The 55,712-nt window shown below is 64.9% G+C and carries 56 protein-coding genes (2 of these 56 running past the window's edge); 18 read left to right on the top strand and 38 right to left on the bottom strand.

The genetic code is table 11. The annotated features are described in order from the left end of the window. Both cysN and cysD read right to left on the bottom strand, forming a co-directional pair. Positions 1–46 carry the start of a sulfate adenylyltransferase subunit CysN gene (gene cysN / locus LDJ84_RS05855; RefSeq protein ID WP_024764038.1) on the bottom strand. The gene continues 1,853 nt to the left of window position 1, outside the view, so only the first 46 of its 1,899 coding nucleotides appear in the window; the start codon lies at positions 44–46; its stop codon lies beyond the left edge, outside the window. Between the two features lie 12 nt (positions 47–58). Next, positions 59–976, bottom strand: a complete 918-nt coding sequence (cysD, locus tag LDJ84_RS05850) for a sulfate adenylyltransferase subunit CysD (protein ID WP_037009793.1) — start codon at positions 974–976, stop codon at positions 59–61. 336 nt (positions 977–1,312) lie between these two features. Here cysD and mltB point away from each other — a divergent pair, with 336 nt between their 5' ends. Further along, positions 1,313–2,410 (top strand): lytic murein transglycosylase B, encoded by a 1,098-nt coding sequence (gene mltB / locus LDJ84_RS05845; protein WP_226046064.1) that lies wholly within the window; start codon positions 1,313–1,315, stop codon positions 2,408–2,410. Positions 2,411–2,465: 55 nt separating this feature from the next. Here mltB and LDJ84_RS05840 read toward each other — a convergent pair whose 3' ends face one another. After that, positions 2,466–3,224, bottom strand: a complete 759-nt coding sequence (locus LDJ84_RS05840; RefSeq protein WP_226046063.1) for a Nif3-like dinuclear metal center hexameric protein — start codon at positions 3,222–3,224, stop codon at positions 2,466–2,468. A 113-nt stretch (positions 3,225–3,337) separates the two neighbouring features. On the opposite strand from LDJ84_RS05840, the gene algW reads away from it, so the two are divergent. Beyond that, a complete protein-coding gene (gene algW / locus LDJ84_RS05835) occupies positions 3,338–4,486 on the top strand; it encodes a Do family serine endopeptidase AlgW (protein ID WP_024766531.1) in 1,149 nt (382 codons plus the stop codon). A gap of 69 nt (positions 4,487–4,555) precedes the next feature. Here the strand turns inward: algW and hisC are convergent, their stop codons facing one another. The 10 genes from hisC to LDJ84_RS05785 all read right to left on the bottom strand — a co-directional run bounded on the left by hisC (position 4,556) and on the right by LDJ84_RS05785 (position 12,443). Next, positions 4,556–5,611, bottom strand: coding sequence for a histidinol-phosphate transaminase (gene hisC, locus LDJ84_RS05830; RefSeq protein ID WP_024766532.1), 1,056 nt, complete (start codon positions 5,609–5,611; stop codon positions 4,556–4,558). Positions 5,612–5,614: 3 nt separating this feature from the next. Further along, complete coding sequence (gene hisD / locus LDJ84_RS05825; protein WP_037009800.1) at positions 5,615–6,937, bottom strand: histidinol dehydrogenase; 1,323 nt, start codon at positions 6,935–6,937, stop codon at positions 5,615–5,617. A 174-nt stretch (positions 6,938–7,111) separates the two neighbouring features. Then, positions 7,112–7,747 carry an ATP phosphoribosyltransferase gene (gene hisG, locus LDJ84_RS05820; RefSeq protein ID WP_024766534.1) on the bottom strand — a complete coding sequence of 212 codons (636 nt, stop codon included), beginning with the start codon at positions 7,745–7,747 and terminating at the stop codon, positions 7,112–7,114. Positions 7,748–7,761: 14 nt separating this feature from the next. Further along, positions 7,762–9,030, bottom strand: coding sequence for a UDP-N-acetylglucosamine 1-carboxyvinyltransferase (murA, locus tag LDJ84_RS05815; RefSeq protein WP_024766535.1), 1,269 nt, complete (start codon positions 9,028–9,030; stop codon positions 7,762–7,764). A gap of 19 nt (positions 9,031–9,049) precedes the next feature. Further along, positions 9,050–9,289 (bottom strand): BolA family protein, encoded by a 240-nt coding sequence (locus tag LDJ84_RS05810; protein ID WP_017518139.1) that lies wholly within the window; start codon positions 9,287–9,289, stop codon positions 9,050–9,052. 110 nt (positions 9,290–9,399) lie between these two features. After that, positions 9,400–9,708, bottom strand: coding sequence for a lipid asymmetry maintenance protein MlaB (locus LDJ84_RS05805; protein WP_024766536.1), 309 nt, complete (start codon positions 9,706–9,708; stop codon positions 9,400–9,402). Further along, positions 9,705–10,352: an ABC transporter substrate-binding protein gene (locus tag LDJ84_RS05800; protein WP_065083921.1), complete on the bottom strand. Its 648-nt coding sequence runs from the start codon at positions 10,350–10,352 to the stop codon at positions 9,705–9,707. The genes LDJ84_RS05805 and LDJ84_RS05800 overlap by 4 nt, the downstream gene beginning before the upstream one ends. A gap of 11 nt (positions 10,353–10,363) precedes the next feature. After that, positions 10,364–10,837 carry an outer membrane lipid asymmetry maintenance protein MlaD gene (gene mlaD, locus LDJ84_RS05795; RefSeq protein WP_024766538.1) on the bottom strand — a complete coding sequence of 158 codons (474 nt, stop codon included), beginning with the start codon at positions 10,835–10,837 and terminating at the stop codon, positions 10,364–10,366. Beyond that, positions 10,837–11,634, bottom strand: a complete 798-nt coding sequence (gene mlaE / locus LDJ84_RS05790) for a lipid asymmetry maintenance ABC transporter permease subunit MlaE (protein ID WP_024766539.1) — start codon at positions 11,632–11,634, stop codon at positions 10,837–10,839. Before mlaE ends, mlaD begins: the two co-directional genes overlap by 1 nt. After that, complete coding sequence (locus LDJ84_RS05785) at positions 11,634–12,443, bottom strand: ATP-binding cassette domain-containing protein (protein WP_024766540.1); 810 nt, start codon at positions 12,441–12,443, stop codon at positions 11,634–11,636. Before LDJ84_RS05785 ends, mlaE begins: the two co-directional genes overlap by 1 nt. Positions 12,444–12,681: 238 nt before the next feature. Here LDJ84_RS05785 and LDJ84_RS05780 point away from each other — a divergent pair, with 238 nt between their 5' ends. The 10 genes from LDJ84_RS05780 (at position 12,682) to LDJ84_RS05735 (ending at position 19,799) form a co-directional block, all read left to right on the top strand. Then, complete coding sequence (locus LDJ84_RS05780) at positions 12,682–13,656, top strand: KpsF/GutQ family sugar-phosphate isomerase (RefSeq protein WP_024766541.1); 975 nt, start codon at positions 12,682–12,684, stop codon at positions 13,654–13,656. After that, positions 13,657–14,181 (top strand): KdsC family phosphatase, encoded by a 525-nt coding sequence (locus tag LDJ84_RS05775; RefSeq protein ID WP_037009806.1) that lies wholly within the window; start codon positions 13,657–13,659, stop codon positions 14,179–14,181. A gap of 8 nt (positions 14,182–14,189) precedes the next feature. After that, positions 14,190–14,762, top strand: a complete 573-nt coding sequence (gene lptC / locus LDJ84_RS05770) for an LPS export ABC transporter periplasmic protein LptC (RefSeq protein ID WP_024766542.1) — start codon at positions 14,190–14,192, stop codon at positions 14,760–14,762. Beyond that, complete coding sequence (lptA, locus tag LDJ84_RS05765; RefSeq protein ID WP_024766543.1) at positions 14,749–15,285, top strand: lipopolysaccharide transport periplasmic protein LptA; 537 nt, start codon at positions 14,749–14,751, stop codon at positions 15,283–15,285. The genes lptC and lptA overlap by 14 nt, the downstream gene beginning before the upstream one ends. After that, positions 15,285–16,010, top strand: a complete 726-nt coding sequence (gene lptB / locus LDJ84_RS05760) for an LPS export ABC transporter ATP-binding protein (protein WP_037009811.1) — start codon at positions 15,285–15,287, stop codon at positions 16,008–16,010. Before lptA ends, lptB begins: the two co-directional genes overlap by 1 nt. 255 nt (positions 16,011–16,265) lie before the next feature. Next, on the top strand, positions 16,266–17,768 hold the full coding sequence (locus LDJ84_RS05755) for an RNA polymerase factor sigma-54 (protein ID WP_081754068.1): 1,503 nt from the start codon (positions 16,266–16,268) through the stop codon (positions 17,766–17,768). A 78-nt stretch (positions 17,769–17,846) separates the two neighbouring features. Further along, positions 17,847–18,155 (top strand): ribosome hibernation-promoting factor, HPF/YfiA family, encoded by a 309-nt coding sequence (hpf, locus tag LDJ84_RS05750; protein ID WP_017518151.1) that lies wholly within the window; start codon positions 17,847–17,849, stop codon positions 18,153–18,155. Between the two features lie 9 nt (positions 18,156–18,164). Beyond that, positions 18,165–18,632: a PTS IIA-like nitrogen regulatory protein PtsN gene (gene ptsN / locus LDJ84_RS05745; RefSeq protein WP_024766545.1), complete on the top strand. Its 468-nt coding sequence runs from the start codon at positions 18,165–18,167 to the stop codon at positions 18,630–18,632. A gap of 2 nt (positions 18,633–18,634) precedes the next feature. Next, positions 18,635–19,492 carry an RNase adapter RapZ gene (gene rapZ / locus LDJ84_RS05740; RefSeq protein ID WP_024766546.1) on the top strand — a complete coding sequence of 286 codons (858 nt, stop codon included), beginning with the start codon at positions 18,635–18,637 and terminating at the stop codon, positions 19,490–19,492. Between the two features lie 34 nt (positions 19,493–19,526). Further along, positions 19,527–19,799, top strand: coding sequence for an HPr family phosphocarrier protein (locus LDJ84_RS05735; protein ID WP_024766547.1), 273 nt, complete (start codon positions 19,527–19,529; stop codon positions 19,797–19,799). A gap of 16 nt (positions 19,800–19,815) precedes the next feature. Here LDJ84_RS05735 and LDJ84_RS05730 read toward each other — a convergent pair whose 3' ends face one another. From LDJ84_RS05730 to pmbA, 6 genes are all read right to left on the bottom strand, one after another. Next, positions 19,816–20,709, bottom strand: coding sequence for a ZIP family metal transporter (locus LDJ84_RS05730; protein WP_413247456.1), 894 nt, complete (start codon positions 20,707–20,709; stop codon positions 19,816–19,818). 22 nt (positions 20,710–20,731) lie between these two features. After that, positions 20,732–21,358: a superoxide dismutase gene (locus tag LDJ84_RS05725; protein WP_024766549.1), complete on the bottom strand. Its 627-nt coding sequence runs from the start codon at positions 21,356–21,358 to the stop codon at positions 20,732–20,734. 13 nt (positions 21,359–21,371) lie between these two features. After that, entirely contained in the window at positions 21,372–21,821 is a 450-nt protein-coding gene (locus LDJ84_RS05720; protein ID WP_024766550.1) for a hypothetical protein, read from the bottom strand. 29 nt (positions 21,822–21,850) lie between these two features. Further along, on the bottom strand, positions 21,851–23,227 hold the full coding sequence (gene fumC, locus LDJ84_RS05715; RefSeq protein WP_065083923.1) for a class II fumarate hydratase FumC: 1,377 nt from the start codon (positions 23,225–23,227) through the stop codon (positions 21,851–21,853). Beyond that, positions 23,220–23,603, bottom strand: coding sequence for a hypothetical protein (locus LDJ84_RS05710; protein ID WP_024766552.1), 384 nt, complete (start codon positions 23,601–23,603; stop codon positions 23,220–23,222). Before LDJ84_RS05710 ends, fumC begins: the two co-directional genes overlap by 8 nt. A 148-nt stretch (positions 23,604–23,751) precedes the next feature. Next, on the bottom strand, positions 23,752–25,101 hold the full coding sequence (pmbA, locus tag LDJ84_RS05705) for a metalloprotease PmbA (RefSeq protein ID WP_084358260.1): 1,350 nt from the start codon (positions 25,099–25,101) through the stop codon (positions 23,752–23,754). 116 nt (positions 25,102–25,217) lie between these two features. Between pmbA and yjgA the strand changes: the two genes are divergently transcribed. Beyond that, a complete protein-coding gene (gene yjgA, locus LDJ84_RS05700) occupies positions 25,218–25,742 on the top strand; it encodes a ribosome biogenesis factor YjgA (protein ID WP_024766553.1) in 525 nt (174 codons plus the stop codon). 40 nt (positions 25,743–25,782) lie between these two features. Here the strand turns inward: yjgA and tldD are convergent, their stop codons facing one another. From tldD to mreB, 8 genes are all read right to left on the bottom strand, one after another. Beyond that, complete coding sequence (gene tldD / locus LDJ84_RS05695; RefSeq protein ID WP_024766554.1) at positions 25,783–27,225, bottom strand: metalloprotease TldD; 1,443 nt, start codon at positions 27,223–27,225, stop codon at positions 25,783–25,785. A gap of 2 nt (positions 27,226–27,227) precedes the next feature. After that, complete coding sequence (locus LDJ84_RS05690; protein WP_024766555.1) at positions 27,228–28,076, bottom strand: carbon-nitrogen hydrolase family protein; 849 nt, start codon at positions 28,074–28,076, stop codon at positions 27,228–27,230. Between the two features lie 66 nt (positions 28,077–28,142). Further along, positions 28,143–31,961 carry a YhdP family protein gene (locus tag LDJ84_RS05685; protein ID WP_226046062.1) on the bottom strand — a complete coding sequence of 1,273 codons (3,819 nt, stop codon included), beginning with the start codon at positions 31,959–31,961 and terminating at the stop codon, positions 28,143–28,145. A gap of 158 nt (positions 31,962–32,119) precedes the next feature. Further along, complete coding sequence (rng, locus tag LDJ84_RS05680; RefSeq protein ID WP_045209573.1) at positions 32,120–33,577, bottom strand: ribonuclease G; 1,458 nt, start codon at positions 33,575–33,577, stop codon at positions 32,120–32,122. A gap of 47 nt (positions 33,578–33,624) precedes the next feature. Further along, positions 33,625–34,209 (bottom strand): Maf family protein, encoded by a 585-nt coding sequence (locus LDJ84_RS05675; RefSeq protein ID WP_024766557.1) that lies wholly within the window; start codon positions 34,207–34,209, stop codon positions 33,625–33,627. Positions 34,210–34,269: 60 nt separating this feature from the next. Continuing rightward, on the bottom strand, positions 34,270–34,758 hold the full coding sequence (gene mreD, locus LDJ84_RS05670) for a rod shape-determining protein MreD (RefSeq protein WP_024766558.1): 489 nt from the start codon (positions 34,756–34,758) through the stop codon (positions 34,270–34,272). Continuing rightward, positions 34,758–35,777, bottom strand: coding sequence for a rod shape-determining protein MreC (gene mreC / locus LDJ84_RS05665; RefSeq protein WP_263987026.1), 1,020 nt, complete (start codon positions 35,775–35,777; stop codon positions 34,758–34,760). The genes mreD and mreC overlap by 1 nt, the downstream gene beginning before the upstream one ends. A 132-nt stretch (positions 35,778–35,909) precedes the next feature. Next, positions 35,910–36,947 carry a rod shape-determining protein MreB gene (gene mreB, locus LDJ84_RS05660; RefSeq protein WP_017518164.1) on the bottom strand — a complete coding sequence of 346 codons (1,038 nt, stop codon included), beginning with the start codon at positions 36,945–36,947 and terminating at the stop codon, positions 35,910–35,912. A gap of 239 nt (positions 36,948–37,186) precedes the next feature. Here mreB and gatC point away from each other — a divergent pair, with 239 nt between their 5' ends. The 5 genes from gatC to LDJ84_RS05635 are packed head-to-tail and all read left to right on the top strand — an operon-like array spanning position 37,187 to position 41,247. Next, a complete protein-coding gene (gene gatC, locus LDJ84_RS05655) occupies positions 37,187–37,474 on the top strand; it encodes an Asp-tRNA(Asn)/Glu-tRNA(Gln) amidotransferase subunit GatC (RefSeq protein ID WP_015475813.1) in 288 nt (95 codons plus the stop codon). Positions 37,475–37,493: 19 nt separating this feature from the next. Beyond that, a complete protein-coding gene (gene gatA, locus LDJ84_RS05650) occupies positions 37,494–38,948 on the top strand; it encodes an Asp-tRNA(Asn)/Glu-tRNA(Gln) amidotransferase subunit GatA (RefSeq protein ID WP_196912266.1) in 1,455 nt (484 codons plus the stop codon). A 14-nt stretch (positions 38,949–38,962) separates the two neighbouring features. Further along, on the top strand, positions 38,963–40,408 hold the full coding sequence (gene gatB, locus LDJ84_RS05645; RefSeq protein ID WP_024765928.1) for an Asp-tRNA(Asn)/Glu-tRNA(Gln) amidotransferase subunit GatB: 1,446 nt from the start codon (positions 38,963–38,965) through the stop codon (positions 40,406–40,408). 54 nt (positions 40,409–40,462) lie between these two features. Then, entirely contained in the window at positions 40,463–40,846 is a 384-nt protein-coding gene (locus LDJ84_RS05640; protein WP_024765927.1) for a septal ring lytic transglycosylase RlpA family protein, read from the top strand. Between the two features lie 59 nt (positions 40,847–40,905). Continuing rightward, positions 40,906–41,247 (top strand): carboxymuconolactone decarboxylase family protein, encoded by a 342-nt coding sequence (locus tag LDJ84_RS05635; RefSeq protein ID WP_054906694.1) that lies wholly within the window; start codon positions 40,906–40,908, stop codon positions 41,245–41,247. Between the two features lie 68 nt (positions 41,248–41,315). On the opposite strand, the gene LDJ84_RS05630 is transcribed toward LDJ84_RS05635, so the two are convergent. The 11 genes from LDJ84_RS05630 to LDJ84_RS05580 form a co-directional block, all read right to left on the bottom strand. Next, complete coding sequence (locus LDJ84_RS05630) at positions 41,316–42,131, bottom strand: YfaP family protein (RefSeq protein ID WP_196912267.1); 816 nt, start codon at positions 42,129–42,131, stop codon at positions 41,316–41,318. Between the two features lie 5 nt (positions 42,132–42,136). Beyond that, positions 42,137–43,780 (bottom strand): DUF2300 domain-containing protein, encoded by a 1,644-nt coding sequence (locus LDJ84_RS05625; protein WP_196912268.1) that lies wholly within the window; start codon positions 43,778–43,780, stop codon positions 42,137–42,139. A 3-nt stretch (positions 43,781–43,783) separates the two neighbouring features. Next, on the bottom strand, positions 43,784–48,337 hold the full coding sequence (locus LDJ84_RS05620; protein WP_226046061.1) for an alpha-2-macroglobulin family protein: 4,554 nt from the start codon (positions 48,335–48,337) through the stop codon (positions 43,784–43,786). After that, the gene (locus tag LDJ84_RS05615) at positions 48,334–48,999 is read right to left on the bottom strand and encodes a DUF1175 domain-containing protein (protein WP_037007436.1); all 666 of its coding nucleotides are present in this window, start codon (positions 48,997–48,999) and stop codon (positions 48,334–48,336) included. Before LDJ84_RS05615 ends, LDJ84_RS05620 begins: the two co-directional genes overlap by 4 nt. Continuing rightward, on the bottom strand, positions 48,963–50,714 hold the full coding sequence (locus LDJ84_RS05610; protein ID WP_226046060.1) for a DUF2138 domain-containing protein: 1,752 nt from the start codon (positions 50,712–50,714) through the stop codon (positions 48,963–48,965). Before LDJ84_RS05610 ends, LDJ84_RS05615 begins: the two co-directional genes overlap by 37 nt. A gap of 38 nt (positions 50,715–50,752) precedes the next feature. Beyond that, on the bottom strand, positions 50,753–51,547 hold the full coding sequence (locus LDJ84_RS05605; RefSeq protein ID WP_037007438.1) for a YfaP family protein: 795 nt from the start codon (positions 51,545–51,547) through the stop codon (positions 50,753–50,755). Positions 51,548–51,733: 186 nt separating this feature from the next. Next, on the bottom strand, positions 51,734–52,675 hold the full coding sequence (locus LDJ84_RS05600; RefSeq protein WP_038803235.1) for an AEC family transporter: 942 nt from the start codon (positions 52,673–52,675) through the stop codon (positions 51,734–51,736). A 67-nt stretch (positions 52,676–52,742) separates the two neighbouring features. Beyond that, entirely contained in the window at positions 52,743–53,183 is a 441-nt protein-coding gene (locus LDJ84_RS05595) for a bactofilin family protein (protein ID WP_024765919.1), read from the bottom strand. An 18-nt stretch (positions 53,184–53,201) separates the two neighbouring features. Further along, the gene (locus LDJ84_RS05590; RefSeq protein WP_051445686.1) at positions 53,202–53,477 is read right to left on the bottom strand and encodes a hypothetical protein; all 276 of its coding nucleotides are present in this window, start codon (positions 53,475–53,477) and stop codon (positions 53,202–53,204) included. A gap of 82 nt (positions 53,478–53,559) precedes the next feature. Beyond that, positions 53,560–54,528 carry a M23 family metallopeptidase gene (locus LDJ84_RS05585; RefSeq protein WP_024765917.1) on the bottom strand — a complete coding sequence of 323 codons (969 nt, stop codon included), beginning with the start codon at positions 54,526–54,528 and terminating at the stop codon, positions 53,560–53,562. Between the two features lie 192 nt (positions 54,529–54,720). Continuing rightward, positions 54,721–55,712, bottom strand: partial view of an ABC transporter ATP-binding protein/permease gene (locus LDJ84_RS05580; RefSeq protein WP_024765916.1) — the 3' portion only. The gene runs 742 nt beyond the window's last position; 992 of the gene's 1,734 nt are visible here — the last part of the coding sequence; the start codon falls outside the window, past its right edge — the gene reads right to left on this strand; it ends in the stop codon at positions 54,721–54,723.

Below are 55,712 nucleotides of genomic sequence, written 5' to 3'. Positions count from 1 at the left end.
GGTAGGCGAGGATGTCCTCGCTGATCAGATCGGATTGATGCGACATGGTGCGAGAACCTTAGAAGTAGCCCTGACGTTTCTTTTCTTCCATCGAGCCGGCGGCATCATGGTCGATGACCCGGCCCTGGCGCTCGGAAGTCCGCGTCAGCAGCATTTCCTGGATGATTTCCGGCAGCGAAGTAGCGGTCGACTCCACCGCGCCGGTCAGCGGGTAGCAGCCCAGGGTGCGGAAACGCACCATCTTCTTCTGGATGCTGGCCTTCTGCTCGGGCGTGAGGTGCTCGAGGATGCGTTCGTCGTCGATCATGATCAGCGAGCCGTTCATCTCGATGACTTCGCGCTCTTCGGCGAAGTACAGCGGAACGATCGGGATCTGCTCGAGGTAGATGTACTGCCAGATGTCCAGCTCGGTCCAGTTGGAGAGCGGGAAGACGCGGATCGACTCGCCCTTTTTCACCTTGCCGTTATAGACGTTCCACAGTTCCGGACGCTGGTTCTTCGGGTCCCAGCGGTGCTTGCTGTCGCGGAACGAGTACACCCGCTCCTTGGCGCGGGATTTCTCCTCGTCGCGGCGGGCACCACCGAAGGCGGCGTCGAAGCCGTACTTGTCGAGCGCCTGCTTGAGGCCCTCGGTCTTCATGATGTCGGTGTGCTTGGCGCTGCCGTGGGTGAACGGGTTGATGTCCTGCGCCACGCCATCGGGATTGATGTGGGTAATCAGGTCCAGGCCGTATTCGCTGACCATCTTCTCGCGGAAGCGGTACATCTCCTGGAATTTCCAGCGGGTGTCGACATGCATCACCGGGAACGGCAGCTTGCCGGGGAAGAAGGCCTTGCGTGCGAGGTGGAGCATCACCGCGCTGTCCTTGCCGATCGAGTACAGCATCACCGGGTTGTCGAATTCGGCGGCGACCTCGCGGATGATGTGGATGCTCTCGGCCTCCAGCTGTTTCAGATGCGTCAGTTTGTCGACCATGGCTACTCACGGAATTGCTTATGGACGGCCGGCGGGCCGTAGACGAGCGCGCACTCTATCACAGCGCAAGGCTCTAACCGGCGGGCGGGTTATACCGAAAAAATATACTTATATAGCCATACGCGCTCAGTCACCCTCAGCGCTTCGCGCCCGCCGACGAGGTGTTTGAGGAAGGCCCTGAACCCCATCTCATCGACGCTTGAGATGCCATCGCCCGACATTGGTGTCGCAAGACTGAAGGACTTTTCCTGCAACAGTCTCGCAATGTCCCGGCTTGTGCCCGCGCGGCACTGCGCTAGCATAGCCGGCACGTTTTCCTGCCCCAGAAGATTCCCCATGCGCCGCATCGCTTTCGCCCTGCCTTTACTCGTCCTGGTCTCTGCGTGCAGCAGCAAACCGACTCCCGCACCACAACCGGCTCAGAAGCCCAAGCCCCCCACCCTGATCACGCCCAGCGCCCACCCGGCGTTCGGCTCAGTACAACCGATCACCCCGCTGCGCGGTGACTACGCGAATAATGCCAACGCCAATCGCTTCATCGACATGATGGTGAGCAAGCACGGCTTCAACCGGCAGGACCTGCACGACCTGTTTGCCCAAACCCAGGAACTGGACTGGGTGATCCGCCTGATGGACCGCCAGGCCCCGACCTACACCCCGCCCAGCGGCCCGAACGGCGCCTGGTTGCGCTACCGGAAGAAATTCATCACCCCGGATAACGTGCAGAAGGGCGTACTGTTCTGGGACCAGTACGAGGCGGACCTGCAACGCGCCTCGCGCACCTACGGCGTGCCACCGGAAATCATCGTCGGCATCATCGGCGTGGAAACCCGCTGGGGCCGCGTGATGGGCAAGACGCGGATCATCGACGCACTGGCCACCCTGTCGTTCTCCTACCCGCGCCGCGCCGAATTCTTCAGCGGCGAGTTGGAGCAGTTCCTGCTGCAGGCGCGCAAGGAAGGCGACAATCCGCTGGAGCTGCGCGGTTCCTACGCCGGCGCCATGGGCTACGGGCAGTTCATGCCCTCATCCTTCACCCAGTACGCAGTGGACTTCGACGGCGACGGCCACCGCGACCTGTGGAATCCGCGCGACGCCATCGGCAGCGTGGCCAACTACTTCAAGCAGCACGGCTGGGCCACCGGCGATGCGGTGGCGATCCCGGCCATCGGCCAGGCCCGCTCGCTGGAAGATGGCTTCAAGACTCAGTACTCGATCAGCGCCCTGTCCGCTGCCGGCCTGCGCCCGCAGGGCTCGCTGGGCAATCACCAGACCGCCAGCCTGCTGCGCCTGGACATGGGCAACACCTACCAGTACTGGTACGGCCTGCCGAATTTCTATGTGATCACCCGCTACAACCACAGCACGCACTACGCCATGGCGGTGTGGGAACTGGGCAAGGCGGTGGACCGCCAGCGTCACGGCTACCGCTGAGGCGCCATGAAAAAAGCCGGCTCAAGGAGCCGGCTTTTTTCATGGCGCCGAAGAGTCAGGCAGGGTTCGGGCAATCGATGAACAGGTGCTCGATGGCAAAGCGCTTGGCCAGGTAATCCCCCAGCGCCTGCACACCGTAGCGCTCTGTAGCGTGGTGGCCGGCGGCGATGAAGCTGATGCCATTCTCCCGCGCGCTGTGCACAGTCTGTTCGGAAACTTCGCCGGTCAGATAAGCATCGACGCCCGCGGCGATCGCCTGGTCGATGTAGCCCTGGGCGCCACCGGTGCACCAGGCGATGCGACGGATCGGCTGGCCGCCATCCACCAGCAACGGCTCGCGACCCAGCACATTGCGCACATGGAGCGCCAGATCGCTCGGCAGCATGGGTTCGACCAGCGAGCCTACCAGGACGATGGAGCGCGGGTTGCCGGGCTCCAGCGGCCCTTCGATCTCGAAACCGAGTTGACGGCCGAGCTGCACGTTGTTGCCCACCTCGGCATGCAGGTCCAGCGGCAGGTGATAGGCCAGCAGGCTGATGTCATGGTTCAGCAGGGTCTTCAGGCGTCGCTGCTTCATGCCGACCACCCGGGCATCCTCGCCCTTCCAGAAATAGCCGTGGTGGACCAGCACCACATCGGCGTCCGCTTCCACGGCGGCATCCAGCAGCGCCTGGCTGGCGGTGACACCGGAAACGATGCGCCGCACCTGCGGCCGGCCCTCGACCTGCAGGCCGTTGGGGCAGTAATCCTGGATCTTCGCTGCCTCCAGGAAACGGTCCGCTTCCTCGACCAGCGTGCTCAGTGCGATAGCCATCGAAATTCCTCCAACATCGGCTGCGAGCGTCTATTTTCTTGGCTCGCCGCCCGTATAATGGCCGCCACCCTATCGGCCATCCCCCGGCCAAGCAACCCCAAGGATTTTCTTCGATGCTGAAGGCCCTGCGTTTTCTCGGCTGGCCCGTGCTGGTTGGCGTCCTGTTGGCGCTGCTGATCATCCAGCATAACCCGCAATGGGTCGGCCTTCCGCAGCAGGAAGTGCACCTGCAACAGGCTCCACTGCTCAGCCGCATCCAGCAAGGCCCGGTCAGCTACGCTGACGCCGTGACCCGCTCCTCGCCTGCAGTGGCCAATCTTTACACCACCAAGATGGTCAGCAAGCCGAACAACTCCATGCTCGACGACCCGCTGTTCCGGCGCTTCTTCGGCGATAACCTGCCGCAACAGAAGCGCATGGAATCGAGCCTGGGTTCGGCAGTGATCATGAGTCCCGAAGGCTATCTGCTGACCAACAACCACGTGACCTCCGGCGCTGACCAGATCGTCGTGGCCCTTCGTGATGGCCGCGAGACCATCGCCCGCCTGGTGGGCAGCGACCCGGAAACCGACCTTGCAGTGTTGAAGATCGACCTCAAGGACCTGCCTTCGATCATGCTCGGCCGCTCCGATGGCATCCGCACCGGCGATGTCTGCCTGGCCATCGGCAACCCGTTCGGCGTCGGCCAGACCGTCACCATGGGCATCATCAGCGCCACTGGCCGCAATCAGCTGGGCCTGAACACCTACGAAGACTTCATCCAGACCGATGCGGCGATCAACCCCGGTAACTCCGGCGGCGCGCTGGTGGACGCCAACGGCAACCTGATCGGCATCAACACCGCGATCTTCTCCAAATCCGGCGGCTCCCAGGGCATCGGCTTCGCCATTCCGACCAAGCTGGCTCTGGAAGTCATGCAGTCGATCATCGAGCACGGCCAGGTGATCCGCGGCTGGCTCGGTGTGGAAGTGCAGCCGCTGACCCCGGAACTGGCCGAATCCTTCGACCTCAAGGACAAGGCCGGCATCGTCGTCGCCGGCGTCTACCGCGACGGCCCCGCCGCCAAGGCCGGCCTGCTGCCGGGCGACATCATCCTGAACATTGATGGCGAGGCCGCCAGCGATGGCCGCCGCTCGATGAACCAGGTGGCGCGCACCAAGCCGGGCGAGAAGATCACCATCGAAGTGCTGCGCAACGGCAAGCCGGTAACACTCAACGCCGAAGTCGGCCTGCGCCCGCCGCCCGCGCCCAACGCCAATTGATACCGGGCTCTTTTCCGGAGTCATGAAAAACGGCGCCCTCGGGCGCCGTTTTCGTTACCAGCGAAAGCCTTACAACTTCAGTCGCAGGGCATCGATCAGAGCCTGGTTCTGCTCCTCGGTGCCGATGCTGATGCGCAGGAACTGGTTGATCCGCTGCTGCTTGAAGTGACGCACGATCACGCCCTCTTCGCGCAGGGCCGCGGCCAGTTCAGCACCGTCACGCTGCGGGTGGCGGGCGAAGATGAAGTTCGCCGCCGACGGCAGCACCTCGAAGCCCAGGGTCTTGAGCTCGGCCACCAGCTTCTCGCGGCTGTGGATAACCGCGCTGCAGGTCTGCTCGAAGTAGGCCTGGTCCTCGAAGGACGCCACCGCACCGGCCAGCGCCAGGCGGTCCAGCGGGTAGGAGTTGAAGCTGTTCTTCACCCTTTCCAGCGCTTCGATCAGGTCTTCATGCCCCACCGCGAAACCGACCCGCAGGCCCGCCAGCGAACGCGACTTGGACAGGGTCTGCGCCACCAGCAGGTTCGGGTAGCGGTCGACCAGGGAAATCGCGGTCTCGCCACCGAAGTCGACGTAGGCCTCGTCCACCAGCACCACGCTGTCCGGGCTGGCTTGCAGCAGGCGCTCGATGGCTCCTAGCGGCAGCAGGCAACCGGTGGGCGCGTTGGGGTTGGGGAAGATGATGCCGCCGTTCGGGCGTGCGTAATCCTCGGCGCGTATCTGGAACTGCTCGTCCAGCGGCAGCGCTTCAAACTCGATGCCGTAGAGACCGCAGTAGACCGGATAGAAGCTGTAGGTCACGTCGGGGAACAGCAGCGGCTTGCCGTGCTGGAACAGCGCGTGGAAGGCGTGGGCCAGGACTTCGTCCGAGCCGTTGCCGACGAAGACCTGGGCGGTCTTCACACCGTGGTATTCGGCGATAGTCTGCTTCAGGCGGTCAGCGTTCGGGTCCGGATACAGGCGCAGCGTGTCGTTCAGCTCGGCCTGGATCGCGGCGACCACCTTCGGCGACGGGCCGTAGGGGTTTTCGTTGGTGTTCAGCTTGACCAGCTTGGCCAGCTTTGGCTGCTCGCCAGGAACATAGGGCACCAGTTCCTTGACGAAGGGGCTCCAGAATTTGCTCATGGGTTACTCACTCTTGCCGTCAAGGATGCGGAATTCGGCGCTGCGCGCGTGGGCGGTCAGCGACTCGCCACGGGCCAGGATCGACGCGGTCTTGCCCAGCTCGGAAGCGCCCGGCGCGGAGCAGAAGATGATCGAGGAGCGCTTCTGGAAGTCGTACACGCCCAGCGGCGAAGAGAAACGCGCGGTGCCGGAGGTCGGCAGCACGTGGTTCGGGCCGGCGCAGTAGTCGCCCAGCGCCTCGGCGGTGTAGCGGCCCATGAAGATGGCGCCGGCGTGGCGAATCTTCGGCAGCCAGCTTTCCGGGTCGGCCACCGACAGCTCCAGGTGTTCCGGGGCGATGCGGTTGGCAACCTGGCAGGCCTGCTCCTGGTCGGCAACGAGGATCAGCGCGCCACGGTTGGTCAGCGAGGTACGGATGATCTCGGCGCGTTCCATGGTCGGCAGCAGTTTCTCGATACTGGCGGCGACCTTGTCGAGGAAGGCGGCGTCCGGGCTGACCAGGATCGACTGGGCGTCCTCGTCGTGCTCGGCCTGGGAGAACAGGTCCATGGCGATCCAGTCCGGATCGGTGCCGCCGTCGCAGACCACGAGGATTTCCGACGGGCCGGCGATCATGTCGATGCCGACCTGGCCGAACACGTGGCGCTTGGCGGTGGCGACATAGATGTTGCCCGGGCCGACGATCTTGTCCACCTGCGGCACGCTCTCCGTGCCGTAGGCCAGCGCGGCCACGGCCTGGGCGCCGCCGATGGTGAAGACGCGGTCGACGCCGGCGATGCAGGCGGCAGCCAGGACGATTTCGTTGATTTCGCCGCGCGGGGTCGGTACCACCATCACCACTTCGGCGACGCCGGCGACCTTGGCCGGAATGGCGTTCATCAGCACGGAAGACGGGTAGGACGCCTTGCCGCCCGGCACGTACAGGCCGGCGCGATCCAGCGGGGTGACCTGCTGGCCGAGCACGGTGCCATCGGCTTCGGTGTAGCGCCAGGAGTCCTGCTTCTGCTTCTCGTGGTAGCTGCGTACGCGCTCGGCGGCGACTTCCAGAGCTTCGCGCTGAGCCGGGGTGATGCGGGTCAGGGCCAGCTCCAGGCGCTCGCGCGGCAGGATCAGGTCGGCCATGGTCTTGGCGTCGACACCGTCGAAGCGTTGGGTGAATTCCACTACGGCAGCGTCACCGCGCTTGCGCACGTCGGCGATGATGTCCAGCACGCGCTGGTTCACCGCATCGTCGGACACGCTTTCCCAGGAGAGCAGATGGTCCAGATGACGCGCGAAGTCCGGATCGGCGGCGTTGAGTCGACGGATAGCGAAGGGTGCGGTCATAGCTGGCCTCTTTAATTGGCATGATCTCGGGCGCCGCAAGACTATCAAGCCTTCCGTGCGGGCACCCGAGAAAATTTGGCTATGACACGGATAGGGCCGAAAAGCTGCTCCCTGCGTTTTCGGCATTCCCGCCATCCTTGGCGGGCTCTGCCGCGACCGGGGTCGCGGTGGGTATCAGTGACGGTGTCGAGCTTCGACGGCTTCGCGCAGGGTGTCGATCAGCGCCTGGATGCGAGCATGCTGCATCTTCATCGAGGCCTTGTTCACCACCAGGCGCGAGCTGATGTGCGCGATCAGTTCCTGGGGCTCCAGGCCGTTCGCACGCAGGGTGTTACCGGTGTCGACCACGTCGATGATCTTGTCGGCGAGGCCGATCAGCGGTGCCAGCTCCATGGAGCCGTACAGCTTGATCACGTCGACCTGGCGACCCTGCTCGGCGTAGTAGCGCTTGGCGACATTGACGAACTTGGTGGCCACGCGCAGACGCCCCTTGGGCTCCGGCGCACCGACCGCACCGGCGGTCATCAGCTTGCAGTTGGCGATCTTCAGGTCCAGCGGCTCGTACAGGCCCTGGCCACCGTACTCCATGAGCACGTCCTTGCCCGCCACGCCGAGGTCGGCGGCGCCATGCTCGACGTAGGTCGGCACGTCGGTGGCGCGCACGATCAGCAGGCGCACGTCATCGAGGGTGGTGGGGATGATCAGCTTGCGGCTCTTGTCCGGATTCTCGGTCGGCACGATGCCTGCCGCTGCAAGCAGCGGCAGGGTGTCGTCGAGGATACGGCCCTTGGACAGGGCAATCGTCAGCATCGTCTGATTCTGCCCTAGCCCGGCACGCGGCGAATCTTCGCCCCGAGCAGTTGCAGTTTCTCTTCGATGCACTCGTAGCCACGGTCGATGTGGTAGATGCGGTCGATCATGGTGTCGCCTTCGGCCACCAGGGCAGCGATCACCAGGCTGGCGGATGCGCGCAGGTCGGTCGCCATGACCGGTGCGCCCTTGAGCTGCGGAACGCCGGTGACGATGGCAGTGTTGCCTTCGACCAGGATCTGCGCGCCCATGCGGTTCATTTCATAGACGTGCATGAAGCGGTTCTCGAACACGGTCTCGATGACCGCGCCGGTGCCTTCGGCGATGGCGTTCATGGAGATGAACTGGGCCTGCATGTCGGTCGGGAATGCCGGGTACGGCGCAGTGCGGATGTTCACCGCCTTCGGCCGGTTGCCCTTCATGTCCAGCTCGATCCAGTTGCTGCCGGTGGTGATGTGCGCGCCGGCTTCGACCAGCTTGGCCAGCACCGCTTCGAGGATGGTCGGATCGGTATCCTTGAGCTTGACGCGGCCGCCGGTGGCAGCCGCCGCCGCCAGGTAGGTGCCGGTTTCAATGCGGTCGGGCATGACGTTGTACTTGGCACCGCCACCCAGGCTTTTTACACCGTTGATCACGATGGTATCGGTACCGGCACCCTGCACATCACCGCCCATGGCGTTGATGAAGTTAGCCAGGTCGACGACCTCAGGCTCGCGCGCGGCGTTTTCCAGCACGGAGCGGCCATTGGCCAGTGCAGCGGCCATCATGATGTTCTCGGTACCGGTCACGCTGACGGTATCGAAGAAGAAGTGCGCGCCGCGCAGGCCGCCGGCCGGGGCCTTGGCCTTGATGTAGCCGCCTTCGACGGCGATTTCTGCGCCCATGGCTTCCAGGCCGCGGATGTGCAGGTCAACCGGACGCGAACCGATGGCGCAGCCGCCGGGCAGGGCGACTTCGGCTTCGCCGAACCGGGCGACCATCGGGCCGAGCACGAGGATCGACGCACGCATGGTTTTCACCAGCTCGTACGGTGCCACCAGGGTCTTGATGGTGCTGGCGTCGACTTCGACGTTGAGCTTCTCGTCGATGATCGGCTGCACGCCCATGCGGCCGAACAGCTCGATCATGGTGGTGATGTCGTGCAGGTGCGGCAGGTTGCAGACGGTCACCGGGGTGTCCGCCAGCAGGGTTGCGGCGAGGATCGGCAGCGCAGAGTTCTTCGCGCCGGAGATGCGAATCTCGCCATCGAGACGAGTACCGCCGGTAATGATCAGTTTATCCATTGCTAATTTCCCCGTGGGCTCAGGAACGCTCGGCCCAGGCGGCGCGGCTGAAGAATTTCATGGTGACGGCATGGATGGCGCCGGAGGCGATCCACTCGTTCAGGTGGGCATAGATCTGTTGCTGGCGCTTGACCGGGCTCAGGCCGGCGAGCTCGTCGCTGATCAGGTTCAGCTGGAAATTGCAGCCTTCGCCTTCCACTTCGATCTGGGTACCTGGCAGTTTCGATTCCAGGAAGTTTTTGACTTCTACGGCCTGCATGCTCAACCTCGTTCGGCGCCCTACGCGCGCGGGTCGGCCATGATACAAAAAAGCCCCCCGCCTGCGAACCCCGGCAGGGGAAGTCGCGGACGGAGGGCTTTCTCACTGTTTCAATGCTGTAACGGCAGAATCTCGAGAAGCTCGCCAACCTTGGCGATTTCCTGCATGTCCTTGGGCATCCCAGAGATCTGCAGCGTCTTGCCAGCCTTGCGCGCATCACGGGTGTAGGACAGCAGCAGCGACAATCCGACGCTACTGGAGTGTTCCACCGCCGAGCAGTCCAGGCGCAGCGACGCGGCCTTGCTGGCGGCGATCAGGCTTCTGCCCTGCTCGCGCAGCGCCGGGCCGGTCCTGTAGTCCAGCACGCCGGCGAGGGCCAGGTCGCCCTCACTGCGCTCCGTGATACTGCCCTGACTCATTCTGCGCTGCCTTCCGGCTGGCCCTTGGCCGCATCCTTGGCCTTGGCGACGACCTGGCCCCAACCGGCGATGGTCTTCTCCAGGTCGTTGCGGTTCTTCTGCATGGAGTCGGCGAACTGGTCACGGAACAGCTTGCCGATGTTGATGCCGTTGATGATCACGTTACGCAGGCGCCAATCGCCACCCTGGTTGACCATGGTGTATTGCACCGGATAGACGGCGCCATTGCTGCCGACCACTTCCATGTTCACCGAAGCGCGATCCTGCTCCTGCTTGCCGCTGTTCAGCACGCGGATGTCCTGGTTGTCGTACTCCAGCAGCGCGTTGCCGTAGAACTGGAACAGGCTGTTCTTGAAGGTTTCCTCGAAGCGCTTGACCTGCTCCGGCGTCGCCTGGCGGGAGTACTTGACGGTCATCACGCCCTTGGCGATGCCCTCGGAATCCACGACCGGGCCGAGGATGCGGTTCAGGGTGTCGTAGAACGCCTGGGGATTGGCCTTGTAGCTGGCCTTGTTGGTCTTCAGGTCCGACAGCAGGCTGTCGACGGTCTGCTGCACGACCTGCTGAGCAGTCTGCTCGGCCTGGGCGAACAGCGGCAGGACCGCGAGCAGGACCAGGAAGCCACGGCGCAAGGTTTTCAACATGGAGTGAGCCCTCATTTCTTCGAGTCGTCTTTGTTGACCGAATTCAGCAGGAATTTGCCGATCAGGTCTTCCAGCACGAGTGCCGACTGGGTGTCCTTGATGGTATCGCCATCCTTCAGCAGCTCTTCGTCGCCACCGACACTGATGCCGATGTACTTCTCGCCCAGCAGGCCAGCAGTGAGGATGGAGGCGGTAGAGTCGTCCGGCAGGTTGTTGACCTGACGATTGATCTCCATGGTCACACGACCACGATAGCTGTCATGGTCCAGGTCCACCGCAGTGACCTTGCCGATGGTGACACCCGCCATGGTGACCTTTCCGCGGACGGTAACGCCGGCGATGTTGTCGAAATAGGCATACAGCTTGTAGGTATCGCCGGAATTGCCGATGGTCAGTCCGCTGACACGCAGGGCCAGCAGCAGCAGGGCCAGCAGGCCGGCCAGAATGAACAGGCCTACACCGATTTCCAGGGTGCGGGTTTGCATCAGAAGTCTCCAAACATCAAGGCGGTCAGGATGAAGTCCAGCCCCAGCACGGCCAGGGAGGCATACACAACGGTACGGGTGGTGGCGCGGCTGATCCCCTCTGAGGTGGGTTCGCAGTCATAACCCTGGAACACGGCGATCCAGGTCACGACGAAAGCGAACACCACGCTCTTGATCACGCCATTGAGAATGTCCTTGGTGAACTGCACGCTGTTCTGCATGTTCGACCAGTACGAACCGTCATACACACCCAGCCAGTCCACGGCGACCAGGGCGCCGCCCCAGATGCCGACCACACTGAAGATAGCTGCCAGCAGCGGCATCGAGATGAAGCCGGCCCAAAGGCGCGGAGCGATGATGTACTTGAGCGGGTCGACGCCGATCATCTCCAGGCTGGACAACTGCTCGGTGGATTTCATGTTGCCGATCTCGGCCGTCAGCGCGGAGCCTGCACGCCCGGCGAACAGCAGACCGGTGACTACCGGCCCCAGTTCACGCAGCAGCGTCAGCGCAACCATCTGGCCGACCGCCTGTTCCGAACCGTAGCTCGCCAGGATGTTGTAGCCCTGCAGCGCCAGCACCATGCCGATGAACAGGCCGGAAACGACGATGATTGCCAGGGACAGCACACCCACCGAATACAGCTGTTTGACCAGCAACTGGAAGGCACCGCTGTGCACCCGGCGGCCGAAAATGGCGTGGACCAGGAACAGGCTCGAACGGCCCAGCGACTCGAGGACATCGAGGCCCGCGCGCCCGAGCAGGCGAACTCGCTCGAGCGATGAAGTCTTGCGCATCAACGTTCTCCCAGCAGGTCGGCGCGGTAATCGCGAGCAGGATAGTGGAACGGCACCGGCCCATCCGGGATGCCCTTCATGAACTGGCGCACTCGCGGATCATCGAGACCCTGCAGGTCGGCCGGCGTTCCGTGACCGAGCACACGGCCGTCACCGACGATATAGATGTAGTCGGCGATGCTCGCCGTTTCCGCCAGATCGTGGGACACAACGATGGAGGTGATGCCCAGGGCATCGTTGAGCAGGCGGATCAGGCGCACCAGCACGCCCATGGCGATCGGGTCCTGCCCCACGAAGGGCTCGTCGTACATGAGGATCTGCGGGTCCAGCGCGATGGCGCGGGCCAGCGCCACACGGCGCTTCATACCGCCGGACAGCTCATCGGGCATCAGTTCCACCGCCCCGCGCAGGCCAACGGCCTGGAGCTTCATCAGGACAATGTCACGAATCATGTCCTCGGGCAGCTCGGTGTGCACGCGCAGCGGGAAGGCAACGTTCTCGAAGACATCGAGATCGGTGAACAGCGCACCGCTCTGGAACAACACGCCGAACTGCTTGCGCATGTCAAACAGGTCGCTGCGCCCCAGCGTGGGGAGGTTCTGGCCGTTGACCCACACTTCGCCGCTCGCCGGACGCAGTTGGGCGGCGATCAGTCGCAACAGGGTGGTCTTGCCACACCCCGACGGCCCCATGATCCCGGTGACCTTGCCGCGTGGAATGCGGATGTCCACGTTATCGAAAATCTTACGCGTGCCACGCTTGAAGCTCAGGCCCTTCAGCTCGACCGCGTATTGGTCATTGGTGCTCATAGAACTCCTTTCATCACGGCGCTGTCCGTTGCCCCGTCTGTCATACGGCAGAAACACGGCGCGGCAGGCCGAACGGCCGCGAACTATAACACCCCGTGAAGCCGCGCCCCAAGGGCTGCTAAGCCGCTGTTAAGGCCCAGTTCAGCAAAATGCGTTCAACATTGAGTTGCCAGTGATGAAGCCTTTGTCGCTTTCCCGTTATAATCTCGCACTTCATTTTGCCCCGCGCCTTTCGAACATGAGCCAGAAACACGATTTCATCCAGTCGGCACAACGCACCATCCGCCTCGAGCGTGACTCGGTGGACGCCCTGCTGCCGCGCATCGGCACCGATTTTTCGCTGGCCTGCGAACTGTTGCTGAACTGCAAGGGGCGCGTCGTCGTGGTCGGCATGGGCAAATCCGGCCATATCGCACGCAAGATCGCCGCCACCCTGGCCAGCACCGGCACACCGTCGTTCTTCGTGCACCCGGCCGAGGCCAGCCATGGCGACATGGGCATGATCACCAAGGACGACGTCGTCCTGGCCCTCTCCAACTCCGGCTCCACCGCGGAAATCGTCACTCTGCTGCCGCTGATCAAGCGCCTGGGCATCACCCTGATCAGCATGACCGGCAACGCCGAATCACCGCTGGCCAAGGCTGCTGCGGTGAACCTCGACGCCAGCGTGGAGCACGAAGCCTGCTCGCTGAACCTGGCGCCGACTTCCTCCACCACGGTGTCCCTGGTGATCGGCGACGCGCTCGCCATCGCCCTGCTCGAAGCGCGCGGCTTCACCGCCGAAGACTTCGCCTTCTCGCATCCAGGCGGGGCGCTGGGCCGTCGATTGTTGCTGAAAGTGGAAAACATCATGCACGTGGGTGAAGCATTGCCGCAGGTTTCCCCCGGCACTTCGCTCAGTGGCGCATTGCTGGAAATGACCCGCAAGGGCCTGGGCATGACCGTCATCCTCGGCGAAGACGGCAAGCTCGCCGGGGTCTTCACCGATGGCGACCTGCGCCGCACCCTGGACAAGGGACTGGACGTGCGCACGGTCACCATCGATCAGGTGATGACCGTGCACGGCAAGACCGCCCGCCCGGATATGCTCGCTGCCGAAGCCCTGAAGATCATGGACGACCACAAGATCAACGTACTCGTGGTTGTCGACGACAAGGACCACCCGGTCGGCGTCCTGCACGTCCACGACCTGACCCGCGCGGGAGTCATCTGAATGACCGCCGACCTGCTGCAACGCGCGAAAGCGGTCCGCCTGGCGGTATTCGACGTCGATGGCGTGCTCACCGACGGCAAGCTCTACTTCCTGCCCGACGGCGGCGAGTTCAAGACCTTCAACACCCTGGACGGCCAGGGCATCAAGATGTTGATGAACTCCGGCGTAAGCACCGCGATCATCACCGGCCGTTCGAGCCCGGTGGTCGAGCGGCGGGCGAAGAACCTGGGCATCAACCATCTGTTCCAGGGCCGCGAGGACAAGCTGGTCGCCCTGGACGAATTGCTCGCCGAACTGGGTCTAGGCTATGAAGAGGTCGCGTACCTGGGCGACGATCTGCCCGACCTGCCGGCCATCCGCCGCGCCGGCCTGGGCATGGCGGTCGCCAGCGGCGACGCCTTCGTGCGCCAGCATGCCGACGGCGTTACCCAAGCCCGTGGCGGCGAAGGCGCCGCCCGCGAGTTCTGCGAACTGATCCTGCGCGCTCAGGGCAACCTCGAAGCCGCCCAGAACGCGTACCTCTAGAGCCGAACATGCCCAAGACACTCCAACAGAAGCTGTTGCTCGCCCTGATCGCCATCCTGCTGATCGCCCTCGGCTATTACTGGAACGTGCGTCTGGATTTCAACGAGCGGCAACTCAAGTCGCAGACCAGCGACGCCATCGACTTCTACGTGGTCAACGCCAAGAGCGTTCAGTACCGCATCGACGGCTCCCTCGCCTACGAGATGACCGCCGACAAACTCGAACACCTGAAAGCAACCGACGTGACCCTGGTCACTACGCCTGACCTCTACTTCCACCGGGAGAACGAGTCTCAGCCGTGGCATGTCCAGAGCGTTCACGCCGAAGTGGCCCCCGAAGGCAAGCAGGTCGAGCTGATCGACGACGTGCGTGTTGCGCGCACCGACGCACAGCAACGCACGCTCCTGCTCAACACCTCGCGCATGACGGTGTTCCCAGACAAGGACTATGCGCAGACTGACCAGCCCGTGAAGATCACTGAACCCAACGGTGTCACCACGGCAGTTGGCATGAAAGCGTATCTGAAAGACAGCCGGATGCTCCTGCTGTCCAACGTAAGAGGTCAGCATGAGGCTCGTTAACACCCTCCCCCTTCTTTTCAGCCTCGCCGCCGCCATCGGCAGCAGTGCCGCCTGGGCTCTTCCCACCGACCGGGAACAGCCGATCCGGGTTCAGGCCGACAGCGCCGAACTGGACGACAAGCAGGGCGTAGCCGTGTATCGCGGCGACGTGGTGGTAACCCAGGGCAGCATGAAGCTGACTGGCAACACCGTCACGCTCAAGCAGAACAAGAATGGTGACATCGAAGTCGTCACCTCGGTCGGCAAGCCTGCCTACTTCGAGCAGAAGCCGGCGCCGGACAAGCAGATCACTCAGGCCTACGGCCTGACGATCCAGTACTTCGTCACCCAGAACCGCGTCGTATTGATCGACCAGGCCAAGGTGATCCAGGAAGGCAACACCTTCGAAGGCGAGAAGATCGTCTACGACACCCAGCGCCAGATCGTCAACGCAGGCCGCGCCACCGGGTCCCAGGTGACCACGCCGCGCCCGCGTATCGACATGGTCATCCAGCCCAAGAAAAAGCAGGATCAAGCGCAGTAATGGCTACGCTAACCGCCCAGCACCTCGCCAAGAGCTACAAGAGCCGGCAAGTCGTCCGCGATGTCAGCATGAGCATCGAGAGCGGGCAGATCGTCGGCCTGCTCGGCCCCAACGGAGCGGGCAAGACCACCTGCTTCTACATGATCGTCGGCCTGGTTCGCGCCGATCAGGGTGTCGTGCGCATCGATGAGCAGGACGTCACCCACCTGCCCATGCACGGACGCGCCCGCGCCGGCATCGGCTACCTGCCGCAGGAAGCCTCGATCTTCCGCAAGCTGTCGGTGGCGGACAATATCGGCGCCATCCTCGAAACCCGCAGCGACCTGGATCGCGCCGGACGCCAGGAAGCCTTGGAAGGCTTGCTCGAGGAGTTCCACATCCACCACATCCGCGACAACCTCGGCATGAGCCTGTCCGGTGGCGAGCGTCGCCGCGTGGAGATCGCCCGTGCACTGGCCAGTTCGCCGAAGTTCATCCTGCTGGACGAACCTTTCGCCGGTGTCGACCCGATCTCCGTGGGCGACATCAAGCAGATCATCCATCACCTCAAGGCCAAGGGCATCGGTGTCCTGATCACCGATCATAACGTCCGCGAAACCCTGGATATCTGCGAAACGGCGTACATCGTCAACGACGGTCAACTGATCGCCGAAGGCAGCGCCGAGAGCATCCTCGCCAACGACCTGGTGAAGGAAGTCTACCTGGGCCACGAGTTCCGCCTCTAAGGCCCTGCGCCGCGCCCTGCCAGGGCGCGGCCACCCCGCCTCCCCCTCTTCGCGCGGCCCGGTTCGCCGGTTGTTCCGCGCCGCATTCGGCCGCCCAATCGCCCCTGGCGCAACCGGGTTGTAACGAAAGGTCGACAGCCCCTAGGCAAAGCGCCCAAACTCAGGCATATAATTTGCTTCCTCGCGGCGCCCCGGCGTCCGTAGTCGTGGATATGGCGCGCTTTGCGCCAGCGAACAAGGTGCCTAGTTCCAGCCATGAAACCATCGCTAGTCCTCAAGATGGGCCAGCAGCTGACGATGACCCCGCAGCTGCAACAGGCCATCCGACTGCTCCAGCTCTCCACGCTGGACCTCCAACAGGAAATCCAGGAAGCCCTGGAGTCCAACCCGATGCTGGAGCGCCAGGAAGAAGGTGAGGACTACGACAACAGCGATCCCATGGCCGACGGCGCCGAATCTGGCGCCAACGGCACCAGCAACAACTCCCAGGATAACTTCCAGGAAAGCACCACGCCCAACGCCGACAGCCTCGACGAGGACCAGTGGGCCGAGCGTATTCCCAACGAGCTGCCGGTCGACACCGCCTGGGAAGACATCTACCAGACCAGCGCCAGCAGCCTGCCCAGCAACGATGACGACGAGTGGGACTTCACTTCCCGTACCTCCGCTGGCGAAAGCCTGCAGAGCCATCTGCTCTGGCAACTGAACCTGGCGCCGATGTCCGACACCGATCGCCTGGTCGCCCTGAGCATCATCGACGGCATCAACGACGACGGTTACCTCGAAGAGTCCCTGGACGACATCCTCGCCTCCATTGACCCTGAACTGGGCGTGGAGATGGACGAAGTGGAAGTCGTCCTGCGCCGTGTGCAGCAGCTCGAGCCCGCCGGCGTCGGTGCCCGCAACCTGCGCGAATGCCTGCTCCTGCAGCTGCGCCAGCTGCCCACCAAAACCTACCTGCTGGCCGAGGCCATCCGCCTGGTCAACGACCACCTGGACCTGCTCGGCAGCCGCGACTACAGCCAGCTGATGCGGCGCATGAAGCTCAAGGAAGACGAGCTGCGCGAGACCATCGAACTGATCCAGTCGCTGCACCCGCGCCCCGGTTCGCAGATCGAGTCCGGCGAAGCCGAATACGTGGTTCCGGATGTCATCGTGCGCAAGCACAACGAGCGCTGGCTGGTGGAACTGAACCAGGAAGCGGTACCGCGCCTGCGCGTGAACTCGCAGTATGCGGGCCTGGTGCGCCGCGCCGACTCCAGCGCCGACAACACTTTCATGCGCAACCAGCTGCAGGAAGCGCGCTGGTTCATCAAGAGCCTGCAGAGCCGCAACGAGACATTGATGAAGGTGGCGACCCAGATCGTCGAGCACCAGCGCGGCTTCCTCGAATACGGCGAGGAAGCGATGAAACCACTGGTCCTGCACGACATCGCGGAAGCCGTGGGCATGCACGAATCGACCATCTCCCGCGTCACCACGCAGAAATTCATGCACACGCCGCGTGGCATCTTCGAGCTCAAGTATTTCTTCTCCAGCCACGTCAGCACCTCCGAGGGCGGCGAGTGCTCGTCCACCGCGATCCGCGCCATCATCAAAAAACTGGTCGCGGCGGAAAGTCCGAAAAAGCCATTGAGTGACAGCAAGATCGCTGGTTTACTGGAAGCACAGGGCATTCAAGTGGCACGTCGTACCGTCGCCAAGTACCGGGAGTCCCTAGGAATCTCTCCCTCGAGCGAGCGCAAGCGGCTGGTGTGACGTTGATCCACGCCAAGGTGTTCCGGCGGCAGGCCCCATAACCTGCCACTTACACACGGGCAACAAGGAGAAAGCGGTATGCAAGTCAACATCAGTGGACATCAACTGGATGTGACCGACGCCCTGCGCGACTATGTCGGCGAGAAACTTGGCCGACTGGAGCGCCACTTCGACAAGATCACCAATGTTCAGGTCATCATGGAGGTCGAGAAGCTGAAGCAGAAAATTGAAGCCACCCTCCACATCGCCGGTGGCGAAGTGGTTGCCTGCGCCGAACATGAAGACATGTACGCGGCCATCGACCTGCTCACCGACAAGCTCGACCGCCAACTGATCAAGCACAAGGAAAAATACCTCGAACGCCAGCAAGGTGTTGGCGTCCGTTAACCCCTCCCTATGATCCGACTTGAGCAAATCCTGACCCCCGGCCGTTCCCTCGTGAACGTGCCGGGCGGCAGCAAGAAACGTGTCCTCGAACAAATCGCCAACCTGGTGGCTCGCGAGCTGCCGGGTTTCGATTCCCAAGACATCTTCGACAGCCTGGTGGCCCGGGAACGCCTGGGCTCCACCGGCTTCGGCAATGGCATCGCCATTCCGCACTGCCGCCTCCCCGGCTGCCAGTCGCCGATCAGCGCCATCCTGCACCTGGATCACCCGGTAGATTTCGACGCCCTCGACGGCGCGCCGGTCGACCTGGTGTTCGTGCTGCTGGTGCCGGAAGCCGCCACCGAGGAGCACCTGGAACTGCTGCGGCAGATCGCCTCCATGCTCGACCGCTCCGACGTCCGCGAACGTTTGCGTCACGCCGCCAACGGCGAGGACCTGTACCGGATCGTCGTGGACTTCCAGAACAACGGGCACTGATCATGCGCCTGATCATCGTCAGTGGAAGATCCGGCTCGGGCAAGAGCACAGCGCTCAACGTGCTCGAGGACAACGGCTTCTATTGCATCGACAACCTGCCGGCCAGCCTCCTCCCGGACCTGGCCCAGCGTGCGTTGCTGCACACCGAGCTGCTGCACCCGCAGGTCGCCGTCTCCATCGACGCGCGCAACCTGCCCAGCCAGCTGCAGCGTTTTCCCGAGCTGCTGCAGGAAGCTCGCGACAAGCACATCCAGTGCGACGTGCTGTACCTCGATGCCGATGATGAAACGCTGCTCAAGCGCTTCTCCGAGACGCGCCGGCGCCACCCGCTGACCACCGACAGCCGCTCACTGGCCGAAGCCATCGCCGACGAGACGCACCTGCTGGCACCGATCGCCGACCTGGCGGATCTCAAGCTCAACACCACCAATCTCAACCTGTATCAGCTGCGCGACGTGCTCAAGCTGCGCCTGCTGAACAAGCCCGAACTGGGCACCGCCTTCCTGGTCGAATCCTTCGGCTTCAAGCGCGGCATGCCGGTGGACGCGGACCTGGTGTTCGACGTGCGCTGCCTGCCCAATCCCTACTGGAAACCGGAACTGCGCGAGCACACCGGGCTGGAAGTGGAAGTCCAGGAATACCTGGCGGCGCAACCGGATGTAGAAGAGATGTACCAGGATATCCTCGCCTACCTGAACAAATGGCTGCCGCGCTTCGCCGCGAGCAACCGGGCCTATGTGACCATCGCCATCGGCTGCACCGGTGGCCAGCATCGCTCGACCTATATTGCCGAGCGCATCGGTCAGGCCCTCAAGGAAACCCTCACCAACGTACAGATTCGCCACCGCGACCTGAGCTAAGCAGCGACAGACAACAAAAGGACAGCCCCTCGCGATGCCCGCCCTCGAAATCACCATCATCAACAAGCTTGGCCTGCACGCCCGTGCGGCGGCCAAATTCGTCGGCGTGGCAGGACGTTATCCCTGTCAGGTTCGCGTAGGGCGCAATCCGGAAAGTACGGTAGACGGCAAGAGCATCATGGCGGTGATGATGCTCGCCGCCGGCAAGGGCACCAATCTGCACCTCGCTGCCGAAGGCGAGCAGGAAGACGAGGCGCTCAAGGCGCTGGTCGAACTGATCAACAACTACTTCGACGAAGGCGAGTGACTCGCCGGGCCTTCGATCAGCCCAGCGACGTATCCAGCACCATCATCAGACAGAAGCCGATGATAAGCCCCTGGGTGGCCTGCGCCGCATGGCCGCGCCGCTGTGATTCAGGGATGATCTCGCGCACCACCACGTAGAGCATCGCTCCCGCTGCCGCGGCCAGCCCCCAGGGCAGGAACATCCGCGAGATGCCGATCAGCCAGGCGCAGAGCACCGCGAACAGCGGCTCGACCAGCCCGGACGCCGCGCCCGCCAACGCCGCCTTGCCGCGTGACACGCCTGCCCCGGCCAGTACCAGCGCAATCGCCAGCCCTTCCGGCACGTCCTGCAGCGCGATGCCCAGCGCTAATCCGCTGGCGCCTTGCACCTCTCCCCCGGCGGCGACTCCGACAGCCATGCCCTCGGGAATGTTGTGCAGGACGATGGCAGCAACGAACAGCAGGATGCGCGCAGGAACCTTTCCATCAGCAACGCCCCGGATATTGGCCTGCGCGTCCTCGAGTACTCGGCCGAACACCGCGAGACCGAAGGCTCCCAGCGCCAGGCCGAGGCTGACCAGCACCGAGGCCAGCCAGGTGGCCCGACCCGAGGCTTCAGCAGCCTCCAGCGCGGGAAGCAGTAGCGAGAATGCAGTGGCCGCCAGCATCACACCGGCGCCGAAGCCGAGCATGGCGTCGGCGATTCGCGCCGGCATGCTGCGCACCAGCAGCACGGGCAGCGCGCCCAGGGCAGTCCCGAGCGCACAGAGCATGCCGCCATGCAAGGCCAGGTACAGCGGCGGGGAAAGCGACAAGCGCGCCAGCAGCATCAGGTGCTGGGCCACCAGCAGACCGCCGCCGAGGACAATGATCAGCCCCAGCAACCAACGCAAATTGCGTCCTCCGCTTTCACGCAGACTCTGCACGATCAGACGCATGGGACGCCCTTCGGTTTCATCCTTGCCCCCGCGCCTGCCGTGCCTCGCGGTAACGTCGGAGCACCTCCGGCCAGGCGACGACGTTGTAAAACGCGGCAATGTATTCCGGCCGGCGATTCTGATAGCGCAGGTAGTACGCGTGCTCCCAGACGTCCAGCCCGAGGATCGGCAAGTTGCCCTGCATCAGCGGGCTGTCTTGGTTGCCGGTGCTTTCCACCACCAGTTGGCCCTGCGGATCGACGCTCAGCCACGCCCAGCCGCTACCAAAGCGAGTCAATGCCGCCTTGGTGAACGCCTGGCAGAAGGCCTCGTAGCCGCCCAGTTGAGCGTCAATGGCCTGGCCCAACTCCTCCTGCGGATGACCACCGCCGTCAGGAGCCATCACGGTCCAGAACAACGAGTGGTTGGCGTGGCCGCCGCCGTTGTTGATCACCGGCGCGCGCAGTGCCTCGGGCAGGCGGTCGAGCTTCTGCAGCAACGTTTCCAGCGGAACTTCGGCGAACTCTGTGCCTTCCAGCGCAGCGTTCAGGTTGTTGATGTAGGTCTGGTGGTGCTTGCTGTGGTGGATTTCCATGGTCTGCGCATCGATGTGCGGTTCCAGGGCGTCGAAGGCATAGGGCAAGGCGGGCAGGACGTGAGGCATCTTCGAACCTTCTTCAGTGGTAGCGCATCGATTGAACGGCAGTGAACAGCCCCGGGCGCAACTCGACCGCGCCTTGGCGACGCAGCAGGCGCTGGGTACGCGGATAGGTACCGTGCTCGCCAATGAAGTTGAGCAGTTCGACGTAGGTACGGCGGCTGTGCTGCACCGCGGCCACACGCAGATCCGAGCATTTGCGCAGGTCTTCGCCTAATACCAATAGGCGCTCGTGGCAGGCGCACAGGTACTCGGCGGTTTCCTCCGGCTGTCCCAGTTGCAGGTGCAGGTCGCCGAGGTTGTGGTGGGAGATGACAAACGCCATCACGGCTTCCTCCGGGTCGTGCCAGCGGTCCAGCAGGACCTGGGCCAGCGCCAGCGCATGGAGGTAGTGCTCACGGGCATCGATCAACTCGTTGCGAATGAAGCAGCGGTTGCCCAGTTCGATGGTGCGTTGCCAGTGGCGCATGGCAGGTTCCTCCAGCGGGTGGGGCGGACTCAGAGTCCGCCGGCGGTGAGCTTCTCGGGATTGAGCAGTTGCTCGAGGCGGGCACGGTCCAGGTCCGTGTTTTCCAGCGCGACGTCGATGATCGGCCGCCCTTCGCGGTAAGCCTGCTTGGCGATCTCCGCGGCCTTCTGGTAGCCGATGATCGGGTTCAGCGCGGTGACCAGGATCGGGTTGCGCGACAGCGCCTCGCGCAGGCTCGCCTCGTTGACCTTGAAGCTGGCGATGGCCCTGTCCGCCAGCAGACGGCTGACGTTGGCCAGCAGGTGGATGCTGTGCAGCAGGTTGTCGGCGATCACCGGCAGCATTACGTTGAGCTCGAAGTTGCCCGACTGCCCGGCAATGGCGATGGTGGTGTCGTTGCCCATGACCTGGGCGGCGACCATGGCAGTGGCTTCCGGAATCACCGGATTGACCTTGCCCGGCATGATCGAGGAACCCGGCTGCAGCGCCTCCAGCTCGATCTCGGCAAGGCCTGCCAGCGGGCCGGAGTTCATCCAGCGCAGGTCATTGGCGATCTTCATCAGCGCCACGCCTAGCGCCTTGAGCTGGCCGGAGGTGGCCACGGCGATATCCTGAGCACCGATCAACGCGAAGAAATCATCACCGGGGCGGAATGCCAGGCCGGTCAGTCCGTTGAGCTCTTCGCAGAAGCGCGCGGGGAACTGCGGGTGAGCGTTCACGCCGGTTCCGACGGCAGTGCCGCCCTGAGCCAGTTGCTGCAACGCCGGCAGTTGCCCTTCTATGCCCAGAGACGCCTGGCGCACCTGTTGCGCCCACCCGCCAAGCACCTGGCTCAGGCGCACCGGCATGGCATCCATCAGATGAGTGCGGCCGGTCTTCACGTACGAGTGCACGGACTTGGCCTTCTTCTCCAGGGTCGCGTGCAGGTGATCCAGGGCCGGCAGCAGGTGCTGGTGGATCTCTACCGCCGCACTGATGTGGATGGTCGAAGGGATGATGTCGTTGCTGCTCTGCCCGCAATTGACCTGGTCATTGGCGTTGACCGGTTTTCCCAGGCGGCGGCCGGCGAGGGTCGCAACCACCTCGTTGGCGTTCATGTTCGAGCTGGTACCCGAGCCGGTCTGGAACACATCCACCGGGAAGTGTTGCTGCAGGTCGCCCGCCAACAACTCCTCACAGGCAGCGACGATGGCAGCGCCGGTTTCCGCGTCCAGCTGTTCCAGGCTGACATTGGCCCGCGCCGCGGCGGCCTTGGCCAGCAGCAGCGCGCGGATGAACGGACGCGGCATGCGCTGGCCGCTCACCGGGAAGTTGTTCACCGCCCGCTGCGTCTGGGCACCGTAGAGCGCCGCCACCGGCACCTCCAGTTCGCCCATGCTGTCGCGTTCGATACGGCTGTCAGTCATTCTCGATTCCTTCTTGCAGTCTCAGGGAAGGCGCCATCTCCTGCTGTGCCATCCGCCGGCCGAGCAGGCACAGGCGTTGGCGCTGGGCGGTAGAGGTCGCCAGGCGTTGCAGTTCGCGTAGAGGGAGATAGGCGTGATCCAGGCAGAGCACCCGCCAGTGCCAGGGCAGTGCGATGTCGCGGCTGCTGTCGAGCAGCAACTGGAAGCACTTCTCGAAGAGGCGCCAAGCCGGCACCGGTTCCCAGGCCGCCAGGTAACGCGCCTCGCACAGGTACTGCTCGACCAGACGCGGCTCATCCGGCTCCAAGGCGCAGCGGATGCGGGTCCCCAGGCGGTACCAGCGATCGGTGAGCGAGCTGTCGATCTCGGCAAACATGGCAATCCCTCAATCGATAATGAGATTGATTATTGTTTGTGAGAATCAAAAAAACAAGCCGCCCGAACGCAATGCGCTGGACGGCCTGTCTGGAGAACGGCTTTGGGAAGGACTGAAAGCCGCGGCCAGCAAGGCCGCGGTGGGTGGATCAGTTGCCGGCGACCATCATCTTTTCAATGAGGACGGAGCCTGTGTGCAGGTTGCCGCGATGCTCCACATCGTTGCCGATGGCGACGATATTGCGGAACAGGTCGCGCAGGTTGGCGGCGATGGTGACTTCCTGCACCGGGAACTGGATTTCGCCGTTTTCCACCCAGTAACCGCCGGCACCACGCGAGTAATCGCCGGTCACCAGGTTGACGCCCTGCCCCATCAGCTCGGTGACCAGCAGGCCACGTCCCATGCGACGGATCAGCGCGGCCTGGTCCTCGTCGCCATGGCTGACGAACAGGTTGTGCACGCCGCCGGAGTTGGCCGTGCTGGGCATGCCCAACTTGCGCCCGGAGTAGGTGCCGAGCACATAGGAGACCAGCTCGCCGCCTTCGACGAAGGGTTTGGCATAGGTCGCCAGGCCGTCGTTGTCGAACGAGGCACTGCCCAGCGCGCCGCGCAGCAGCGGGCGTTCGTCCAGGGTCAGCCATTCCGGGAACAGTCGCTGCCCCAGCGCACCTTCGAGGAAGGAAGACTTGCGGTACAGGCTGCCGCCGGAGATGGCACCGAGGAAGTGGCCGAACAGGCCGACCGCGACTTCCGGGGCAAACAGCACCGGCACCTCGGCGGTCGGCACCGGGCGCGCGCCGAGCCGGCTGGCAGCCCGCTCGGCGGCACGGCGGCCGATGGATTCGGGAGTCGCCAGCAGCTCACCGCGGCGGTTCACGTCATACCAGTAGTCGCGCTGCATCTGCCCTTCGCCTTCGGCGATCATCACGCAACTCAGGCTGTGGCGGGTGCTCGCATAACCGCTGACAAAGCCATGGCTGTTGCCGTATACGCGGCAGCCCTGATGAGTGTTCAGCGTGGTGCCGTCGGCCTTGGTGACTCGCTTGTCGGTGGCGAACGCGGCAGCCTCGCAGGCCAGCGCGCGCTCGATGGCCTGGTCGGGGGTGATCGACCAGCCGTGGTAAAGATCCAGGTCCGGCAGGTCCCGCGCCATCAGCGCAGGGTCCGCCAGGCCGGCGCAGTCGTCTTCGGAGGCATGCTTGGCAATCGCCAACGCCGCCGCCACGGTTTCACGGATGGCGTCCGCGCCTGTTGCCGAGGTGCTCGCCGAGCCCTTGCGCTGGCCAACGTAAAGAGTGATGCCGAAGCCCTGGTCACAATTGAACTCGACGGTCTCGACTTCACCCTGGCGCACCGAGGTGGACAGCCCCTGCTCCACCGACACCGCCACTTCGCAGGCGCTGGCGCCCTGCCGGGAAGCCTCGGCGATGATCCGCTCGACCTGCTCGCGCAGTTCGGGAAGGACCTCCGGGCTCACTGCCGGGTTGTGTTCGCTCATTGCATGCCTCTCCTGTTCATGTTCCGGCCCCGCCATCAGGCGGCGGCAACCGGCGCGGGCCGGACAAGCGGCCCCTGACTCGTTATCATGGCGGCGTTTTCAAAGAGACCCCCGCCATGGCTGAAATTCACGATGACGACTCGTCCTTCGATGAGAAGAGCAAGTCGCAAGTAAAACGCGAAATGCACGCGCTGCAGGAGCTCGGCGAGCGCCTGACGACGCTCAAGGCCGACATGCTCGACCGCATGCCGCTGACCGATCCGCTGCGCCGCGCGCTGGAAGAAGCACCCAAGCACAAGGCCAACGCTGCCAAGAAACGCCATCGGCAGTTCATCGGCAAGCTGATGCGCGACCAGGACGTCGAGGCCATCCTCGCCCTGCTGGAACAGGTAGACACCTCGACCCGCCAGTACAACGAACGCTTCCACGCCCTGGAGCGCTGGCGCGACCACCTGATCACCGGCGGTGACGCAGCGCTGTCCGCGTTCTTCGGCGAATACCCGGAAAGCGACCGCCAGCACCTGCTCCAGCTGATCCGCCACGCCCAGCACGAGGCCGCTCACAACAAGCCTCCGGCCGCGGCGCGGAAGATCTTCAAGTACATCCGCGAGCTGGACGAGCTCAAACGCGGCCTGCGCTGAGCAGCCGCGTCCCTCTCTCCAAGCCTCACGGGCAACGGCCTCAGGCGCCCGTGCCGCCAACGGTGATCGCGTCGATCTTCAGGGTCGGCTGGCCGACACCGACCGGCACGGACTGGCCGTCCTTGCCGCAGGTTCCCACGCCGCTGTCCAGCGCCAGGTCGTTGCCGACCATGGACACCCGGCTCATCACTTCCGGGCCGTTGCCGATCAGCGTCGCGCCCTTCACCGGGCGGGTGATCTTGCCGTTCTCGATCAGGTAGGCCTCGCTGGTGGCGAAGACGAACTTGCCGCTGGTGATGTCCACCTGGCCGCCGCCAAGGTTGGCGCAGTAGATGCCACGCTCGACGCTGGCAATAATTTCCTGCGGATCGCTCTCCCCGGCCAGCATGTAGGTGTTGGTCATGCGCGGCATCGGCAGGTGCGCGTAGGACTCGCGACGACCGTTGCCGGTGCGCGCCACGCCCATCAGGCGGGCGTTGAGCTTGTCCTGCATGTAGCCCTTGAGAATGCCGTTCTCGATCAGCACGTTGCAGTGGGTCGGCGTGCCTTCGTCGTCCACCGACAGCGAACCGCGACGGCCGGCGATGGTGCCGTCATCGACGATGGTGCACAGGCTGGAAGCGACCTTCTCGCCGATGCGACCGCTGTAGTTCGAGCTGCCCTTGCGGTTGAAGTCGCCTTCCAGGCCGTGGCCCACGGCCTCGTGCAGCAGCACGCCGGACCAACCGGCGCCCATCACCACCGGCAGACTGCCGGCCGGCGCGGGCACCGCTTCCAGGTTGACCAGCGCCTGGCGCAGCGCCTCGCGCGCGTAGCTCATGGCGCGGTCTTCCTGCAGGAAGTACTTGTAGTCCGTGCGACCGCCGCCGCCATGCCCACCGCGCTCACGGCGGCCGTTCTGCTCGACGATGACGCTGACGTTGAAACGCACCAGCGGTCGGATGTCCGCAGCCAGCGAACCATCCGCCGCAGCGATCAGTACCTGGTCCCAGACACCGGCGAGGCTGACGGTGACCTGCTGGATGCGCGGATCAAGGGCGCGGGTGGCGGCGTCGATCTTCTGCAGCAGCTCTACCTTCTCGGCGCGGCTCATCACATCCAGCGGGTTCTCGCCGGCATACAGGCGGGTCGGCACCACGGCCTTGAACGCCTGCACCTTGCCATTCTGCCCGGCTCGGGAGATCGAGCGTGCAGCGCGGGCAGCCTGGATCAGCGCTTCGTGGTTGATCGCGTTGCTGTAGGCGAAGCCGGTCTTCTCACCGGACTGTGCGCGCACGCCGACACCCTGGTCCATGTGGAAGCTGCCTTCCTTGACGATGCCGTCTTCGAGCATCCAGGACTCGGAGACCTGGCTCTGGAAGTACAGGTCGGCGGCGTCGATGCCGGGGCCGCTCAGCTCGTGCAGGATCGGCGACAGCTGGTCGATATCCAGACCACCGGGGGCCAGCAGGTGCTGGCTGACGGATGACAACAGTTCGCTCATATTCACTCCGTACGCGCCGGTCGCGGTTCGACCGACGGGAAAAATCTTCTGTGCCGGACAATCGGCATGCGCTGCCGCACCGCCGCCTGTTCCTCGCTATCGCGCTCAGCCAGCAGCACCGCCTCGCCCTTGGCCTGCTCGGCCAGGATACGCCCCCAGGGGTCGACGATGGCCGACTGGCCCCAGGTTTCCCGTCCGTTGGGGTGGGTCCCGCCCTGTCCAGCCGCCAGTACATAGCACTGGGTTTCGATGGCGCGGGCGCGGATGAGGATTTCCCAGTGCGCAGCGCCAGTCACCGCGGTGAATGCCGAAGGGGCACTGATAAGCTCCGCGCCGGCTTCGCGCAGCGCGGTATACAGTTCGGGGAAGCGCAGGTCGTAGCAGACCGTCAGCCCCAGCCGCCCGACCGGCGTATCCGCCACCACCACGCGCTGGCCGAAGGCGTAGTCGTCCGACTCGCGATAGCGGCCACGGGCATCAGCAACGTCCACATCGAACAGATGCAGCTTGTCGTAGCGCGCCGCCACTTCACCGCGCTCGTCCACCAGCAGCGAGCAGGCATTGGCCTTGGCTCCCGGCTGGTTCTCCGGCGGCAACGGCAGGGTGCCGGCGACTATCCACAACCTGAGGTCGCGGGCGGTGCTTTTCAACCAGGGCAGGATCGGGCCTTCGCCAAGGGCTTCGGCGCGGCCGATGTCCGCGAGGTCTCGGCGCCCCATGGCGGCGAAGTTTTCCGGTAGTACGGCAAGGCGCGCGCCGCCGTTGGCGGCCTGCTCCAGCAGGCGACGGGCGGTGGCAAGATTAGCCAGGACATCGTCCTGGCTGACCATCTGGATGACGGCGATGGACATGGTCAGCTCCGGGAATACCTGGCTTTCATGCTAACCGATGCCCGGGCATTGTGCTTGGCCGCCGGTTCAGTGAGGTTTTTCGAAGGGTTTCTCGAAGGTGATGGTCGGGCTCTGCCATTGCCCCTTCACGCTGTACTGCACGCTGGCGAAGCGTGCGACCTTGTCACCCAGCAACTTGTCCACCACGAACAGCGCGCCGCCAATGGCGGGAGCGCCGACGATCAGTGCCGCCAACGGCAGGTTGTTGGTCACCGGCAGAGTCACCAGCAGCTTGGCGTCGATCTCGTCGTGGGCCATGTCCAGGGTGCCGTTGAGTTCCAGGTTGCTCGACGGTCCATCCAGACGCAGCGGCTCGCGGGTGAAGTAGACGCCATCGGTGGCGGTGAGCACGCCCTTGACCCGGTCGTAGCTCAGGCCCTTGCCCAGCAGGTCGGAGAAGTCCAAGCGCAGGCGGCGGTTGATGGCGTTGAAGTTGAGCAGGCCGAACACCCGCAGGGCATTGGCGCCGCCCTCCACTTCGACGAATTGCCCCTTGCGCAGGCTCGCGTCCAGGGTACCGCCGAACCGCCGCAGATTCAGCGCCGCCGGCGACCCCGGCCAGTTGCCGTTGATGTCCACGCTGAAACGCTCGCTGGTCACGCTGGGCGCGAAGTCCCAGGCCTTCAGCACGTCGCCCAGGTTCTTGCCCTCGAGCTTGCCCTGGAAGGTGCTGCGCGCGCTCGCCTCAAGACCATCCCAGCGCAGGCTGCCCTTCACCGACAGGCCACGCAGGTCCAGATTCACATTGTTGAAGCCAACACCGGTAGGCGTCGGGCGCAGGTTGAAGCTCCAGGCACCGACCGGCTTGCCGGCCTTGAGGACCTGGCGGATGGACACGTCCATCGGCGGCAAGCTGCGCGGGTCGACCTTCGCCAGCGGGTCAGGCTGCTCGACTGCCTTCACGGAATCGATGGCCTCGCCCTTGGGCAGATCGAGACGGTCCAGGGCGATCTGGATCGGCTTCACCTTGCTGTCGGGCAGGGTGACCTTGCCGGAGACCAGCGAGCTGACCAGTCCAACCTGCCAACTGCTGTCGACACGCAACACATCCAGCGTGAGATTTTCCAGGGTCTGGCCAAAGCCTTTGAAGCGACCGATCTGCAGGTCTGCGCCGCGCAGCAGGCCAGCGGCGCCCTCAACCCCGGTATTGGAGTATTTCTTCGCGACCGCCATCCAGGCGTCGGCGTCGACTTCGTCGATCTTGCCGCGCACCTGGACGCCATTCCAGTTGGGCAGCACGGCCGGGTCGCCACCCAGGCGCAGCACGCCACGGCCGGCCAGCGGCTGGTCCGCCGGAGCCGCGTAAGCCAGGCTGGCGCGATCGCCGTAGGTTGCCCAGTAGCGTCGCTCGGCGCCCTCGAGGGTCATGCGCCATTCGCTCTCGCGGGTTTCCTGCGCGGCCTTGCCCAGCGGCGCCGGCAGATCGATGGTGACGCCCTGCAGGTTCGAGGCGACCTGCAGCTGGCTGTCCTTGCCGTCGAGCAGCAGGTTGAGCTGGAACGGCACGCGGCCGTCGACCGGCAACTGTTTCTGTACCTTGCCCCAGTCGAGCAGGGTCTTCACCGATACCTGGCCACCCACCAGCACCCGTGTACGCGGAGCGCCGTTGCGGCCTTCGGCGCGAATGCTGCCGGTGATACGGCTACCCAGCACCTGAGCGGAGATGTTCTGCCCGCTGAGGCCGCTGTCGGTGTCGTAGCGGAACTTGCCCTTCACCTGTTCGAGGTTCAGCTCAGGCTTGGCAATCTTCAGCTGCGCCTTGTCGGTGTCGAAATCGACGATCACCCGCGCCTTGCTCGCCTCGCCCTTGGCCAGCGGAATGTCGAGGTTGAGGTGGCCATTGAGGTCGCCCTTGCCTTCCCAGCCGGCGAAGGTGTGCGTCGCACCGATGGGCGAGTCCTGGAGGATCTTCAGGCCATCGACGAGGTTGCTGTCGATATCGCCGTCCACATGCAGATGGGCAACTTCCCCCGGGTTGGAATGGGGAATCTCCACCGAGACATCGCGCACCTGGCTGTTGAGAATCTGCCCGCTGGTTGCGTTGATGCTGACGCCGGTGTCCTCCACGCGCACCTCGCCCTCGGCCTTGCTCAGGCCGGGCCAGCCCGGCTGGTAGTCGAGCACGCCGTCATGGACCTTGAAGTACAGGGTCATGGCATGGGCTTCCGGCGCCGAGCCCTTCTGCAGCGAACCTTGCCAGAGGAAATAGCCCTGTTCGATGCGCCCACTCTTGATTGAACCTTTGAGCCAGGCAGCCAGATCCTTGCTCATCTGCGGGATGACGGTGGGCAGGTATTTACCGGTGTAGCGCGCATCGCCGTTGCTCATCCCCACGCGCAGGTCCATGTAGTCTTCCTGCGCCGGATCGCGCATCAGGCGAATCAGGATGTCGCCGGCGATGGCTCCCTCGTCGCCCTCCACCTGCATCAGGTGGCTGCCGAGGGTGAAGGCCTCGTCGTTGAACTGGAAGAACATCCGCGTGCGCGCGGTGCGGTAGTGCCAGGGCTCGGGGAACAGCGTGGCCAGGTGCAGCATGAAATCCTGGGCGTTGGCGTCCAGCGTGCCGCCGCCAAGGTTGCCGCGGAAGGTGCCGTCGACGTTGGCCACGGCCGGCACATCATGGAAGGCACTGACACCGACCTTCTCCAGGTTGGTGGCATAGGCGACGCGCTCGGCGCCCTCGCGCTGCGGCCAGTAATCGAAATTGACGTTGTGCAACACACCGTGCGGTTTCAGCCCTTCGAGCCACTCGATAGCCTTGTCCGGCAGCGGTGCCAGTGCTGTGATGGTCGGTCCCAGCGGGGTCAGGTCGAGGCGGTCGGCGCGCAGCTGCCAATGCTCCTCGTCCTTCATCCGGCGAGTCAGCTCCAACTCCACCTCGCCCCAACGACTTTCGCCGAAATTCGCTGCCAGATCGGCGATACGCAGATCGAAATCGTCGCCGTTGCGCTGGAAGAACAGGCTGACGCCCAGGTCGCTCAGGCTCACCGGCTTGCGGTCGCCCAGCGCGGCGTCGATCTTCGGGGCATTCAGGCGGGCTGCGGCGGAGACCGGCACGCCCTTGTCGATGGTCGCCCAGAATTCGCCGCCAGCCTTGGCGTGGGACAGCTTCCAGGCGCCAGTGAGACGCTCGGGCAGCCATTTGGCCCAGTCGGCCTGGGGCAGGCTCAGGTACAGCTGGGCCGAACTCTTCGCCCAGTCATCGCGGTTCAGCCGGGCCTCCAGCCGCGCCGCCACCGGTTCGCCGCCGGGCAGGCTGAAGCGTGCCTCCAGGCGCTGGCGGCTGCCGCTGCGCAGGGTCATGCCGACATAGTTCAACGACAGCGGGTTGGCCTGTTGCGGCAGTACGGTCAGTTGGCTGTCCATCAGCGACAGGCGATGTGGGGTCAGCAGCAGGTCCATGAGCTTGCGCGGGTCGGTGTCGCCGCCACGGCTGGGCAGGCCGTCGGCGTGCCAGTTGCCGTCCTCGTCCTCGCGCAGGGTCAGGTGCAGGCCTTCCAGCTCCAGGCTGTCGATGCGCGGCTGGCGCGCCATCACGCTGCCGAGGATGTCCGGGGTCAGGCGCACGCGCTCCAGGCGCAGCGAATCGGTGCCTTCGCCCAGTTGGATGTCGCGTACCACGATGATCGGGCTGAACCCGCGCCAATGCCCTTCCAGGGCGCCAATAGCCACCGGCAGGCCCAGTTGCTCGCTGGCTTTGCGCGCCAGATCGTCGCGGTACTCCGCCACCAACGGCACCAACTGCCGGCCAAGGCTGACGTACAAAGCCAGCAGCACCAGCCCCAGCGCCAGGAGGCCCAGGACGATGCGCAGCGAGGTGGCGAACAGGCGGCCGGCGCGATCCATGTCAGGCGGCTGCCTGTGAGGTGAAGCGAAGGGTCATCGAGCGGCCTCCCAGCCATCCAAGGTCGAACCAGGTCTGACAGTGTGCGTCAGGCAAAGCTCCAAAAAACCCCATGGCAAAGCTGCCGGCCGGCGGATCTCCACGATGTGCGAGCCGCCGCTCAAAGCAGGACCACGTCGTACTGCTCCTGGGAATACATGGCCTCGACCTGGAACTTGATCGGGCGACCAATGAACAGCTCCAGGTCCGCGACGTTGCCCGACTCCTCGTCGAGCAGGCGATCCACCACTTTCTGGTTGGCCAGCACCAGGTAGGAATTGGCCTGGTAGGCTCGCGCTTCACGGAGGATTTCCCGGAAGATCTCGTAACAGATGGTCTCGGCAGTCTTCAGCATGCCGCGCCCCTGGCAGCTCGGGCAGGGCTCGCAGAGCACCTGCACCAGGCTTTCGCGGGTGCGCTTGCGGGTCATCTGCACCAGGCCCAGCTCGGTGATGCCGATGATGTTGGTCTTGGCATGATCACGTTCGAGCTGCTTCTCCAGGGTCCGCAGGACCTGGCGGCGGTGCTCCTCGTCTTCCATGTCGATGAAATCGATGATGATGATCCCGCCCAGGTTGCGCAGGCGCAGCTGGCGGGCGATGGCGGTCGCCGCCTCGAGGTTGGTCTTGAAGATGGTCTCTTCGAGATTGCGGTGGCCGACGAAGGCGCCGGTGTTCACATCGATGGTGGTCATCGCCTCGGTCGGGTCGATGATCAGGTAGCCGCCGGACTTGAGCAGCACCTTGCGCTCCAGCGCCTTCTGCACCTCGTCCTCGACCCCGTAGAGGTCGAAGATCGGCCGCTCGCCCGGGTAGTGCTCCAGGCGGTCGGCGATTTCCGGCATCAGCTCTTCGACGAACTGCGTGATCTTCTGGAAGTTCTCCCGGGAATCGACGCGGATCTTCTCGATGCGCGGGTTCACCAGGTCGCGCAGGGTGCGCAGGGCCAGGGAGAGGTCTTCGTAGATCATCGTCGGCGCGCCGACAGTCTGGATCTGCGCGTCGATCTGGTCCCAGAGGCGGCGCAGGTAGCGGATATCGGCGAGGATCTCGTCCTCGCCGGCGCCTTCGGCAGCGGTGCGCAGGATAAACCCACCTCGCTCGACGATGCCCTCGGCCTCGACGCACTTGGCGACCACCTGCTTGAGGCGCTCGCGCTCGTGTTCGTCCTCGATCTTCAGGGAAATCCCGACATGACTGGTGCGCGGCATGTAGACCAGGTAGCGCGAAGGGATCGACAGGTGCGTGGTCAGCCGTGCGCCCTTGGTGCCGATGGGGTCCTTGGTGACCTGCACCACCAGGCTCTGCCCTTCGTGGACCAGCGCGCCGATGCTCTCCACCGCACTGCCCTCGCGGGTGGAAATCTCCGCGGCATGGATAAAGGCTGCGCGCTCCAGGCCGACGTCGACGAAGGCCGCCTGCATGCCCGGCAGCACGCGCACGACCTTGCCCTTGTAGATGTTGCCGACGATCCCGCGGCGCAGCGTGCGCTCGACATGGACCTCCTGCAGGACGCCGTTCTCCACCACCGCCACGCGCGATTCCATCGGCGTGATATTGATCAGGATCTCTTCGCTCATGCGCCCTTCCTTATCGCGCCCGGAGTCGTGCCAGCGCTACTTCGTGATCAAGACTGCCAGCTAGGGATGGAGAAGTCAGCCAGCAATGCCGCAGTTTCACACAGGGGCAGGCCGACCACGGCGCTGTAGCTGCCCTCGACGCGGCTGACGAAGACTGCCGCGAGCCCCTGAATAGCATAGCCACCCGCCTTGTCCTGCGGCTCGCCGGTTTCCCAGTAACGCTCGGCCTCCTCGGCGGAAATCTCGCGGAAGGTCACGCGACTGCTGACCACGCGTGCTTCGCAGCGGTCGCGATCGGCCACCGCCACGGCAGTCAGCACCTCATGCTCGCGGCCGGACAGGGCCTGAAGCGTCGCCAGGGCGTCGTCGCGGTCCAGCGGCTTGCCGAGGATGCGACCATCCAGCACCACGGCGGTATCGGCACCGAGCACGCAGACATCGGCGCGCTGGGCGAGGAAGTTCAGCCCGGCCAGGGCCTTGCTGCGCGCCAGGCGCTCGACATAGGCATGCGCCGACTCGCCGGACTCGGGCGTTTCGTCAATCGACGCAGGCACTATGTGGAATGGCAAGCCAATCTGGGTGAGCAGCTCGCGGCGGCGCGGCGAACTGGAGGCGAGGTACAGCTGGGCCATCAGGGACTCCGAAGCGGGCCCGCTCAACGCCGGCCCGGCGATTCCCCCGCAAGGGGGCGATCAATTGATGTTCAGGCGCAACCGCAGGGCCCGCAGCAATGTATAGACCCAGGGCCAGAGCAAGGCGCTGACCAGCGCCGGCAGCAGGAACACCAGGGTCGGCGGGCGATTGCCGGTCAGGGCGCTGATCCACAGCTGGACCAGCTGGGCGAGACCGAAGACCACCAGCAACACCAGGCACTGCTGCCAGATGGGGAACATGCGCAGGCGCTGGTGCAGCGACAGCACCAGGCAGATGATCAGGCTCAGGATCAGGGCGTTCTGCCCCAGCAGGCTGCCGTAGAGCACGTCTTCGGCAACGCCCAGCACCCAGGCAGTCAGCATGCCGACCTTGTGCGGCAGGTAGAGCACCCAGTAGGTGAGGAACATCGCCAGCCACAGCGGGCGGCCGATCTCCATGAAGCTGGGCATGGGCGCCACCGACAGCAACAGCGCCAGGAGCAGGGTGAGCCAGATGGCCCAGCCATTGTTCGAGCCCTGACCCGCCATCAGCGTCGGGTCCTTGCATCGGGGTGCGACGCCGGCGCACCAGGCGCGGCAGGCGCTGCGCCATTGGCGCCGGCCGGATGGGCAGGCTGTGCGGCGGGAGCCGCAGGAGCGGCAGGCTGCGCACTGTCATGTGGCTGGGCGGCCGGAGCGCCGGGCGCAGGCTGGGCCGGCGCGCCGGACTCGGCCGCCTTGCGGTCGGCTTCAGCCTGGGCTTCGGCGGCATCGGTGGCGCGCTGTTCGGGCGTGCGGCTGTCGCTGAAGACCAGCAGCACATAGCGGCTGCGGTTCATCTTGGCGGTCGGCACGGCACGGATGGTGGCGAAAGGCCCACCGGTGTCGTGCAGCACTTCCTTCACCACCGCCACCGGATAACCGGCCGGGAAGCGCTGCCCCAGGCCGGAACTCACCAGCAGGTCGCCTTCCTTGATGTCGGCGGTATCGGCGACGTAGCGCAGCTCCAGGCGTTCCGGGTTGCCGGTGCCCACGGCGATGGCGCGCAGGCCATTGCGGTTCACCTGCACCGGAATGCTGTGGGTGGTATCGGTCAGCAGCAGGACGCGCGCGGTGTAAGGCATCACCTCGACCACCTGGCCCATCAGGCCGCTGGCATCGAGCACCGGCTGGCCCTGGAACACGCCGTCCTTCTCGCCCTTGTCGATCAGGATGCGCTGGGTGAAGGGGTTCGGGTCGACACCGATCAACTCGCCCACCAGCACCTTGTCGTCGACCAGCGCGGACGAGTTGAGCAACTCGCGCAGGCGCACGTTCTGTTCGGTGAGGGTGGCCAGCTTCTGCAGGCGGCGCTGCATCAGCAGCTGCTCGGCCTTCAGGCGCTCGTTCTCGGCCAGCAGTTCGCTGCGGCTGGTGAACTGGTCGCGCACGCCTTCCCAGGCTCGAACCGGGATGTCGGCGATGCCATAGAAGGGGCTCAGCACGAGGCCCATCTGGCTGCGTACCGGTTTCAGGTAATCAAAGCGGGCATCGACCACCATCAAGGCGACCGACAGGACGGCGAGCACCAGCAGGCGCGCGCCCAGCGAGGGCCCTTTGGAGAATATCGGTTTGATGACCGGCTCCTAGCTGTGCAAGGTCGGTTGAAGATTCACCAGCGTGGGCGAAACGTTAACCGACCTTTACAGAGCTTTCCTACCTTATTCGGTGGAAAGCAGGTCCATCGAATGGCGATCCATCATTTCCAGCGCCTTGCCGCCGCCACGGGCCACGCAGGTCAGCGGGTCTTCGGCAACGATCACCGGCAGGCCGGTTTCCTGGGCCAGGAGCTTGTCCAGGTCGCGCAGCAGCGCGCCACCACCGGTCAGCACCAGGCCACGCTCGGCGATGTCCGAAGCCAGCTCCGGCGGAGACTGTTCCAGGGCGCTCTTCACCGCCTGGACGATGGTCGCCAGGGATTCCTGCAGCGCTTCGAGCACTTCGTTGGAGTTCAGGGTGAAGCTGCGCGGTACGCCTTCGGCCAGGTTGCGGCCACGGACGTCGACTTCGCGGACTTCGCCGCCCGGGAAGGCGGTGCCGATTTCCTGCTTGATGCGCTCGGCGGTGGATTCGCCGATCAGGCTGCCGTAGTTGCGGCGCACGTAGGTGACGATGGCTTCGTCGAAGCGGTCGCCGCCGACGCGGACGGATTCGGCGTAGACCACGCCATTGAGGGAGATCAGGGCGATCTCGGTGGTGCCGCCGCCGATATCGACGACCATGGAACCACGGGCCTCTTCCACCGGCAGGCCGGCACCGATGGCCGCGGCCATCGGCTCTTCGATCAGGTAGACCTCACGGGCGCCAGCGCCCAGGGCCGATTCACGAATCGCGCGGCGTTCCACCTGGGTGGACTTGCACGGCACGCAGATCAGCACGCGAGGGCTGGGCTGCAGGAAGCTGTTCTCGTGAACCTTGTTGATGAAGTACTGCAGCATCTTCTCGCAGACGCTGAAGTCGGCGATCACGCCGTCCTTCATCGGACGAATGGCGGCAATGTTGCCCGGAGTACGGCCCAGCATGCGCTTGGCTTCGGTACCGACGGCAACCACGCTTTTCTGGCTGCCATGGCTACGGATGGCGACCACGGACGGTTCGTTCAGGACGATGCCGCGCTCGCGCACATAAATAAGGGTATTGGCAGTGCCCAGGTCGATCGACAGATCACTGGAGAACATGCCACGCAGTTTTTTAAACATTGGAAAGAAACCCATAGGTGGCGCGTGGGTGAAAAGTGCGCGGGTAAAAAAGTGCGGCAAACTCTAACAATGACGGGGGTTTTGGGCAAGGCGGCAATTTATGCTAGATTCCTCGTTTTTCGGGCCTGCTCGGCCCGTCCCAGCGGCCTTCGACCGTCTGCCGCGGGTTCTGTTCCCCGCCCCCTCATTCCTTCCGGCCAGGTCCAGTTCGAACCGGGCCGCTCTAGCTGGAGATCCCGATGGCGCTTGAACGCTCCGACGTGGAAAAGATCGCCCACCTCGCCCGCCTGGGCCTGGAGGAAGCCGACATTTCGCGTACCACCGACACCCTGAACAACATTCTCGGCCTGATCGACGCCATGCAGGCGGTCGACACCGACGGCGTGGAGCCCCTGGCCCACCCGCTGGAAGCCACGCAGCGCCTGCGTGCCGACGCAGTCACCGAGGAGAACCGCCGCGAAGCCTACCAGGCCATCGCGCCGGCCGTGGAAGACGGCCTTTACCTCGTCCCGAAAGTCATCGAGTAAGCGCTAAGGACACGGACATATGCTGCATCAATTGACCCTCGCCGAAGTCGCCCGCGGACTCGCCGACAAGCAATTCTCTGCCCAGGAACTGGCCACTGCCCTGCTCGCGCGCATCCAGCAGCTCGACCCTCAGCTGAACAGTTTCATCACCGTCACCGAAGAAAGCGCCCTGGCCCAGGCCAAGGCCGCCGACGAGCGGCGTGCCAAAGGTGAAACCGGCGCCCTGCTCGGTGCGCCTATCGCCCACAAGGACCTGTTCTGCACCCAGGGCGTGCGCACCAGCTGCGGCTCGAAGATCCTCGACGCCTTCGTCTCGCCCTACGACGCCACCGTCGTCGAGCGCCTGGCGGATGCCGGCACCGTGAGCCTGGGCAAGCTGAACATGGACGAGTTCGCCATGGGCTCGGCCAACGAATCCAGCCACTACGGCCCGGTGAAGAACCCCTGGGACACCTCCCGCGTGCCGGGCGGCTCCTCCGGCGGCTCCGCCGCCGCGGTGGCCGCGCGCCTGATTCCGGCGGCCACCGGCACCGACACCGGCGGCTCGATCCGCCAGCCAGCCGCGCTGACCAACCTCACCGGCATCAAGCCGACCTACGGCCGCGTCTCGCGCTGGGGCATGATCGCCTATGCATCCAGCCTTGATCAGGGCGGCCCGCTAGCCCGCACCGCCGAGGATTGCGCACTGATGCTCGGCGCCATGGCCGGCTTCGACCCGAAGGACTCCACCTGCGTCGACCAGCCAGTGGACGACTACCTGGCCGCCCTGGCCAAGCCGCTGACCGGCCTGCGCATCGGCCTGCCGAAGGAATACTTCGGCGCCGGCCTCGACAGCCGCATCGCCGACGCGGTGATGAAGGTGGTCGAGCAGCTCAAGCAGCTCGGCGCGGTGGTCAAGGAGATCTCCCTGCCGAACATGCAGCACGCGATCCCTGCCTATTATGTGATCGCGCCCGCAGAAGCCAGCTCCAACCTGTCGCGCTTCGACGGCGTGCGCTACGGCTATCGCTGCGAAAACCCGAAGGACCTGCAGGACCTGTACAAGCGCTCCCGCGCCGAAGGCTTCGGCGCCGAGGTGAAGAACCGCATCATGGTCGGCACCTACGCGCTTTCCGCTGGTTACTACGACGCGTATTACCTGAAAGCTCAGAAAATTCGCCGCCTGATCAAGAACGATTTCACCAGTGCCTTCGCCGAAGTCGACGTGATCCTTGGCCCGACCACGCCGAACCCGGCCTGGAAACTGGGCGAGAAGAACAACGATCCGGTCGCCCAGTACCTGGAAGACATCTACACCATCACCGCCAACCTCGCCGGCATTCCGGGCCTGTCCATGCCTGCCGGCTTCGTCGATGGCCTGCCGGTGGGTGTCCAGTTGCTCGCGCCGTACTTCCAGGAAGGCCGCCTGCTCAACGTCGCGCACCAGTACCAACTGGTCAGCGACTGGCACACACAAGCACCGGCTGGGTTCTGAGGAAGGATTACGATATGCAATGGGAAACCGTGATCGGGCTGGAAATCCACGCACAGCTCTCCACCCAATCGAAAATATTCTCCGGTAGCGCCACCACCTTCGGCGCCGCCCCGAACACCCAGGCCAGCCTGATCGACCTGGCGATGCCCGGCACCCTGCCGGTGCTGAACCAGGAAGCCGTGCGCATGGCCTGCCAGTTCGGCCTGGCGATCAACGCCGAAATTGCCGAGCGCAACGTCTTCGCCCGGAAGAACTACTTCTACCCGGACCTGCCCAAGGGCTACCAGACCAGCCAGATGGACCACCCCATCGTCGGCAAGGGCCACCTGGACATCACCCTGGAAGACGGCACCGTCAAGCGCGTCGGCATCACCCGCGCACACCTGGAAGAGGACGCCGGCAAGAGCCTGCACGAAGACTTCCACGGCATGAGCGGCATCGACCTGAACCGCGCCGGCACCCCGCTGCTGGAGATCGTCTCCGAGCCGGACATCCGCAGCGCCAAGGAAGCCGTGGCCTACGTCAAGGCGATCCACGCACTGGTGCGCTATCTGGGCATCTGCGACGGCAACATGGCCGAAGGCTCGCTTCGTTGCGACTGCAACGTCTCGGTACGCCCGAAGGGCCAGGCCGAATTCGGCACCCGTGCCGAGATCAAGAACGTGAACTCCTTCCGCTTCATCGAGAAGGCGATCAACCACGAAGTGCAGCGCCAGATCGAGCTGATCGAGGACGGCGGCAAGGTCGTGCAGGAAACCCGCCTGTACGACCCGAACAAGGACGAAACGCGCTCCATGCGCAGCAAGGAAGAAGCCAACGACTACCGTTACTTCCCCTGCCCGGACCTGCTGCCGGTAGTGATCGAGCGCGCCTTCCTGGACGATCTGCGCGGCCAATTGCCGGAACTGCCGGACCAGAAGCGCGAGCGTTTCGAGAGCCAGTATGGCCTGTCCGCCTATGACGCCAGCGTGCTGTCCGCCAGCCGCGAGATGGCCGACTACTTCGAGAAGGTCCAGACCATCTGCGGCGACGCCAAGCTGGCCGCCAACTGGGTGATGGGCGAGCTCTCCAGCCTGCTCAACAAGGACGGCCTGGAGATCGAGCAGTCGCCGGTCTCCGCCGAGCACCTGGGCCAGATGATCCTGCGCCTGAAGGACGGCACCATCAACGGCAAGGCCGCGAAGACCGTATTCGCCGCCATGGCCGAAGGTGAGGGCTCGCCGGACGAGATCATCAAGGCCAAGGACCTGGTGCAGAACACCGACAGCGGCGCCGTCGAGAAGCTGCTGGACGACGTGCTGGCAGCCAACGCCGAGCAGGTCGAACAGTACCGCGCCAGCGACGAAGCCAAGCGCGGCAAGATGTTCGGCTTCTTCGTGGGCCAGGCCATGAAAGCCGCCAAGGGCAAGGCCAACCCGGCGCAAGTGAACGAACTGCTGAAGAAGAAGCTCGAAGCCTGAGCCCACACTTCAACGACGCCGGGCTTGCCCGGCGTTTTTTCATCCGGAGGTTCGATGCTGCGACCCATGGCCCTCGTCGGCTGCCTGGCCCTGCTGGCCGGCTGTAGCACCACGTCTTACGACAGCGACTCGGAAGTCTCCGGCCGCGGCTACCGCGCCGAAGGCACCGCGTCCTATTACGGCAAGGCCCACCATGGCAAGCGCACCGCCAGTGGCGAACGCTTCAACCAGAACGCCCTGACTGCCGCGCACCGCACGCTCGCCTTCGGTACGCGGGTGAAAGTCACCAACCTCGACAACGGCCGCAGCGTCGTGGTGCGCATCAACGACCGCGGGCCATTCGGCCGCGGGCGCATCATCGATGTGTCGAAAGCCGCCGCCGAACAACTCAACATGCTGCGCTCCGGCACCGCCCGGGTGCGCCTGGAAGGTCTCTGAAGGAGCCAAAAGTGAGCAACGACAACCGCAAGGCCGGCGAGCAGGTTCGCCGCGAAGTGATGGGCGACGTCTTCGTCGATCGTGCCCTGGGCAATGCCACCGAGTTCACCCAGCCGCTGCAGGACTTCGTCAACGAGCACGCCTGGGGCGGTGTCTGGAACCGCGAAGGCCTGCCGCGCAAGACCCGCAGCCTGATCACCCTGGCCGCGCTGACCGCGCTGAAGTGCCCGCAGGAACTCAAAGGCCACGTGCGCGGCGCGTTGAACAACGGCTGCACCGTGGAAGAGATTCGCGAAGCGCTGCTGCACTGCGCGGTGTACGCCGGCGTCCCGGCGGCCATCGACGCCTTCCGCGCGGCGCAGGAAGTAATCGACGCCTGGCAGGCCGATCAGAAGGCCTGACCGTAACAACTGTAGGAGCGAGCTGGCTCGCGAATGGATCCGCTAGCAAGCTCGCTCCTACAAGGGCATTACGGGTAACTGAACCGCTTCACCAGCGTCAGCTCACCGGGCTGGCGCATCGGGATCAGGAAGGACTCCTGCTTCTCGTTCACCGTGCCCTCCTCCGTGACGATGGTCACCTGCGCCGTGGTCAGCGGCTTGGCCGCGTTCACGTCGCCGGAGCTCTCGTCCGAGCTCCAGCCACCGCCGTAGTAATTCACGTAAACCAGATACTGCCCCTTGAGCGGCGTCGGGCTGGCGATGATTTCCGGGCCGTAGCCGGTGGTCACGTCGACGTCCTGGGCCGCGCCGTTGGGCAGTGAGCGATTGCCGTACCAGACATGCCCGCCATCGGGCGTCACCAGGTGCAGGTCGAGGTCGGTGTTGTCCGAGTCCCACGACAGCATGACCCGCAGCTTGGCCGCCACCTCGCCGCCACCACCGCCGTGGTAGAACTGCACGCGCTTGTGCTGCTGGCCGTCCGGACTGATGACCTCGACACTGTTGGAGCCCGCGGGGAAAGCGAAGGGACGGTCAAACCTGCCATCGTTTTCGACCCGCATCGGCATGGCCGCGCCGTTGACCACCAGGCGCGCCGGCTCCTTGCTGTCCTTGGGCAACCCACGGATTTCGCCACGGATGCGCGCGGTATCGGACTGGTCTTCCCGCGAGTTCACCGACGCCGCCGGGTAGTTCACCGTCTGCCGGAAGTCGGCCTTGTCGCCGTCGCCCGCGCGCCAGCCGCCCAGCGGAGTATCCAGGCGGATCGGCGATTCGGCGGCCTGCACGCCGAGCGGTATCAGGCTGGCGAGCAGAGACAGGCGGAGCGCATAGGCAAGTTTCATGTCGATCATTCCAGTATCAGGCGACGGGCCAGGCTTTCCACGTAGCCCTCGTCTTGTCCATTGGGGTGCGCCTGGAATGCCAGGTGCAGGTATTCGTGAGCCAGGTCGAGGCGGTCCTGCTGGGAGTACAGGCCACGCACGAAGATGCGCTGGCGTTCGCGGTCGACGTAGGGGCGACCGCTGCTCAGTCGGCACACGGCGAAGGACTGCAATTCTTCATAACCCGCCTCTGCTTCCAGCCGCGTCCGCCAGTTGCGGCGCTGTGCCTGCAGCCAGCGCTCGGCCTCCGGCAGGGGCTGGCAGGCAGCGGTCGGGTTGCTCCAGCGGCTCAGGCTGGTGCGCGGGAAAGTGCGGGCGAGAATGGCGTCGTAGCGCAGGCCCTTGGCGGCCTGCTCCTGGGCGTCGCGCCAGGAGAGTTTCGACTGCCCCGCCTCGTCCGAATGATAGGTTACGGTGCCGCCAGCCAATACCAGATCGGCGGTCCAGGCGGCGATGCCCCGCGCCGCCTCGCTGGCAGGGCGCGGCGCCACGCGCTGGCGTTGACTGCTGTCGTCGATGCTCAGACAGTCACCGCGCGGAGCGCCGTTCTGCAACAGGTAAGTCCGGATGGTCACGGCCAACGCCTTGGCGGCTTCCGGCGGCGTGGCCGACGCCTCACGATCCAGCACTCGTGCAACGTATTCCTCGCGGGATAGGCGGGCAGTCAGGCGCGTCCCCAGGGGGCCGCGTTCCAGGAACAGATCACCGTTGCTGTCCACGTCGAGGCGAACCCCGTTGGCGAACAGTACGCTCTGCCGGCCTGCCAGCACCCCCTCGGCAGCCGGTTGATTGCGCGCGTCGTAGACCTCCTTCAGTGGATAGCGACTGAACAGGCTGACTTCCACGCAGCGTCCCGGATCATGCGGCCAGGGCGCCGGCAGTGCAGCGCCGATGGCATTGCCGTACTTCGCCAGCACCGTCTTGCTGGTGCCCGGTCCGCGCGCCCAGAGCGGAGTACCGTCCACCAGCCAACCGGCAAAGCCGCCTTCGCGCTTGCCATTTTCATCCCAGCTCCAGGTCTTCACCCGCAGACGTCCACCCAGTGCGGCCGGGGCACGCCCCTCATCGGCAGCGAGGCTGACGTCCAGCAGCACCTTTTGCGCCTGTTCCTGGGCGGGCAGGTGTTGTAGTTGATCGAGCAGTTCGGCGACCGGCACTTCGGTTTGCGCTGCCAACTTGTCCAGCTGGGCGATCCAGCCCGGCGCATGGCGCGCCTGCCAGTACTGCTGCCAGACCGCGCCGTCGATACCCAACCGCTGCGGCTCGAAGTACAGGCCACAGGACTTCACCAGCGCGGCGTCACGTTCGATGCTCTGCCCGGCCGTGCAGCAATAGACTTCTTCCTTGCTCTCGCCACGGCACTGATAGGCCGGCTCCTGCTGGCCGGTATCGTTCAGCCAGGCATAGACGAACAGCTTCCACAGGCTGCCCAGCGGCGCCTTCAGCTCAGCCGGCAAGGGCTGGCGATCCAGTACCTGCTGCGGCCCGAGGCGCAACAGCTCATCGCCCTGCGCGCTGCGCCAGGCCAACTGCGCCTGCTCTTGCGAGCCGGGCGCCGCAAGGGCGCTCAGCGGCAACAGCAGGATCAGCCCGGCAAGGCGTGCGCGCATGGATTACCGGACCTTGATCTTCGCCAGGGCCGGCTGCTGCTCCAGCGCCTGCTCCTGCGGCGCATAGAGGCGCTGGTAGCGCGCCGGCGGCAGGACGAACTCGCCCTTCTGCGAGAAGCGGACCAGATGACGGAAGCGCAACTCGCCGCCCAGGGTATCCACCGGCACGCCGTAGAACAGGTCGCCCGGCTCGTTGCGCGCGCGCTCCAGGCTGGTCGCCTCGACGCCGCCCAGGCCGCTGATCTGCAGGCCCCAGGTGGTGCGCTCGACATCCGCACCCGGCGGCAGCGGCACTTCCAGCATGCCGTAGCGCAGGGCCTGCGCCTGATCGGTGGTGAGGGTCACTTCGTCCAGGTACAGCTCGTCGCTGGACAGCGGTTTGTCACCCAGCTCCTCGGCCTTGAAGGCGAAGGCGTCTTCGCCCGGAACCAGGCGCAGCAGGCGCCGCTTGATGGTCACCGGCAACTGGCTGGCCGGCGCCTCGGCGCTGCGGAAGGTCACCGAAGCATTGAGCGGACGCGACGGCGCGGCGCTCAGGTCCAGCTGCACTGGCACCTCCTTGCCCTGCCATTGCCAGAAGGCGTCACCCGTGGTGCTGTGGCCTTCCTTCCAGTCCGCCACCGGCTTGGGCAACTCGGCGGCCGGGGCTTCGGCTACGGCGCGCTGCATCCAGGTCAGCGCCAGGGCGCGTTCGACGGTGGACTGCTGCGGCGCCAGGCTCAGCAGCAGCGCGCGAGCACGGCTGGCATCCACGCTACCGCTGTAGAGCTGCACGGCACGGGCGAACGGCTGGTCACTGGTGTTCAGCTTCAGGCGTGCGCCATCCAGTTGCTTGGCGAAGCCTTGCGGCAGCGCGACCTTGTTCTGCTCGGCCAGGCTGGCGGTCAGCACGCGAGCCACCGCCAGACCCAGTTCGGAGTCCGGCCGGCCCATGACCAGGCTGTCGTCGCTGTCGAAGTCGTTCACGGACTTCGCTGCCTCGCCGTTGCCGGCGTTTTCCAGGTCGGTGAGCAGGCCGCTGACCAGCGTCTGTACCGGCAGTTGCATGTCACGGGCGAAGGCCAGGATCAGCGCACGCTGCAGCAGCGGCGTGGCGCTGGCACGCGCGGAGTAGAGTTCCAGCACACGCTGCCAGTGGTCCGGCGGCAGCTGGATGTCCAGTGCGCGGCTGGCATGCCAGTCGGCGTAATAGGCATACGCCGTGAGGAAGGCGTCGTTGTCTTCGCCGCCCCACCAGGTGAAGTAGGCATCCGGGCCAGCCATCTGCACCAGGCGCAGGCGGCTGGTCTGCATGATCAGGCGCAGGCGGTCACGCACCCGCGGCTCGCCATTGGCCAGCATCGGGTAGGCGACGCTCAGCGGCAGCAGTTGGCTGGCAGTCTGCTCGACGCCACCCCACGGATAGTCGAGCAGCGAATCCAGATTGCCACGCAGCAAGGCTTGGGCGCTGTCATCCAGGCGCAACCTCACATCGCGGGCATCCGCCGGCAGCTGCAGCGGGGTGTTCTGCGCATTGACCTGCAACGGCTTGGACTGCAATACCTGCCAGCTATCGGCGACCAGGCTGAAGTGCACGCCGAGACTGTCGCGAACCTGACCGTCCTGGCGCAGTTCCACGCTCCAGTCGCCGTCGCTGAGCGGCTGCTTCGGCAGGGCGATGTAGTTGACGCCGCGCTTGAGCTCCAGCGCCTGGGTCTGCTCCTCGCCATTGGCGCGGATCAGCAGTTCGGCCTTGGTGTCCTGCTCGCCCTGGTTGAAGACGAACAGCCCGAGGTCCGGCGCATCGCCGCTGCGGAAGCGTTTCGGGCCGCTCCACTTCAGGTACAGCGGTTTCTCCGAGCGGATGAATTGCTTCTTCTGGCCAACCTGGCCTTCGTCATCCATGGCGCGGGCAGTGATGCGCCAGCGGGTCAGGGAATCCGGCATGCGGAACTTGAACTGCGCCTTGCCGTTGGCATCGCTGACCAGCTCGGGTTCCCAGGCGGCGGTGTCCACTTCCTCACGGCGCGGGCGCTCCAGCACCTTCACGCCACGCTCGCTGCGGTTGGCGCGGCCGGGCGCGCTGGGCGTGCCCGGCAAGGCGACGTCGTAGCTGATGAACGACAGGCTGGCGCTGGTGCGCACGTTATTGCGGCGCGGGTGGTAGAAGAACTGGTCGATGCCCGGCGCGATCTCCGGCTGCAGCGCGTAGATCATCTCGTCCACCACGCTCACGGTGAGGTGGCTGGAGACGGGCTTGCCGGCGTAGGTGGTGTCGAGATTGACGGTGACCGTCTCGCCCGGCTCGTAGCGTTCCTTGTCGGTGCTGACGGCGATTTCCACCTGCGGCACGGCGACCTTGATGCCGGCGTTCTGGAAGCTGTAGTCGCCGCTGCGGGTGTAGAGCACGGAGAAGGTCAGGTTCGGCGAGAACTCCGGCTTCACCGGGATGCGCGCGCGGTACTGGGTCGGGTTGAGCTTCTCCAGCTTCAGCCAGTCGCCGCCCTTGGACAGCAGTGCGGTGGCCTCGACCTTGTCACGCTCCAGCGACAGCAGCGCGTCATCCACCGGCTCGGGGAAGGTGATCAGCGCCAGCGCCTCGTCACCGGCCTTGTACTCGGCCTTGTCGAGGACGATTTCCACGGTGCCCGGCACGGCCTTCACGCCGTCGCCGCTGACCGAGTGGCCGGTGCCGCCGAGCAGTTGGCCGGCCTTGTCGCGCAGTTCGACGCTGTAGGTACCGGGCTTGTCGAAGGTGATGGCGAACTTGCCGTCGGCCACCGCGCCGTCGCCGCTGCTGCGGTCTTCCAGGCGCAGCCAGCGGTAGGCGGTGGGCTGGATCTGGGTCTGCTGCTCTGCGGCGTAGCTGAACTCGACCTTATCACCGGCAGCGCTGAAGCGCTGCGGCGCACTCACGCGGTAGCGCGCGGCGCCGCGCTCGATGAGGATTTCCTTGCTGGTCTTCACGCGGTACGCGGCGCCATCGCTGGCGAACACGGTGAGCATGTAGCGGCTGGGCTTCTCCGCCGCCGGCAGGTCCAGCGCGGCGCGGCCCTGGGCGTCGGTGGTGATCTGCGCGCTGGACAGCTCCACGGGGAACTGGCCGAGGTACTGCAGTTCGTTGTCCACCACGGACAACTGCTGGGCGCGCAGGCTCAGCTCCAGGCGCGCGTTGGCCACCGGCTTGCCGTCGGGGTAGAGCAGGATCAGGTTGCCCTTCACCGGCTCGCCGGTCTTGAAGTCCGGCTTGGCGAGGTCGAGGGAAATCTCGAAGTGCGGCTTGATGTACTCGGCAACACGGAAGGCGCTGCTGTAGGTCTGGTCGCGGTAATCGAAGCGCAGCTCGTAGCCGCCGGCCACGGCGTTGTCCGGCAGCTGGAAGCGGCCGCTGGTGCCGCTCTTGGCGTCGTACTTGAGGTCCAGCGTCTGCAGCGTGGTGCCGGCGGCGTCGATCACCGACAGGCGCAGCGGGGCAGCTTGCGGAGCCTGCGATTCGCGGGAGTTCTTGAACTCGCGGCCGACAATCTTCAGCGATACCCAGTCACCCGGACGGTACAGCGGCCGGTCGGTGAAGGCGTAGAGCTTGGTGTCGTAGATTTCGCTGTCGTAATAGAAGTTCTCGGAGACGAAGACACCGCCCTCCTCATCCTCACCGATCACGAAGGAGCGCTCCGGGCTGGCGTGCTGCAGGCGCAGCAAGCCATCGGCGTCGCTGCTGCCGCTGCTCATCACGCCGAGGCCGTCAGTCCACAGTACCTTGGCGCCGCCCACCGGCGTGCCTTCATGCTTGCGCGCGGTCCAGACCAGCAGCTCGTTGCCGGCGATCTTGCTCACCGCAACGCTGTTGGAGACGAACACCACGGTGGTCGCGCGGTATTTGCCGACCAGGGCCTCGACCAGATAGAGGCCGGGTTTCAACTTGCCCAGCGGCACATAGACGTTGCCGGGAGCGACGTTGATGAATTCGCTGGAGGAGCCGGCCAGGGTGACTTCCTTAGGCGGCTGGATCGGCTTGGCGTCCCACAGCGGATAGCGGAACTGGCTGACCATCGGCAGGCCGGGGATCGGCGCGTACTGCGGCTGGGCGTCATACGGCGTCGGGGCGCCCATGGCATTGCCCATCTTCAGCTCGGGCACCACTTCGGTGACCTGCTGGCGCGACTCGTAGGAGAAGGTCCGCTGCATCACCCGACGCGACTTGCGGTACCAGTTGTCCCACAGGTAAGCCAGCGTGTTGGACAGGCCCTCGCCCTTGAACTGCCCCTCGGACAGCACGCGGTGCAGGTTCTTCTGGCGCTTGAGGAAGTCCAGCGGCTGGTCGATGCGGTAGACGCGGATGTCCGCTCCGCCGTATGGCTCCATGCGGTAGCGACGGTAGTCGCGGCCCGGCGCTTCCAGGCGCACCTTGGCCACTTCGTCGGAGGCGAAGCTGGAGTCGGCCAGCAGGAAGAACGACTCGCCGGCCATGGGCGTGTAGTTACTCGCCGGAACGTCGTCGTCCGCCTGCACAAGTGTGGGTGCGGCGGCGATCAGGCCGGCGCAGGCCAGGGCTGCGGCAATGCCGCGCAGCGCGTTCATCGGGTCAGGAAGGACAAGCGATAGACGCCGATAAAGTTGGGATTGGATTCGTCGGGTATCCATCGGGTGTCCTTCCATGTCATGAGTTGTTGCAGGCTGACCGAGCGCATGCCGTTGTCGGTCGCCGTACGAGTGCCGGTGTGATAAGCGATGTCGCGGCCCATCCAGATCATCAGATGCTGGTCATCGCCCTGGTCGAAGAACATCAGGTCGCCGGGGCGCGCCTGGTTGAGGTCGCGGCCAACCAGCTGGCTGTTGTACTGAATGAGTTTGATCGCATTGACGTAGGGGCCGGTCTTGCCACCGCCCTGCTGCCAGCTCTGCGCGAGGTTGCGCTGCGCGTCGGTAAGCTCCAGCTCCGGCGGCAGGTAGCGGTTGGACATGCCGTTGGCGCGCAGCCACTTGGCGTCGTGAACCTTCAGCGCCTCGTTGGCAGCGAAGCGCACCAGGCCCGCGCAGTCCTGCTGGTACCAGCGCGGGTTCGGCCCACGGCGCAGTTGTTCCTCGGCGATGCGCACGAACCAGGCGCGGAACACCTGGGTCTGCTGCGCATCCAGTGCCGGCTCAGCCGCATGCGCCAGCGTGGCGACAAGCAGACCGGCGAGCAGTGTGAGGGGTTTGCGGATCACAGCGCCTTCCAGTCCAGCGGCAGCCACTCCCATTCGCCGCTCGGCTCGCTGCCGGCCGGCAGGGTCAAGGCGTAGGAGCCGTTACCGGCGAGGGTCTTCAGGCGTGGCAGGAGCAGCGTATCGGCGGCGTTGCGGAACACCGGTTCGAGGTCCTGCGGCAGGCTGTCGAGGGTTTCGCGCTTGAGCAACTCGGACAGCGTCTTGGGCGCCAGGTAGGCCGGCACCAATGCATCCTTGGGCAGCACGTCGGCCAGCGGCGGGTAGCGTTTGGCCAGAGTATTGCGCGCCTTGTCGAGGAGCTTGTCGTCGATGGAGAACAGCAGGGTGTTGCCATCGCGCAGCAGGCTGACACGGAAGAAGCCGTTGCCGCTGACCTGGTCGGGATTCTCCGCCTCGCTGGCCGGGTACTGGCCGAAGCGCGAGCTGACCTGGCGCTGCCAGAGGCGACCATCGCCTTCGGCACGACTTTCCACCTCGAAGGCGCCCGCCTCCACATTGGCCTCGTAGGCGCCGATCATGCTGCCGAACAGCTTGCCCAGTTGATCGTCCAGCTCGGGGCTGGCGGGTGCGTCGAGCTTCACCGCGAGCAGCGGCGAGTGCAGGCGTGACTCCGGGTACCAGCAGAGGCCGGCGGCACCGGAGAGATGCTCGGAGAAGGCGGCGGCCATCTTCTGCTCGGCGCCCAGCTTGACCAGCATGTTGTCGTACAGCCCCGGCGTGACCGGAAGAGCAACGCAGGCGCTGGCTCCCATGGGCATGGCCTGCCAGACGGGGGTGAAATCCAGATCCGGCTGACGTGCCACTTCATTGAGCGCCAGGTAGCTGTGCCAACCGTCCTTGCCCTGCTCGAAGCGCACACCGGCGAAGGTCGGGATCAAGCGCTGATAGCCCATGGCGAGCACGCCGGCGCTCAGGGTAATACGCTGCTTCAGCTCACCGCGCGGCTCCAGGGCGAAGTCCTTGGCGAACAGCGGCTCGCCCTCCAGCGCACTGCCCAGGTCCTTGGCAACTGCCGCATCGGGCTCACCGAGGTTGTCGTAGTCCGGATTGGGGAAGAGCATCTTCGGGTTCGACAGCACCAGCATCTGGTCGCCACGGGAGACGAACAGCAAGGTCTTCTCCGCGCCGTAGCGCAGGCTGTAGACCGGCGTGGCGGCGCCTTTCACCTGGATCTCCGAGACCTTCTTCAGCTGGGTATCGTCGGCAGCCACCTTGGCCAGCGGCTCCAGGACCTTGGCCAGGCCACCGCGCTTGAGGACCACCATGAAGTCGCGCAGGCGGCCATCGGCGCCGCGCCACAGGGCGACCTGGGCCGGCTGGTCGAGCAGTTCCTCGATCACGCTGTCCTTCAGGGTCAGGTCATGCTCGTAGACGATGCGCCGCAGCGTGCCGGTCAGGCCCAGGCGGTCGGCGTTATTCTCGTAGTAGAAGACGAAATCCTCGGTCAGCACGTCGCGCAGCAACGGCACTTCCAGCACCGCTTTGGGCAACTGGCTGAGGGAGGCGCTTTCGATCAACGCGTCCGGGCGCTTGAGGTCGCGCACCACCTCCGGGCTTTCCGGCGCCTCCAGGGTGCCCACCGGTGCCGAGTGGAAGGCGGGGATCAGGCCAAAGGCCAGGGCCAGGCCGCCGGCGACCAGTGCGGCAGCCACCACACCGATGGCGATCAGCGGCCCACGGCGCGGCGCTTGTGCTGCCGGCGGCGTCGGAGTGCTGTCTTGACTGCTGGAGGGCGTATTGTCGCTCATGGATCGCTTGTCCCGTGTCATCCCTGCGAGGGGCGAATTCAGTAATTGAAGGTCTTCACCAGCACCAGATCACCGATGGTGCGCATGGGCACCACGAAGGTCTCGCGCTTCTCGTTGACGGTATTTTCGTTGAACACCAGGTTGATCTCGGCGGTGATCACGTCCTGCTCATGATTGCCTTCCTGGAAGTTGTATCCCTGGCTGGCGCTGTAGTTGCCCCAGTAGTTCACATAGACCAGGTAGGTGCCGTGTAGCGGCGCGGCCATGGTGAACATTTCCGGGCCTGGGCCGTCGACCCCGTCGGGGTCCAGGCCCCCGCCGTTGCTCAGGCGCGGGTTGGCCCAGAAGGCATGCTGGCCGTCGGGCGTGACGATATGCAGGTCGAGTTCGGCCTTGGGGTCGTTCCAGCCCAGTGCCAGGCGGATGCGCGGCGGGATGCGAGCGTTGTTGGCTTCATAGAACTGCACGCGCTTGAGGGATTTGCCCTGGTCACTGCTGACCGCGACGCTGTTGCTACCGGCGCCGAAGTTGTAGGGGCGCACGAACTTGCCTTCGGCGTCGGTGTAGAGCGGGAGCGGATTGCCGTTGACCACCAGGCGCTGGGCACGATCGACGCCGGAGACTTCGCGCAGGTGTCCTTCGATCAGGCTGCGGCCACGAACACCGCCACGGTCGATGGGAGGCGTGGGATAGGCCACGCGAGGCACGCTGGGATCATCGGTCAGGCCGGAATAACGCCAGCCGGCAGTGGGGCTGGAAAGGTCCGCACCCGGCGCGGCAGCGACCGTCGCAGCCAGGAGACTGGCTGACAGAACAAAGACGGCACGAACCATCCGACGCGTGAGCTGCATGAACATTCCTTGATCGTGCATAGCGGGGGAGCCAAATGTAACCGGTCTTGTCGACGTGCGGAACGACCTTCGCATGACCGTGCGACGCAGGACGATCTTTCAGAAATTTCCTACAAACCGATTGGCTTTTGGCGCACCCCGATTGGAAGAGTCTCGCCTTCCACCGAGTCACATCCAGCCGCCCCATTGCAGGACGAAGATGCCGACGTTGGTGGTCAGCGCCGCCACCAGGGTGGTGATGACGATGATCGACGCCGCCAGTTCGTGGTTGCCATTCGCCGCACGGGCCATGACATAGCTGGCCGCCGCCGTGGGGCTGGCGAAATAGAGGAAGAGCACGCCCAGTTCTGCGCCGCGGAACCCCAGCAACCAGGCTGCAGTGGTGCAGATCAGCGGCAGCCAGATCATCTTCATCAGGCTCGCGCTGATCGCCAGGCCACCACTCTCACGCAGGGAAGCCAGCGACAGGGTTCCGCCGATGCACACCAACGCCAGCGGCAGGGTCATCTGGGCAAAGTAGTCGGCCGAGGTCAGCAGCCACGTCGGCAGGCCGATACCGAACCAGGAAAACGGCAGCGCGGCCAGCACACTGATGATCAGCGGATTACAGATGACGTTGCGGGCGATGCTCAGCGGGTCGGACTTCATGCTCGGGCTGTAGATCGCCAGCACCACTGAGGACAGCGTGTTGTAGCAGAGGATCACCAGGGCTGCGAGGACTGAGCCGAGCGCCAGGCCATGGTCACCATAGAGGCTGGTGGCCAGCGCCAGACCGATGATGCCGTTGTTGCCGCGGAACGAGCCCTGCACGTAGACGCCGCGCTCGGCACGCGGCACTCGCCAGGACGCCCAACCCCAGGCCAGCAGGAAGCCCACCAGGGTCGCCGCGCAAAAGTACAGCAGTACCTCGGGGCGTGCTGCGCTGTGCAGGTCGGAGTGGTAGATGCCGAGGAACAGCATCGCCGGCATGGTGGCGTTGAACACCAGTGCCGAGGCGGTCTGGATGAATTCCGGATTGATCGCCCCGACGCGGCGCAACAGCACGCCCAGGAACAGCATGGCGAAGACCGGGGCGGTGATGGCGAAGGTCTGGAGCAGCAGGGCAAGCATGGGAAGCAAGCATCAGGGCGACGGGGGCAGAATCATAGCAAGCTATGTACCCGCCCCACAGGATGAATCACACCTGCGCGTCGGTCGCTTCGCCCCAGAGCGGCGCCGGCAGTTCCAGCGGTTTGGGCGACTCGCCTTCGGCCAGGCGAGTCAGCTTGCCGTCCACGGTGGCGCCGTTCTCCATGCTCAACTGGCGATACTGGATATTGCCGACCACGCGTGCATTGGAGTGCAGCTCCAGCAGGTGTTCGACATACAGGTCACCAATGATGGTCCCATCGATCAGCGCGTCGTAACTGCTGACATTCCCCTCGATCCGACCTTCCGCACTGAGCGCCAGCAGGCTGGCGGCTCCGGGCTTGTGGCAGACATTGCCTTTCACGGTACCGAGAATCTTCAGGCCATCCTGGAACTGCATATCGCCGACCAGATCGACGTTGCCCGAGAGCAGGCTGGAGAACTTGTCCACCGACACCTGCGGGCCTTTCTTCTTGCTGTTGCTGAACATCGCAATTCCTCGCGCGTACTACTTGCCAGGTTTCTGCTGGCGGTAGAAGGCCAGCTCAGTCTTGAGTTTCTTGATTTCGGCGGACATCGAATCGATGCGCTGCATCAGCTGTTCTCGATTGGCGCGGTCCTCGTCGCCCTGCAGGCGTTTGTCCTCCAGTTCGGCGGTCAACTGCTCGACCTGCACACGCAGCGCCTGGAGTTCATCAGCCTGTACACGGCCCGCCACCTCACCCTGGTGGCGCATCAACCAGACGCCCGCCAGCGCCGCTGCCAGCAAGAGAACCAGGAGCAAGGCCGCGCGGCCCAACGCCGCGGAACCACGAGGAACATGGGGGCGGTGCTCGGCGCGCAGCAGGTCGCGGGTGGAGGGCTTCCTAGTCCGAGGCCATACCATCGCTATCGATCTCCATGCCTCCCAGAGAGAGGAAGTTCTGTGGGTCGACGAATTCGCCGTGGTAAAGCACTTCGAAATGCAGGTGCGGCCCCGTGGAGCGGCCGGTGGAACCCACCTTGGCAATTTCCTGCCCCGGCAGCACTACGTCGCCCACTTTCACCAGCAGTTTCGAGGCGTGGGCATAGCGCGTGACCAGGCCATTGCCATGGTCAATCTCCACGCGATTGCCATAGGAGGGATTCGGCCCTGCGACGATGACGCGTCCACCAGCGGCCGCATGGATCGGGCTGCCGGTCGGCGCCGAGAAGTCCTGGCCAGAGTGGAACGCCAGGTGGTGATTGAAGGGGTCGAGCCGGTTGCCGAAAGGCGACCCCAGGCGCGCCTGCTCCATCGGGCGACGGGCGGGAATGGCCATGAAGTCGGCGTTGCGCCGCGCCACCTGGTCCATCAACAGGTCGAATACCCGGCGCAGGCATTTTGCCGAGCGCTCGCTCCGCTCCAGATCGACGTCGGAAGCGGGCAGCGGTTCTGCACAAGGGCGCGGTGGCAGCAGGATGCCGCCTTTGCCCTTGGTGGTCGGCGCCTGGGGCTTTGGCGCGAGATCAGGGTCGACCTTGGACAGTTTGCGCGCGATTTCCTCGTGGCTGTCGACGGCCTTGAGCAGGTAAGTGGCGTCTTTCTCCAGCACTTGCAGGCGACCGGCCAGCTCCCCTATCCGCTCCGCTGCGAAACGCTCGGCGGAATCATCTTCCGAGGGGGCGGGTGCGCTCGCGACGACGGGCATCGGCACCGGCTCGACGTTGGTCCGGCCCACCCAGACACCGACCACGAAGGCCACCACAGCGAATAGCAGCGCCGTGCAGCCGGCCACCAGCAGGAACCGGCGCCGATCGATCAGCTGCAGGTCCGAACGGGTCAATGCCTGCCGAGTTGGTGAAAGGAAGCTCATGGGAGGTACCGTTGAATCTTTTGAAACCCGATCCTGGTCGGACCGGGCTGCACAGGGTACCTGTTATTGAAAGCTTCGCAGCGGCGAAACACTGAAAAATGTAAATAAATAAGAAGAAATCATCCCATCTGAGAAGACTTTCAGATGTTTCCCACTAACACCTTCACAGTATCCCAGTGAATCAAACTGCCACTACACCGGCAGAACAGCCTCGATCTCCTGCAATCGATGGTCTTCCAGGCGCAGCTGGCGCGGGTGGAATCGTTTCAGGCTGAGACGGTGGCCAATGCTGACCAGGGTGACGCCTGGCAATTGGTCCAGCAGCACCTGGTAGAGCGCAGCTTCGTCGGTTTCGTCCAGTGCGGAAGTCGCCTCGTCGAGGAATAACCACTGCGGCGCATAAAGCAGTGCACGGGCGATGGCCAGACGCTGCTGCTCGCCCGGAGACAGCACACGCTGCCAATGGTCGGCTTCACCCAGGCGCGGCACCAGCGAATCCAGGCGGCACAGGTGCAGCACCTGTTTCAGTTGCTCGGGATCGTGACGATCGCCCTGCTCCGGATAGCAGAGCGCCTCGGCGAGGGTGCCGATGGGCAGGTAGGGTTTCTGCGGGACGAACAGACTGCGCGCCTCAGGCATCTGCACAACGCCGCTGCCGTAGCGCCACAGGCCGCTCATGGCGCGCAGCAGGGTGCTCTTGCCACCGCCGGACGGGCCACCGATCAGTACGTGCTCCCCGTTGTTGATCGCCAGGCTGGTGGGCTGCAGCAGCTCGCGACCGTTGCCCAGGCTCAGGGTAAGGTTCTGCAGTTGCAGCAAGTCGCCGGACTTGCGCACGTCGATGTTCGCCGACTCCTGGGCGATGTCGGCCATGGCTCCGCGGAAGCTCAGCAGACGGTCGCAGGTGGCGCGCCAATTGGCGAGGCTGGCGTACGCATCGATGAACCAGCTCAGGCCGTCCTGCACGTTGCCGAAGGCGGAGTTGATCTGCATGAGCTCGCCGAGTTGGATCTTGCCGGCGAAATAACGCGGGGCGGCGACCACCAGGGGGAAGATGATGGCGATCTGGGCATAGCCGGAGCTGAAGAAGGTCAAGCGCTTCTGCACCTTCATCAGCTCCCAGAAGTTGCCCCAGACATTGCGGAAGCGCGTCATCAGCCGTTCGTTCTCGTTGGCCTCGCCGT

Origin of the sequence: Pseudomonas sp. HS-18, assembly GCF_020401845.1 — a bacterium.
GTDB lineage: Bacteria > Pseudomonadota > Gammaproteobacteria > Pseudomonadales > Pseudomonadaceae > Pseudomonas > Pseudomonas nitroreducens.
Note: the sequence above shows the minus strand (reverse complement) of the source record. Positions and strands in the feature narration are given on the sequence as shown.

Excerpts from the sequence above, each read along its gene's own strand:
- hisD (WP_037009800.1), bottom strand. The coding sequence starts at position 6,937 with ATGACCGCACCCTTCGCTATCCGTCGACTCAACGCCGCCGATCCGGAC.
- cysD (WP_037009793.1), bottom strand. The coding sequence starts at position 976 with ATGGTCGACAAACTGACGCATCTGAAACAGCTGGAGGCCGAGAGCATC.
- mreB (WP_017518164.1), bottom strand. The coding sequence starts at position 36,947 with ATGTTTAAAAAACTGCGTGGCATGTTCTCCAGTGATCTGTCGATCGAC.
- rapZ (WP_024766546.1), top strand. The coding sequence starts at position 18,635 with ATGCGCCTGATCATCGTCAGTGGAAGATCCGGCTCGGGCAAGAGCACA.
- LDJ84_RS05805 (WP_024766536.1), bottom strand. The coding sequence starts at position 9,708 with ATGAGTCAGGGCAGTATCACGGAGCGCAGTGAGGGCGACCTGGCCCTC.
- LDJ84_RS05800 (WP_065083921.1), bottom strand. The coding sequence starts at position 10,352 with ATGTTGAAAACCTTGCGCCGTGGCTTCCTGGTCCTGCTCGCGGTCCTG.
- algW (WP_024766531.1), top strand. The coding sequence starts at position 3,338 with ATGCTGAAGGCCCTGCGTTTTCTCGGCTGGCCCGTGCTGGTTGGCGTC.
- lptC (WP_024766542.1), top strand. The coding sequence starts at position 14,190 with ATGCCCAAGACACTCCAACAGAAGCTGTTGCTCGCCCTGATCGCCATC.
- LDJ84_RS05620 (WP_226046061.1), bottom strand. The coding sequence starts at position 48,337 with ATGAACGCGCTGCGCGGCATTGCCGCAGCCCTGGCCTGCGCCGGCCTG.
- pmbA (WP_084358260.1), bottom strand. The coding sequence starts at position 25,101 with ATGAGCGAACACAACCCGGCAGTGAGCCCGGAGGTCCTTCCCGAACTG.
- hisC (WP_024766532.1), bottom strand. The coding sequence starts at position 5,611 with ATGAGCAAATTCTGGAGCCCCTTCGTCAAGGAACTGGTGCCCTATGTT.
- LDJ84_RS05600 (WP_038803235.1), bottom strand. The coding sequence starts at position 52,675 with ATGCTTGCCCTGCTGCTCCAGACCTTCGCCATCACCGCCCCGGTCTTC.
- mlaD (WP_024766538.1), bottom strand. The coding sequence starts at position 10,837 with ATGCAAACCCGCACCCTGGAAATCGGTGTAGGCCTGTTCATTCTGGCC.
- LDJ84_RS05625 (WP_196912268.1), bottom strand. The coding sequence starts at position 43,780 with ATGCGCGCACGCCTTGCCGGGCTGATCCTGCTGTTGCCGCTGAGCGCC.
- gatA (WP_196912266.1), top strand. The coding sequence starts at position 37,494 with ATGCTGCATCAATTGACCCTCGCCGAAGTCGCCCGCGGACTCGCCGAC.
- rng (WP_045209573.1), bottom strand. The coding sequence starts at position 33,577 with ATGAGCGAAGAGATCCTGATCAATATCACGCCGATGGAATCGCGCGTG.
- LDJ84_RS05775 (WP_037009806.1), top strand. The coding sequence starts at position 13,657 with ATGACCGCCGACCTGCTGCAACGCGCGAAAGCGGTCCGCCTGGCGGTA.
- LDJ84_RS05840 (WP_226046063.1), bottom strand. The coding sequence starts at position 3,224 with ATGGCTATCGCACTGAGCACGCTGGTCGAGGAAGCGGACCGTTTCCTG.
- LDJ84_RS05780 (WP_024766541.1), top strand. The coding sequence starts at position 12,682 with ATGAGCCAGAAACACGATTTCATCCAGTCGGCACAACGCACCATCCGC.
- lptA (WP_024766543.1), top strand. The coding sequence starts at position 14,749 with ATGAGGCTCGTTAACACCCTCCCCCTTCTTTTCAGCCTCGCCGCCGCC.
- LDJ84_RS05785 (WP_024766540.1), bottom strand. The coding sequence starts at position 12,443 with ATGAGCACCAATGACCAATACGCGGTCGAGCTGAAGGGCCTGAGCTTC.
- ptsN (WP_024766545.1), top strand. The coding sequence starts at position 18,165 with ATGATCCGACTTGAGCAAATCCTGACCCCCGGCCGTTCCCTCGTGAAC.
- hisG (WP_024766534.1), bottom strand. The coding sequence starts at position 7,747 with ATGCTGACGATTGCCCTGTCCAAGGGCCGTATCCTCGACGACACCCTG.
- LDJ84_RS05690 (WP_024766555.1), bottom strand. The coding sequence starts at position 28,076 with ATGTCCATCGCCGTCATCCAGATGGTCAGCCAGGACGATGTCCTGGCT.
- mlaE (WP_024766539.1), bottom strand. The coding sequence starts at position 11,634 with ATGCGCAAGACTTCATCGCTCGAGCGAGTTCGCCTGCTCGGGCGCGCG.
- hpf (WP_017518151.1), top strand. The coding sequence starts at position 17,847 with ATGCAAGTCAACATCAGTGGACATCAACTGGATGTGACCGACGCCCTG.
- gatC (WP_015475813.1), top strand. The coding sequence starts at position 37,187 with ATGGCGCTTGAACGCTCCGACGTGGAAAAGATCGCCCACCTCGCCCGC.
- LDJ84_RS05635 (WP_054906694.1), top strand. The coding sequence starts at position 40,906 with ATGGGCGACGTCTTCGTCGATCGTGCCCTGGGCAATGCCACCGAGTTC.
- LDJ84_RS05675 (WP_024766557.1), bottom strand. The coding sequence starts at position 34,209 with ATGGCCCAGCTGTACCTCGCCTCCAGTTCGCCGCGCCGCCGCGAGCTG.
- mreD (WP_024766558.1), bottom strand. The coding sequence starts at position 34,758 with ATGGCGGGTCAGGGCTCGAACAATGGCTGGGCCATCTGGCTCACCCTG.
- LDJ84_RS05615 (WP_037007436.1), bottom strand. The coding sequence starts at position 48,999 with ATGGGAGTGGCTGCCGCTGGACTGGAAGGCGCTGTGATCCGCAAACCC.
- lptB (WP_037009811.1), top strand. The coding sequence starts at position 15,285 with ATGGCTACGCTAACCGCCCAGCACCTCGCCAAGAGCTACAAGAGCCGG.
- LDJ84_RS05755 (WP_081754068.1), top strand. The coding sequence starts at position 16,266 with ATGAAACCATCGCTAGTCCTCAAGATGGGCCAGCAGCTGACGATGACC.
- fumC (WP_065083923.1), bottom strand. The coding sequence starts at position 23,227 with ATGACTGACAGCCGTATCGAACGCGACAGCATGGGCGAACTGGAGGTG.
- LDJ84_RS05685 (WP_226046062.1), bottom strand. The coding sequence starts at position 31,961 with ATGGATCGCGCCGGCCGCCTGTTCGCCACCTCGCTGCGCATCGTCCTG.
- LDJ84_RS05735 (WP_024766547.1), top strand. The coding sequence starts at position 19,527 with ATGCCCGCCCTCGAAATCACCATCATCAACAAGCTTGGCCTGCACGCC.
- LDJ84_RS05720 (WP_024766550.1), bottom strand. The coding sequence starts at position 21,821 with ATGCGCCACTGGCAACGCACCATCGAACTGGGCAACCGCTGCTTCATT.
- LDJ84_RS05640 (WP_024765927.1), top strand. The coding sequence starts at position 40,463 with ATGCTGCGACCCATGGCCCTCGTCGGCTGCCTGGCCCTGCTGGCCGGC.
- LDJ84_RS05630 (WP_196912267.1), bottom strand. The coding sequence starts at position 42,131 with ATGAAACTTGCCTATGCGCTCCGCCTGTCTCTGCTCGCCAGCCTGATA.
- LDJ84_RS05585 (WP_024765917.1), bottom strand. The coding sequence starts at position 54,528 with ATGAGCTTCCTTTCACCAACTCGGCAGGCATTGACCCGTTCGGACCTG.
- yjgA (WP_024766553.1), top strand. The coding sequence starts at position 25,218 with ATGGCTGAAATTCACGATGACGACTCGTCCTTCGATGAGAAGAGCAAG.
- LDJ84_RS05610 (WP_226046060.1), bottom strand. The coding sequence starts at position 50,714 with ATGAGCGACAATACGCCCTCCAGCAGTCAAGACAGCACTCCGACGCCG.
- murA (WP_024766535.1), bottom strand. The coding sequence starts at position 9,030 with ATGGATAAACTGATCATTACCGGCGGTACTCGTCTCGATGGCGAGATT.
- LDJ84_RS05710 (WP_024766552.1), bottom strand. The coding sequence starts at position 23,603 with ATGTTTGCCGAGATCGACAGCTCGCTCACCGATCGCTGGTACCGCCTG.
- LDJ84_RS05810 (WP_017518139.1), bottom strand. The coding sequence starts at position 9,289 with ATGCAGGCCGTAGAAGTCAAAAACTTCCTGGAATCGAAACTGCCAGGT.
- mltB (WP_226046064.1), top strand. The coding sequence starts at position 1,313 with ATGCGCCGCATCGCTTTCGCCCTGCCTTTACTCGTCCTGGTCTCTGCG.
- LDJ84_RS05605 (WP_037007438.1), bottom strand. The coding sequence starts at position 51,547 with ATGGTTCGTGCCGTCTTTGTTCTGTCAGCCAGTCTCCTGGCTGCGACG.
- gatB (WP_024765928.1), top strand. The coding sequence starts at position 38,963 with ATGCAATGGGAAACCGTGATCGGGCTGGAAATCCACGCACAGCTCTCC.
- tldD (WP_024766554.1), bottom strand. The coding sequence starts at position 27,225 with ATGAGCGAACTGTTGTCATCCGTCAGCCAGCACCTGCTGGCCCCCGGT.
- LDJ84_RS05725 (WP_024766549.1), bottom strand. The coding sequence starts at position 21,358 with ATGCCTCACGTCCTGCCCGCCTTGCCCTATGCCTTCGACGCCCTGGAA.
- LDJ84_RS05595 (WP_024765919.1), bottom strand. The coding sequence starts at position 53,183 with ATGTTCAGCAACAGCAAGAAGAAAGGCCCGCAGGTGTCGGTGGACAAG.